The organism is Actinoplanes italicus, assembly GCF_003001815.1.
Taxonomy (GTDB): domain Bacteria; phylum Actinomycetota; class Actinomycetes; order Mycobacteriales; family Micromonosporaceae; genus Actinoplanes; species Actinoplanes italicus.
The window spans coordinates 1-56,312 of record NZ_PVMZ01000031.1 but is presented as its reverse complement, the minus strand read 5'-3'; the positions used below and the strand labels follow the sequence as shown (position 1 = coordinate 56,312).

Genomic DNA, 56,312 nt, shown 5'->3' with positions numbered 1-56,312 from the left:
AGGGCGATGCCGGTGCCCTTGGTCCCGACCGGAACGGGTTCGGCCTGCGCGTTCTGCTCACCGTTGCCGGCGACAGTACGGATGACGCCGTCGGTTCCCACGGCCCGCACCCGATGGTTGAGGGTATCGGCCACGTATACCGTTCCGTCAGCGGCCACCGCGGCGCCCAGCGGCCTGTTCAGGCTCGCCTGGACGGCCGCGCCGCCGTCGCCGCTGAACGCCGCCCGCCCCACCCCGGCCACCAGGGTCGGTGCGGTCGCTTCGGCACTCGCGAGGGCCGGTGCCGATGACGCGAGCGCCGACACGGTGAGAACCGCGAGGGCGGCGACGTGTTTTCTCATCACGACCGAGGTGTACCACAACGACGTCCGTCAGGTTCAGCAGCGTCGATCAGAAATGATCATCGAGCTGCGAAAACGCGGTACGGTGCGGCGGCAGGAGATCGATCTTGGTGATCAGTTGCAGTCAGTGAGTTCTACGGGAACCTCGCCGGAGGATCAGGCGCCCGAGGGGAACGGGAACGGCCCGGGCATGAGCTGCGCCTCACGCCCGGGCCGTGCTGAGGGATATGGATCAGGGGAGGTTGATCGGGCGCAGGACCCGGTCGATGCCGTGGGCGATCTGCCGGTTGCCCTTGTTGATGTCGAAGCGGTTGATGCGCGGGTTGCGGTCGCTGCGGTCCGCGTCGATCAGGGAGATGCGCTTGTGCCAGCGCGGGCCGTACACGTTGACCTTGATCGGAGCGCCGGCCGCGGTGGCGAGCTTGGCGTTGTCGGACTTGAGCGCGGCCTTCTTGGTGACGGTGGCGCCGGGGACGACGTGGTAGAGCAGGACCGACTCGACGGTGTCGATGCCGAGGCCGGCGACCGCGGTGAACGCCTTCTTCTCGCTGGGCAGCTTGCGCGACTTGGTGATGTCGGCGACGAGCAGCTGGAACGCGCGGTCGTTGGGCAGGAACGCGGTCAGCGCGGTCTTGCCGTCGGCGAGGACCTTGACGGGGCTGCCGGGCTTGGCCTTGAGCACGGCGCCCACCGCGGCGGCCAGGATGTCGTAGTCGTGCCCGTTGCGGTCGAAGCCGCTCTTGTCCGCGGTCAGTACCGCTGCCAGGGACTTGGTCTTCAGCGGCTTCTTGCCGGTGGCCTGCGCGGGGGCGGCCCCCAGGGCGGAGGCGACGAGCGCGGCGGTGACGACGGCGGCGGCCTGCTTGCCGAGACGGGTGAACCTCATCTTCGAGCCTCTTTCCGATCGGTACGGGTGGTGGCTCCGACAGCCACCACCCGTACTTCGCTCGGACCCCGGCGGATGGATGCAGTTATTTCGTGAGAGTTCCGCGGAGCAGACTCTTCCCTGAGTGGGTGGCGTCCCCGTCGTGCGGTTCGTCGCTGACGTCGACCAGCCGATACCGGTTCAGGTCGGTGCCCCGCGGCACGGTCAGCACGGCCTCCGGCCCAGGGGGCAGATTGCCGACGGCCACCATCTTGCCGGGGGTGTCGGGGTCCAGCAGCCACACCTCATGAAAACCCGAGGTCAACGGAAGATCGTGTACGCCGATGCGCAGTCGCCCGTCGGACGACACCCGCACGTCGCCGCCCGCGCCCGGCGGAACCGTCTCCAGTGGGGACAGTGTCGCCCGCGCCGTGAACTGGTCGGCCGGCGTCCGGTCGATGAGCCGTCCGATGCCGACCGTGCCCGCCACCGCGAGCACGGCTGCGGCCGCCGCGGTGAGGGCCGGCACGAGCCAGCGCGGCCGTGAACGGCGTTCCGCCAGGTGGACGACGGGCGCCCGCGGAGCGGTGATGTCAGCGGAGATCGCCTGCCACAGATGCTCCGGGGGAGCGGGCAGGTCACGCAGCTCAGCGGTCTGCGAACCGATCTCGGCGACGTCCCGCAGCGCCTGCATCTCGCCCCGGCAGGCGGCGCAGCTTTCCAGGTGATCGAGTTCGGTCAGTTCCTCGAGTTCTTCAGAGAGCGCGAGAAGGACCAGCCGATCGGGATCCAGATGTTGCACCGTCCACCTCCCAACGGCGTCGCAGGTTCGCCATCCCCCGGCGGAGATGGCTCTTGACCGTGCCGAGCGGCAGCCCGGTGGCCTCCGCTATCTGCGGATGGGTCAGATCGTCGAAGAACGCCAACTCCAGTGTGCGTCGCTGTTCGTCGGGCAGCCGCTTCAGCTCGTCGGCGACCACGAGCCGGTCGACGATGTGCTCCGGTGACTCCTCGGCCGGGGACGCCGGCTGCCGCTCCTGCACGGTCCGGGTGGCGCGCTGCTCACGGGCCGACGACCGGACCCGGTCCACGACCTTGCGCCGGGCGATGCCCAGCAGCCAGCCCAGCATCGTGCCGCGCTCCGGGTCGAACCCGTCCCGGCCCGTCCAGGCCGCCACGAACGTGACCTGTGTGACGTCCTCGGCTTCGGCGCGGTCGCCCAGCAGGCGCTGGGCCAGGTAGAGCACGGCCGCGCCGTGCCGGTCGTACACCTCGCGTAACGCTGTCTCGTCGCCGGCGCGTAGCCGCTCGGCGAGTTCGTCGTCGGAACTCATCGACCTCCTTCCCGGTCCTCGCACTCACTGACAGTTCGTTCCCCGTACCGCCGCCGGTTGCAGCTTTTTTCTCTCACCTGCATCCAAACAGTGCCGCCGTGGCGAAGGACAGGGCGTACGCAATCAACGACGATCACCTCAAGGAGATCCGATGCGCATTCTGCCTCTCGGCCGTGTCGTAGCCGTCGGTGCGGTGTCCATGCTCGCTCTCGGCGGTGTCGCGGGGCTGGCCTCGTCACCCGCGTACGCCGCGGCCGACTCGCAGGTGTCGGTCGTGCACGGCATCCCCGGCCAGGCGGTGGACGTCTACGTCAACGGCGAGAAGACCATCCCGGACTTCCAGCCCGGCAAGGTCGCCGGACCGCTGAGCCTGCCGGCCGGCCAGTACGACATCGCCCTCACCAAGCCCGGCGACGCGATCGGCAGCGCGCTGCTCAAGGTCGACGACGCCGAGGTGCCCGGTGACGCCAACATCAGCCTGGTCGCGCACCTGAACGCGGAGGGCCAGCCGACGCTGACCCCGTTCGTCAACGACGTCGGCAAGCTGGCGGCCGGCAAGACCCGGCTCATCGTGCGGCACACCGCGGCCGCGCCCGCCGTGGACATCCGCGCCGGTGGCAAGCCCGTCTTCGAGGGTGTGACCAACGGCAAGGAAGGCAAGATCGATCTGGACGCCGGCAGCGTCTCGGCCGACGTGGTGCTGGCCGGCACCGACACCCGCGTCCTCGGCCCGGCCGACCTGAACCTCGGTGAGGGCACCGCGACCATCGTGTACGCGGTCGGCTCGGCCGACGACAAGACGCTCGACATCGTCTCGCAGAGCATCGACAACCTGCACTCGGCTCCGGGCGGCGTGCCCAGCGGCGACGGCGGCCGCGCCGACGGCAACGGCTCGCTGCCCTGGTACGGCGTCGGTATCTTCGGCGTCCTGCTGGCCGCGTTCGGCCTGACCCGGCTGGCCACCGCCCGCCGATGAGCGTCGTCCGCCGCGACGGCACGCCCCGGCAGTCGCCGGGGCGTGCCCTGCTCCTCGTCGCAGCCGGCGTCGCGCTGGCCACCGGGGCCGGTGCCGCTGCCTGCCGGTCGCAGCCGGCGGAGGACTTCGGTGCTCCGGTGGTCACCGCATCGGCGTCTGCGCCTACCGCTCGCGTGCCGATAGCCGACGGCACGATCCCGGCCGCCGACGGCACGGCGGCGCCCACCCGGCTGCGCATTCCGGCCCTCGACCTGGACGCCGTCGTCGACGCCGTCGGCATCGAACCGGCGACCGGTGACTTCGCCGTACCGCCGAGCGTCGACCGGGTCGGCTGGTACCGGTACGGACCCGGCTTCGCAGCCGGCGCGGGCTCCATCGTCATCGCCGGGCACGTCGACAGCGCGGCCGAGGGCGACGGCGCGTTCTTCAAGCTCGGCTCCCTCGACGCCGGGGACACGGTGACCCTCACCGGGCCCGGCGGCAAGGCGCGCGAGTTCGAGGTGGTCGCCCGCAAGCGCTACCAGAAGACGGCCATCCCGCTGCAGGAGTACTTCGCCCGCGACGGCGCGGTCCGGCTCACCCTGATCACCTGCGGCGGCCCCTTCGACCCCGAGACCCGGCACTACCGCGACAATGTCGTGGTGACGGCGGCGCTGCGCCGGTGAGCTGAACACGGGGAGAACCGATGGGTCTGAGTTCGTTCGAGGTCAGGCATGCCGCATCGGTCGCCGGCTGGGCCACGTCGGCGCACGAGGTGGCCCTGCTGTGCGGCCGGGAGGAGTTCCCGTTCCCCGCCGAACTGCTCGGCAGCTGGCCGAAGACCGCCGACGACATCGTGCAATTCCTGCTCCTCGACGGCGAGACCCCGATCGGGTACGGCGAACTGTGGCTGGACGACGAGGAGGACGAGATCGAGCTGGCGCGCATCATCGTGGCGCCGGAGCACCGGGGGAAGGGCCATGGCCTCCGGCTGGTGCGGGCACTCCTGTCCGAAGCGTCGAAGCACGACCACGCGAACATCTTCCTGCGGGTCCGCCCCGACAACACACCGGCGATCCGCACGTACGAGCGGGCCGGCTTCAAGCCCGTCGACGCCGCCCTGGCAGCGGAGTGGAACGCGCCGCAGCCCATCGACTACGCGTGGTTCCAGTACCCGAAGTTCACCGGCTCCTGACGACCACTCGGCCCCGCGATCCGGCCGCTCGGGCTCAGGTCGTTCCCCGTGACCCGCGGGTCTTCCTACGGTCGTGCCCACGACTACGGAAGGCGTGGGCATGCGTAAGGGAACTCGGATCGCACTGTCGATCGTGGCGGGACTGGCCGTGGTCATCGTGGCCTGCGTGGGGGCTGCTCGCCTACCTCCACCGGCCGCTGTCGCAGGCCGGCGTCGACGCGGCGATCCAGCAGCGGCTTCAGGACACCGTGACCGGGAACGAATCCGTGACGGGCGCGCTCTTCGCCACCTATTCGGGGCGGACCGGGGCGCTGCACCGTTACGCGGCCGGTGCGGCGCGGGTGGACAGCCGGTTCCACTCGGCGAGCGTCGGGAAGACCATGCTCGCCGCGGTCCACGGGCAACTGGTCGACGAGGGGCGCGTCACCTTCGACGATCCGGTCGGCAGATGGCTCGGCGCCACGGTTCTGGACGGGCTCTTCGTCGCCGGAACTCCGACACCGGCTACATCCTGCTCGGGCTCGCCCTCGAAAGGATCGAGCGCCGACCGTACGGCAAGGACGGCGACGTCCTGGCCGTGACCGCCCGTGGCGTGGATCTGAGCGATCGGAACGCGATGTCGGTCGACTGGGCCGGCGGTGGCGTCGTGACGGCGACGTCCGATCTGGTCACCTTCATCCGCGCGTTCACCTCCGCCGAGATCGTCTCCGCCGGGACACTCGCGCGGCTCACCGATTTCGAGCACGAGTACGAGAAGGGCATCCACTACGGCATGGGCGTCATGCAGTTCCGTTTCCGCGAATTGTCGCCCCTGCTGTTCAGCATGCCGGACGCGTACGGCGCTGTCGGCGCGACCGGGACGTTCGCCCTCTACGATCCGGCGGGAGACAGGATCTTCGTGGCCAACTACGGGTCGCTGGAGTTCGGCGAGAAGGCGATCGAGGAACTCGTCGGCCTCCGGATGATCCTGCCCGGTGATCGTGTTCGACGCGCTCGACCACATGGACGTGGTCCGGCTGCTCGTGGCGGGCGTTCGCGAGCAGGCCGGCGGCATCCGGCCGGTGGTCGGCCGGCGGGGGAGCAACTTCGTCGTGCTCACGGCGCGCGAGGTGATGTACCTCGAAGCGGTCGCCGAGGGGATCGTCGCCCGTACCGCCGGGCCCAGCGACGGTTGCGCGCGGTCCAGGCGGCCCTGGCCCTCACCGCGGACGACGACCAGGCGCCACCGGCGACGTGACGGGCGGGAACTCCGACCGGGTGGCATCGGTGTTCGCCCGGAAGCATCCACCCCGATCACAGGTAATCTGTGCCGGTGCGGCTTTCGACGGTTCTCGAGAGGGCTCAGGGCCTGGGCCTGCACGACCATGTGGGCTGGGCCTTCGACGAACCCGGGCAGTTCCGGTCACAGGCCGGCGACTTCCTCGCCGAAGGTCTCCGGGCACGCCAGCGGGTCATGTACATCGGCGGCGACGAGACGGCCGCCCCGGCCGGCATCGACGGTCTGGACGCCGCCGTGGCTCGTGGCCAGGCGCAGGTCACGTCGGTGTCGGTCATGTACGGCCGTGATGAACCGGTCGAACCCGAGCGGCAGGTCGAGGTCTTCGCGGCGGCGGCCGAGCAGGCCCTGACCGACGGCTGGACCGGCTTGCGCGTCGCGGCGGACGTCACCTCGCTCGTCGCCGGGGAGCGGCAGCGTGAGGCCTGGATCCGCTACGAGCACCTGGCCGACAGGTTCATGGCGGGGCACCCGGTCGCGGGTATGTGTGGATTCGACCGGGCGGTCGTACCCCGCGACACGCTGGCCGAGGCGCTCTGCCTGCATCCGGTGCTGAACCCCGCGGCCAGCGGGTTCCGGCTCCACACCACGGCCGGCACCGGACTCGGGCTGACGCTTGCGGGTGAGGTCGATCGGGGCAACCGGCAGGTTCTCGCCGCCGCTCTGCGGCACGCCCGCCCGGCGCCGGAGGCGGGCCGGCTCGCCATCGACGCCACCGCGCTGACGTTCATCGACCACCACGGCCTGACCGCGTTCGCCGACTACGCCGCCGCCTGCGGCGCGACCGTGGTCCTGCACACCGCCGAGAGCAGCGCGGCTCGTATGATCGCCCGGCTGGTACCGATGTCCGGACTTGAAGTGCGAGTGGTGTCACCATGAGATCCGGCGCAGCCGCCGACCGCTCCGGATACTTCCACGAGACGGCTTTCTACGACTCCGGCGAGGAGTTCCTCGCCTTGATCGTGCCGTTCTTCACCGACGGCCTGGAAGCGGGCGAGCCGGTGATCTCGGCTTTCGCCGCCGCCAATCAGAGTCTGGTGCGGGACGCCTTCGGCGCCGGCAGCGGGATCCGGTTCGTGGACGGCGACTCGCAGTACGCGCGGCCGGCCGGGGCGATCCGCCGGTACCGTGAGCTGTTCGGCGAGTACGCGGCGAGGGGAGCACATCAGATCCGTGTCGCCGGGGACGTTCCCCATCCCGGCGCCGGTGCCCCGTGGGACTGGTGGGCCCGATACGAGGCGGCCGTCAACCGGGCCTACGACTCGTTCCCGGTGTGGGGCATCTGCCCGTACGACGTCCGCACCACACCCGCGCACGTCATGGCCGAGGTGCGCCGCACCCATCCGCACATCGCCCAGGGCCGCACCCACGCCGGCAACCCCGCCTTCGAGGACCCCGCCGACTTCCTCCGCGCGCGGACGGACACCTGGTACGACCCGGTCGAGCAGAGCCCGCCGGCGCTGGAGCTCCTCAACCCGGCCCCCGGGCAGGCACGTTCCGCCGTCGACGCGGTCGCCGCGGCGGCCGGTCTGACCCCTGACGACCGCAACGCCCTGCGGCTGGCGGTCAGTGAGGCGGTCGCGAACGGGCTCCTGCACGGACTGCCGCCGGTGGTGGTGAGAGCGTGGCCGGCCGCGGGGCGTGTCGTGGTCACGGTCACCGACGCCGGTGACGGCCCTGCCGATCCCTACGCGGGACTGATCCCCGCCGAGCGGCCGGTGGGCGACGGCGGCCTCGGGCTCTGGATCAGTCATCAGGTCTGCGCGTTCGTCGGTCTGGATCGGGCTCCCGGCGCCTTCACCCTCCGCCTCATCGCGGGCCGTCTCGACTGACGTCGCCGTCGGTCGGCCTCTCCACGTTCAGCGAGCGCATCGTGGGCCGGGCTGTGCCCGCCGGACGAAGCCTCGGAATTCGGCCGAGAAAACCTTGCGTGTTGGGACTAGATTTTCTCGGCAGGGCTGGGTAAGGTCTCTCTCGTAGACAGAGATCGGATGAAGACGCCGACGAAATGGACCGAGCGTCAAGCAGGGCCCGGAAGTTTTCGTGGCTCGCTCGGCCAGTGCAGTGAATGCAAGTGAAGCAAGTGGAAGTGAAGTAAGTGCAGGACAAGACCTTGACGTAATTCCAGGTCAGGGCGACGCAGGTGGGGCTGATGCAGGTTCAGGGCTCCGCCTGATGCAGCAGGATCCGCCGCACGTGGACGGGGCTGAGAAGTTGCGTGGAGCTCCGGCGCCGGCGGTTGGCAACACGACAGGTATTGCAAGCAGAGGAAAGGGAGGGATGGACGCCGTTGGATCGCCCACCATCAGAACGCGGTTCAGGTTCTGAGGTGGACACCGCAGTCACATCGAACGTGAGGTGGTCTCCGGTCACGCTTATGCGATCCTCGCACCCGATATCGCCGATAGCGGCACGGTGCGGAAACGAGAACCCGACGAACCTGTCGGTAGATGGTGTATCTAACCCGTAACCCTGGGTCCCGGCGCAACATGCGCCGGGACCCTCGTTCGTGATTAAGCCCCCGAAGTAGAGGTATGCATGGCCCCATCCGAAGACATGTTCGACGACGACGACTTCCCCGCCTACACCATGGGCCGCGCCGCAGAGATCGTCGGCGCCTCGCAGGACTTCTTGCGCCGCCTCGACGAGGCGAAACTGTTCATCCCGTTCCGCTCCGCGGGCGGGCACCGCCGCTACTCCCGGTACCAGCTGCGCCTGGCCGTCCGAGCCCGCGAGATGGTCGACCAGGGTACCGCCCTCGAAGCGGCCTGCCGGATCATCATTCTCGAGGACCAGCTCGAAGAAGCCCTGCAGTACCAGCGAGACCACGAGTGCCGGGAGCGGACCGGCACCGTCTGACCCCGAGCCGCCCGGTCCTTCTCCACCCCGGGAAGGACCGATCGCTCGCACCGCCGCGTCGCGGGTGTCACTCCTCGGCTTCGGCGTCGATTCCCGCCCCGCCCGGTGCCGGGCTGCTCTGGCCGCGGGTCGCCCGCGCGGAACAGTCCGCGCGTACCGGCATCCGGGGTCCATCTCGGTTTTCGGCGTCCGTGACCGGGTCACGGACGCCGGGCCCGGTTCAGCCGATGTGGAACGCGTCGCCGTAGACGTGGAAGTCCAGCGGCGTGTTCAGGTCGAAGTTGCCGTTGTTCAGGAAGACCCGCTGGGCGGTGTCGATGCGCGTGACATCGTCGTGTGCGGCCTCCTTCTTCATCTCGACGACCCGCTCGTCCAAGAACGCGTGGAGCCAGGTGCGCTCGTCACCGCCCTGCGCGGGTGGCTTCGCCTTCTTCAGGGCGCGGGTACGGATCGAACGCATCCCCTCGTAGCCGTGCACCACCGAGGCGTCGTAGTAGGCGAACTGCCCGAGAGCCCGTACGCCGTCGGACTTGCCGTCCCGCACCGACGGGTTGAAGTACACCCGGTCGCGTTCGGCCTCCTGCGCGGCCTGGAACACCGGGTCGGCGGCAGCCGTCTTCCAGTCCCTGGTGAAGTTCGGGTCGAGGCCGGCGTGCGACGAGGTGCCGTTCACGCTGCGCAGCGCCGGGAGGTACTTGGCCAGCACGTTCGACGGCTTGGTGGCGGTGTAGGTCTCGACGAGTTCCAGCATGTCGCCGGTACCCGAGCAGAAGCCGATGATGCCCGCGGTGTAGCCCCGGCCGTCCTTGATGTCCTCGATGTAGGCGAATTGCCCGCGCCAGTTCAGCGACGAGTTCTCGGCCGCCGAGACGATCTGCATGGCGACGTCCTTCTTCGCCGGATCGTCGAGGTTCCTGCCGGCGGGTGCCGTCGTCGGGGGAGTGGTGGTGCCACCCGGCAGGGTCCAGGTCTGGTTCGCCGTGGCGGCGCACGTCCAGATCTGCAGCCGGGTGCCGTTGGCGCTGCTGTTGCCGGTGACGTCGAGGCACTTGCCCGACCCGGAGTTGACCAGCGTCGCGCCGCTGGCGGTCCACTTCTGAGCCGCGGTGGCGTTGCAGTCGTACAGCTGGATCTTGGCGCCGTTGGCGGTCGAGGCCGCCGTGACGTCCAGGCACTTGCCGAAAGCACGGATCGAGGAGTCGGTGTTGCCCACCGTCCACTGCTGGGCCGCGCTGTTGTTGCAGTCGTAGAGCTGGACGGCGGTGCCGTTGGCGGTGGCCGCGCCGGCGACGTCGATGCACCTGCCGCCCAGTCCCTTGATCGGACCGGCCGTGGCGGCGCTGGCCGGCAGCAGTCCGTAGATCACGGCGGTACCGGCGATGACCAGGCCTGACGTAACGTAGGCGACTGTCCTCACGCGAATCATGGCGCTCCTGTGGGATGGGGAATGATGGGGGTGGTGGCGCGCGCTGGGGACGGACTCTACGACTGTTAATTAGCTTTATCAATATCGACCGATGAAGCTTGACGGCGGTCCTCCGGTGGCGCACGATGAGCGAACTTTTAAACACTTTGCCTATTAGCGGAGGTCCGATGGCGCGGCTGGCCGGCTCGTCCAAACTGCTGCGGGCCATGAACGAGAGCGCCGCGCTCGAGCACCTGCTCGACCCGGGCAACCTCACCCGGGCCGATCTCCGCAAGCTCACCGCACTGTCCACCCCGACGATCTCCGAGGTGCTCCGCCGTCTGACCGAGGCCGGGCTCGTCGACGTCGTCGGGCACGCCAGCGGGCGTCCCGGGCCGAACGCCGAGATCTACGCCGCGAACCCGGACGCCGCCTACGCGGCGGCCATCTCGGTCCGCGACGTCGGGACCAGCGGCACCCCGTCGGTCGCGGCCGCGCTCTGCGACCTGACCGGCGCGGTCCGCGCACGCTTCGAGTCGCGCATCGACTTCCTCGGCACGGATCCGGTGACGGCCGTCGCCGGGGTGGTCGAGGACCTGCGTGAGCGGGCCGGTGTCGAAGCCGGGCGGATCCGGCACGTGCAACTGGGTGTGGCCGGTTCCTACGACCCGCGCACCGAGACCATCCGCATGGTCGACGTGCCCGGCTTCGACCGCCCGGGCCTGGTGCCACGGATCGCCGCCCGGCTCGGCGCGCCGGTCGGCGCCGACAACGACGTCAACCTGGCCGCCGTCGCCGAGCGGCGGCGCGGCGCCGGACAGGATGCCGAGAACTTCGCCCTGCTCTGGATCGGCCAGGACGGCCTCGGCCTGGCCATCGACATCAACGGCACCCTGCTGCGCGGCACCCGCGGTGGCGCCGGCGAGATCGGCTACGTGCCGCTGTACTCGCCCGACTCCCCGCACCGCAAGCTCGACCTGCAGCACCTCTTCGGCGGCGCGGCCATCATGGACCTCGCCCGGGACAACGGCCTCACCGGCGCCACCCCGGCCGCCGTGGTCGCCACCGCCGCCGCGACCGGTGCCGAGGACTTCCTCGGCACCCTCGCCGACCGCATCGTGGTGGGTCTCGCGGCCGTCACCGCGATCCTCGACCCCTACCTCGTGGTCCTCGCCGGCCCGATCGCCCAGGCCGGCGGCGTCACCCTGCTCACCGCGGTGAACACCGCGTTCCGGCGGGCCGCCCCGCTGGAGAGCTCGTTCGCCGTCACCACCATCGAGGACGACGCGGTCCTGGTCGGCGCCCTCGACGCCGGTCTCGCCGCGGTCCGGGAAGCCCTCATCACCGCCATTCGCGACAGCTGAAGGATGCCGCCGCCGCAGGTGGTGACCGCCGGTGCCGGCGCCGCCTGCCGGCGCTGGACACACTGGATGCTGAACCGGACGCGGAATCGACGTTACGCACGGCCCCCACGTGACCGAATTCTTCGTTACCTCACCGTTATCAATATCTCCGAACCAACCTCCCCAAGGCCGCATCGCACTTGATGACAGAGCGGCACACGGCCGCTCGGATACGGGGGAAAGCGATGTACAAGCGTCTGGCTTACGGTGTGGCGTCGGTGGCGGTCGCGGCGGTGGCGGCGACCCTGGCCGGTTCGATGGCGGCGTCGGCCTCGGCCGCCGACGACGGCCCGATCACCGCGGTCGCCCAGGACGTCCAGCTCAAGGGCGACGACAAGCAGGTCGGCAAGCTGAAGGTGACGGTCACCAACACCACCGAGTTCCAGGACGAGGGCCGCTTCCTGGTTCACATGCCGCAGACCGCGCGGCTCGTGCCGGGCCAGCAGTGCGTGCTGTACGACTACAACCTGTCGCAGTGGCTGTGCGAGGGTACCCGCCTCGAAGCCGGCGAGTCGCACACCACCACGCTCAAGGTCCGCTCGATCCTGAGCACGCCGGACTACGACAGCTACGACGTCGGCTACGTGCAGGGCCTGGCCAACAGCAACGCCAAGAGCGAGCGCCTCTGGTTCAAGATCAACTGGCCCGCCGGCGCCAAGTGACGCCCTGAACCACCGGTGCCCGGGACACTCATCCGTCAGGGATGGTGTCCCGGGCATCTCTGTGCGGCCAGCATGGGTGCCCGAAGCGCCGAGAGTCCGGCACGAGACGGGACATGCGGAGATGGCCGAGGAAAGCAGCCGAGCGTGGGCGGGATGGATCGCCTTCGCGGCCACGATCATGATCGTGACCAGCTTGATCAATATCTGTCAGGGGCTGATCGCGCTGCTCGACGACGAGCACGTGGTCGCCACTCCCGACGCGTTCGTCCTGGTGGACACCACCTCCTGGGGATGGACGCTCCTGTTCTTCGGGGTGGCGGTCCTCTGCGTCGGAGGGTTCCTGCTCTCCGGCATGAACTGGGCGAGGATAGTCGCGATCGTCATCGTCGGCCTGCACGCCGTCGTCCAGGTGGTGTCGCTCGGGGCGTATCCGGTCTGGTCGATCCTGATGATCGCCCTCGACACGGTCGTCCTCTTCGCGCTCACCGCCCGCTGGACGCCGGCCGCCGAGGCGCTGCGCGAGCAGAACGAACGGATCAGCGCCACCGCCGGGCTGCCCGGCGACGACACCCTGCACCGGAACCTCCCGCACGAGACGACCCCGATGCGCACCTTCCGCGACACCTGACGTGAAGGTGCCGGCGCTGCTCGCGCCCCTGGTTCTCGGAGCCGCGGTCGTGGTGTTCCCGGCCCGGCCACCGGGTTCGGAACGGTCGAGGGCGGGGGGACAGCATCGCGAGCACGAGCGGATCACCCGGGCCGCGCTCGCCTGCCGTCCCCAGCCCCGGGGGAGAACGTTCTGTCTCGTCGGCTTTCTCGTATGGGGGAGACCGTTCTGTCTCGTCCGGGGTCTTATCCGAGGGAGAACGTTCTGTCTCGCCGGATTTCTCGTCTGGGGGAGAACGTTCTGTCTCGTCCGGGGTCTTATCCGAGGGAGAACGTTCTGTCTCGCCGGATTTCTCGTCTGGGGGAGAACGTTCTGTCTCGTCCGGGGTCTTATCCGAGGGAGAACGTTCTGTCTCGCCGGATTTCTCCTCTGGGGAAGAACGTTCTGTCTCGTCCAGGGTTTTGTCCGCGAGAGAACGTTCTGTCTCGCAGGCCGAAGGCGTCCCCGACGACTGTTTCGAACCGCGGTCGATCGACCAGCTAACGAGCTTTCGTAGTCAGGGTCCAGCCCGCCAGTCGCAGCGCAGGGTTCGGGTGGCTGTTGATCGTCTGGCTGTGGCTGGCGGCCCCTTCCCGGCACCTTTGATCGTCTGGCTGTGGCTGGCGGCCCCTTCCCGGCACCTTTGATCGTCCGGCTGTGGCTGGCGGCCCCTTCCCGGCACCTTTGATCGTCCGGCTGTGGCTGGCGGCCCCTTCCCAGCGCCTGTTGATCGTCCGGCTGTGGCCGGCGGCCCCTTCCCAGCGCCGGAGACAGCCGTATCCCGGAGCCCGGCCCGAGAAATGGCCGTTGTTGATCGTCCAGCACCGGAACGTGGCGGTATCGGGCTGCGAGCCGCAGCTCCGGCCGGTTCACCGAGCCGACGCCGACTTCGTCACCGGCGACTACCCGCAGAGCCGCGACGACGCGACCGTGCGCCTGCTCGGCTGCGTCGACCACCAGCGCGGACGGTTCCAGGAAGCCGTGGGCCGGGCCGGGCCGGTGACCTGCTCGACGGGCAAGGGGCGGGTGGTCGCGCGGGCGGCGGGTCACCCGCGCCGCCCTCAAGAAGGGGACACCGGTCTCATCGACCCGGTCACCGGCACCACCACCGACCCGACCACACCGCGCGGCCGGGTCAGGCGCAACTTCGAGAAGGCCGTCACCGGTGCCGTGGTCGAGACACGGCGCCAGTGGCAGGACTTCACCAGATCACTGCGGCGCGAGTACGGCCCACGGCGGGCCGCCACCATGACGTGCGCGCTCACCCACGACCACCCGGTGCGGGAGTGCGACGGCTCCGGTCGTACGTCCGTGGTCCGGGGATTGTCCGGTGTGGGCATCGTGCTGGTCCTGGTGGCGGTTGCCGTGTGGCTGTACCGCCGTGGTGCGGGGCCGCGCGTCAGGCGTACGGATCGAAGGGGATTCCGGCGGGTTTGGCGGCGTTGAGCAGATACTCGAAGGAGCCGTCTTTGATCTTGATGGTCGCCGAGCCGAAGTTCGCGGACATCAGTTTGTCGCGCAGTTCGAGGCTGGGGAAGCCGTTCCAGTCGACCAGCGGCGGGTAGCGCCAGTTGTGGTAGTGGTTCTCCGGCGGCTCGTCGTTGCTGTTGGCCAGCCGGTAGAAGTGCGTCGACAGGCCGTCCTTGTGGTAGACGACCTTGGGGTGGCTGCCGTCGAACCGCACCTGTGACCGGGGGTAGGTCTTCTGTGAGCTGTGCTGGGTGGTGCTGACGTATTCCACCTGGTTGGACGCCTGGCTCACCCAGGAGATGACGTGCTCCCAGTCGTGCCGATGGCCGCCGAGGCCGCTGCCGGCGACGGCCTGGTCCTTCTCGAAGTAGCCGGCGTAGACGATCGCGCACCAGCCGTTGTTGCACTTCGACCGGGCGTACGTCTGAGAGTTGTCGAGATCGGACTGGTCGCGGCAGCTGCCGTTGACCGCGCCGGTGGTCTTGAGACCGCCCGCGATCGTGCCGTCCGGGCCGATGGCCGGCGTGGCGTAACAGCCGTCGGTGTCGTAGTCGAACGCGGGGGAGAAGGACTGCTCCCATCCGCCGGCGTTCTGCGGGAGGTTGCGGGGCGGGTCCGCGAAGGCCGGGGAGGCCATGGTCGCGATCAGCAGCGCGGCGAGGCCGGTGACGGCCCCGGCCCGTGCGAGGGGGCGGTGACGACGCATGCATGATCTTCACCGTCCCCGAGGGGCCCGGTCAACAGATCGCGGTTCCGGAACTCGGCGATTGCGCAGGTGATTTAGCCTCGGCGCTGTGACCGGTCTCGATGGCGACGGATCCACCCACAGCAACGCGGCGGCCGGGCGACCGGCCGGAGACGAATCGGAGATCCTGGCCGCGCCCGCCGATCCCTGGCTGACCGAGGCGTCCACGTCCCCGATCGGTGACCCGGCGACGATGCGCGATTTCAGCGTGCCCCCGCCACCGGACACGATGCCGTACACCCATCCGGTCTTCGCCGTGAAGAGCGAGCGGCGCCGCCGTGGCAAGGCCCGGCCCGTGCTGATCGCGACCCTGATCGGCTGCGCGCTGCTCCTCGCCCTGCCGCTGATCATCGACCGGTTCCGGGCGGACGACGACACACAGCGTTCGACGCCGACCGTCATCATCACGGAGGAGACCACGGAGGAGACCTCCGCACCGGCACCGTCACCGGCACCGTCACCGGCATCGTCGTCGGCGGCGCCGACGACGACGGTGGTCTACGAGGTGACGGCCAGCGGCTCCGGCAACACGGGCAGCATCAGCTACACCGACGAGGACGGCGAGATCATCCGCCGCAACGGGATCCCGCTGCCGTGGCGGACGACCTTCCCTGTCGGTACGCAACGCCACCCGCTGGTACTCGAGGCGCAGCGCAAGAGTGGCGGCGACAACGGCCCGGTGACCTGCACCATCACCGTCGACGGCAAGGAGGTTACGAGGACCACCGCCGCGGGGCGGTACGCGTACGCCCTGTGCTGAGCCGTCAGCCGGCGCGGTACACGGCCCGGTCGAAGTCGGCGTAACCGCCCTCGGCGCCCAGGTCCTGCACCCACAGGCCGACGAACGCGCCGGTGAAACCCCACGCCTCGGGTTCACCGGGGACGATTGTGACGGCGTACTCGTCGGACAGCGTGGTGGCGTCGAACGTGCGGCCCAGGCGGTGCCAGACCGACTCGGCGTCCGGGTCGGTGGTGTAGGCGAAGGTCAGGGCCGGGCCGTCGAACCGGGCGCGCAGGCCCACCCGCCGTACGTCGCGCAGCGGGATCCGCAGCCCCGGCGGCGTGGTGACCCGTCCGCTGTCGCAGCACAGCACGTCCAGCACCGGCCGGCCGTCGTCGGCGGCGGTCACGTGCAGGTAGTACCAGTTGCGCGAGTTGTAGTACGCGGTGATGCCCGCCAGCTGCCGGTAGTTGCGGGGCTCGAACTCGCAGACCGCCTCGAAGGTGCAGCGGCGGGACGTCACCCGGCGCGCCACCAGGCTCGGGCGGTGGCGGGCCATCGGCGACTGGCCGCCGTGGATGCGCACGTGCGACCGGCGGGCCGACAGGTCGAGCCAGTCCGGTGTGGCCGGGCGGCGCAGGGTCGACCAGTCGGGACCGAGCACCGGGGCGTCGAAGTCGTCGTCACCGGTCCGGCCGGCGCGGACCGGCCGGGACGACGTGGAGGGCGCCGGGACGTGCTCGGCCGGCACACCGCCGGCAATCGCGGGCCATCCGCCCTCGGGCCACTCCACCTTCTGCAGGGCGGTCTCGCGGCCGAGCACGCACCGGCCGGACGGGGTGTACGGCCGGGCGGCCAGATGTGCCAGGTACCACTCGCCGTCCGGGGTCTGCACGAGGCTGCCGTGGCCGGCCTTCTGCAACGTCAGATCGGGATGGCCGGCCGAGGTCAGCATCGGGCCGGCCGGGTCCACCTCGTACCCGCCGAGAAGGTCTCTTGATCGTGCCACGGTGATCTGGTGCGTCCAGGTGGTGCCGCCCTCCGCGGTCATCAGGTAGTACCAGCCGTCCTTGCGGTAGATGAGGGGCGCCTCGGTCAGACCGGCGTCGGTGCCCTCGAAGATCAGGTGCTCGGGACCGTCGAGCCGGCGTTCGCGATGGTCGTACCGCTGGATGGAGATTCCCGCGAAGCGGTTGTGGCCGGGGCGCCAATCGGCGCGCATCGACAGCATCCAGGTCGTGCCGTCCTCGTCGTGGAACAGCGACGCGTCGAAGCCACGGCCGTGCAGGACGACCGGGTCCGACCACGGCCCATCCATGGTCGGCGCCGTGACCAGGTAGTTCTGCGGATCCCAGTAGCCACCCGCGAACGTGGCCACATCGGTGTAGAGCAGGTGGAACAGCCCGTGGGCGTAGGTCAGGTTGGGCGCCCAGACACCGCACGAGTCGGCGGTCCCGGCCAGGTCGAGAAGCCGGCGCTCGGTCAGCACCCCACCGAGCGGCCGCCACTCGACCAGGTCGGTGGAGTGGTGGACCCGCACACCCGGGTACCACTCGAACGTCGACGTGGCGATGTAGTAGTCGGCGCCGACCCGCAGGATCGACGGATCCGGATGAAAACCCGGCAGCACCGGGTTCCGGATCGTGGAGACGGCGGCCTTGGCGATCGTCATGCAACAACCTCTCGCAGGAGGTGGCGCGGCGGCCCCTGGACCGCCGCGCCATCCGAAGGATCAGCCCTGTCGGCAGCTGACCGTCGGCCAGGTCCAGTTGCCATTGGCCATGATCGTTATGCCGAAGTTGTTGCCACTGCCGTTCGGCCGTGCCGTGATCGTGCCGGTGGTGCCGCTGACCGCGGCGTTCCAGCTGTTCTGGATGCTCTGGCCGCCGTTCAGGTTGAGCGTGACGGTCCAGTTGCTGGTGTTCTGGACGGCCACGTTGAGGTTGAAGCGGTCGCCGTACTGCTGGCCGGCGGAGAGCACCGCGGTGCAGTTGCTGCCCGGGTTGCCCGGGGTCGGGCTGGTCGGGTTGGTGGGCCCGGAGCCACTGCCCTCGCGGACGGTGATGTCCGAACTGCCCTGGCTCTGGTAACCCTCGGTCGCCATCACCTGGTAGGCGTGGTTGGTGCCGAGGTTCAGGCCGGCCCGCGCCCAGGCGTCGAAGTGGTTGGCCGTCGTGATGGTTCCCGAGCTGCGCTTCTGCTGCCGGACGCTCCAGTACTGATAGAACGTCTGGTTGCCGTCGATCGAGGGCGCGTTGACCCGCTGGCTGCGCAGGATGTCGTACGTGCCGCCGTCGGTCGTGACCGTGCCCAGACGGGTGGCGCCGCTGCTCGGGTTGTAGCTGCCGAAGTTCTCCACGACGTAGTACTCGATGAGCGGGTTGCGCGTCCAGCCGTACAGGGCCAGGTAGGTGTTGTTGTTGCCCGGGTTGTAGGTGCCCGAGTAGGTGACCGTCCGGCGGCTGCCGGTCGCCCAGCCCTTACCACCGACCCAGTTGTTGGTGCTGCGGTCCCAGCTGCTGGAATACCGGCCGTCGGCGCGCAGCGTCATGCTGGCGTTGCCGCTGTCCTTCCAGAACGAGAAGTAGTAGCCGTTGTGGGTGCCGGTCAGGTTCGAGGTGAGGGTCCGGTCGGCCTCGGCGTGTGCGGTGCCGGCCACGGTGACTCCGGCGATCGACATGGCGATGGCGCAGGCGGCCCCCGCGAGCACACGGATGCGATTCCGTCTGCCGCGGGCCGGCTGGGGGAGATCTGGGGTCATGTGAGTGGTTCCTCCTCATGAATGGCTGGCGGGGAACAGCCCCACGGGCACGACTGAGCACTCCGGGGGATCGGTGTCGTGGCTCGTGGCGGGGATGACGACCATCGAGGCCCGTCATTGCGAGATCCTGGCCCTCTCGCCGTCATCTTGTCAACAACTTCCGGACATCAGGCGGAAATACCGAACTTGATCTTTAAGGGCTCTGGAGAACAAAAACCCAGTTCAAAGGCTTCAAACGAGACGTGGGTACGCCAGCGCGCCGTAAACTGGCACCGAAAAGACCGACAGCAGCTCCGAAAGTTACGAACCGCGGTTCCAAAGTTGGCCGGCGGCGTTCGTGCAGGTCCGGAGCGTGACGACGGTCCCGTTCGCGGTGCCGCCGGCCTCCACGCACAGTCCCGACTGCGCGTTGCGGATCGTCCCGCCCGACGTGAACGCCCAGCGCTGGTTGGCGGCGCCACTGCAATCCCACAGCTGCGCCTTCGAGCCGGACGTCGCGCCGGTCGGTGAGTCCAGACACTTGCCCAGCGCCTTCAGCGTCTGGCCGTCGTAGGCCCAGCGCTGGTTCGTGGCGCCGCTGCAGCTCCAGATGATCGGCTGGGTCCCGTTCGTGGTGCTGCTGCCGGGCACGTCGAGGCAGCGGCCCGAGGCGATGCCGACCAGCGACTGACCCGTGCCGGTGACCGGGTCGCCGATGGAGCCCTGGACCGATCGCAGTGCCGCGTACCAGGTCGCGGCCATCTTGTCGTAACCACCCGCGGTGGGATGCACGCCGTCGATCAGGTCGCCGGTGGTCAGCGCGCTGTACATGTCGACGAAGTGGACCCGCTTGCCCGCGCTGACCTTGCTCTGCACCATGCCCGGGATGGTGGCGTTGAAGGTGCGGGCCGCGTTGTTCTGGCCGGAGTTGCTCAGCGGGATGATCGAGGCGACGAACACGTCCGCGTTGGGCGCCGTGCTGGTGATCCGGTCGACCAGGCTCGACAGCCGGGCCGGCGCGCCGCCGACGTTGTAGTTCTGCAGGATGTCGTTGGTGCCGATGTGCAGCAGCACGGTCCGCGGGGTGGTGTTGCGCAGCCAGCCGGCGATGTTGGCGTCGATCTGGTCGATGCGCCATCCGGGGTGGCCCTCGTGGTCGTGATCGCCGAGCGAGGACGGCCCGTTGAACTGGCTTCCGACCAGGTCGACCCGGTATCCACCGGCGGCCATCCGCTGCCAGAGGCCGATCCGGTAGCCGCCGGGAACCTGCGTTCCCTCGGTGATGGAATCGCCCAGCGGCATGACGCGGACACCACCGTTGGACTCCGCCGAAGCCGCGCCGGGGAACGCGACGCCTCCAGCGGCGGCGAACGCGGTGATAAGAATTGCCGTAGATAACCAGCGCCTTATTCTAGACATGGTTACTCCTCCTGGGGGATGGGGTTTAGTTATCGCTCACAGGCTCGCGATCGTTGAGTTTCGGCGATCCATGGGAGCGCTAACAGCGGTGCCTGAAGGTTGCCACCATGTTTCACCACATTCAAGCTGCCCGATGTCGCGACCTCGTGTTCCGTTCGGCCGTAACACTTTTCAGTGAGTTATTTTTTGCGCCCCTCCTTCATCTGAAAGCATTGCCAGTAATTCCTCCGTGCCCGACTATTTCTGTTACTCATTGACGAATGCGGATATTCGGACGCGACGAGAGGGAGAGCCCGATGGCGGAACGAAGAGCGCGCAACCGCAGGCTCCTGGCCGCGTCGGCGGCCGCAGTGGCGGTGCTGATCGCCGCGGTGGGAACGGTGGTGTCCGGCGGCATCGCCTCGGCCGGGCAGGTCGGCGTCATGGCGGCCACCGCCGGCTGCGGGAAGGCCCCGACGCTGCGTGACGGCACCTACACGATCCAGAGCGGAGGCCGGGCCCGTACGTACATCCTGCGGCTGCCCGGCAACTACAACAGCAACCAGGCGTACCGGCTCGTCGTCGGCCTGCACTGGCTCAACGGCAGTGCGAACGACGTGGTCGGCAACGGCTTCTACGGCCTGCAGCAGCGATCCGGCAACAGCGCCATCTTCGTGGCGCCGCAGGGTCTCGACGCGGGCTGGGCCAACACCGGCGGACGCGACGTCACCCTCGTCGACGACATCCTGCGTACGGTCGAGAACGACCTCTGCGTCGACACGTCACAGAGGTTCGCCCTCGGATTCAGCTACGGCGGCGCGATGAGTTACGCCCTCGCCTGCGCCCGGCCCGCCGTGTTCCGCGCGGTCGCGCCCATCGCCGGCGCCAATCTCAGCGGATGCTCCTCGGCGTCCCAGCCGGTCGCGTACTTCGGCATCCACGGCACCCGCGACAGCGTCCTGAACATCTCGCAGGGCCGCTCGATCCGTGACACCTTCGTCCGCCTCAACGGGTGCACCGCCCAGAACCCGCCGGAGCCGGCACAGAACAGCGGGACCCACATCAGCACCAACTACGCGGGATGCCGCGCCGGATACCCGGTCCGGTGGGCCGCCCACGACGGCGACCACGTGCCGCTGCCGACCGACCGCAACGCCTCGACCTCCTGGGTGTCCAGCGAGGTGTGGCAGTTCTTCACCCAGTTCGGCAGCACCACCTCACCCTCCCCGTCGAACCCCGGCCCCTCGAGCCCCGGCCCGTCGAACCCCGGCCCGTCGGTGTCGAGCAGCAACCCGCCCGTCCCCGGCGCGTGCCGGGTCACGGCCAAGGTCAACGCCTGGAACAACGGGCTGACCGCCGACATCACCGTCACCAACACCGGAACCACGACCGTCAACGGCTGGAGACTCGTGTTCCGTCTCCCCTCCGGCCAGACCATCACCGGCGGCTGGAACGCCGGCTACAGCCCGAACTCCGGGCAGGTCACCGCGACCAACGTCGGCTACAACGGGGTTCTGGCACCGGGCGCGTCGGCCAGCTTCGGGTTCCAGGCCACCCACACCGGGAACAGCGGGGCGCCCACCGAGTACACCCTCAACGGATCCGCCTGCACCGCCTGACGGATTTCTGTTGTCCGCCGGCCGGGTGCCCGTCTCCCGTACGTGGAAGTCGTCGCACCCGGCCGGCACCGGCGCCCCGCCCCGCTCACATGGCAGCTGGCGGCCGTCGTGCTGTGCTGGCTGACGGTCCTGGCCGTCAGCGGGCGCCAGCGGATCTCACCGGTGGTGCACGACGTCGCGCTGCTGCTGCACCTCGGGTCGGTGGTGGCCGGGTTCGGCGCGGTGCTGATGGTCGACTGGTTCGGGCTGCTCTGGCTGGCCGGCCGGCGCACGTTCGCCGACGTGCTGCGTACCGCCCACGGCGCGCACGTGCCGACGTGGCTCGGGTTCGCCGGGCTGCTCGCGTCAGGTGCCCTCCTCGGCCTGCCGGCCGGGCCCAAGGCGATCGCGGTCCTGGTCGTCGGCGTCAACGGGGTGTACGCCGGAGCGCTGTTGCGCGAGCTGAGCCGGTGGACCGTACCGCCCACTCCGTTGTTGATCCGATCCGGTCTGGCGACCCTGATCTCCCAGGGCGCCTGGTGGACCGCCGTCGTGCTGGGCCACCTCACCAGTCGCGGGGGATAGGTGCCCGGGCCTGCCGGCGGACACCTCACATCCGGGTCCTCGTGGCCGACCATAGGACCATGCGAAACGGGGCCCTGCCGAAGAACCGCCTGCCGGTGCTGGTGTCACCGTACGGGCCGCACCCCGGCCTCGCGTTGCGTGTGCATGACCTGACCATCCGTGGTCACCACACCGAGACGCTGCTCGCCGCCGACGAGGCCGAGGCGATCGCGCTGACGCTCGGCGACCTGCGCACCCACCGGATCGTCCGGCTCGGCCGGATGTACGCCCTGAACGCGCTCGGCCGCCTCGACGAGGCCCTGCAGATCGCCGAGGAGCTGATCGCCGACCAGGCGCTGCTGGGCGGCCCCAAGGCCACCGACGCCAAGATCCTCGCCGACGCCGCCCGGGTCCTCATCCACCTCGGCCGCATCGACGACGGCCTGCACCACGTGGCCCGGTCGATGACCCTGCTCGACGTGGCACCCCGACAGGGGGCGCGCTACTTCTCCGCCATGTCGTCACTCGGCGAGGCGGCCCGCAGCGCCGACCTGTTCGAACTCGCCGACGACGCGATGCAGCGCTGCCTGGAGTCGTTCGACTCCCCGGACGACCTGTACCGCTCCGGCGCCGAACTGACCCACGCCGAGCTGTGGCTGGAGTGGGCGCTGCGGCTGGAGCAGGTCGGCCGTACCGAGGAGGCGGCGGGCCTGATCGCCCGATGCGAGCCGGTCCTGCGGTACTGGCTGGAGCAGGGCATCGACACACCACTGGGCGCGGCGCTGCTCGCCGTCTGCCACGCCAAGTCCGGCCGCATCGCGGAGGCGTTCGCCATCGTCGGCGACCTGCTGCCCCGCATGCGCGCGACCGGCCAGCTGCACGAGTCGCGCCTGCTGCACCTCGCGCACGGGCTCGCGCTGCGCGCCACCGGCGAATGGCGGGCCGCCCGCCGCGAGTTCCGGGCCGGCCTGGAGCACGCCGTCCTGCGGGCGGAGCGGCTGCTCTTCCAGTACGAACTGGCGGTCACCGCCGCGCTCGAGTTCCCCGGCGAGGCCACCCAGTCGATGCTGGAGTCGCTGCACGACCACGTCCAGGCGCTGTGGCAGCTGCGGATGGACCGGCGCACCATGTTGCGGCAGGCCTACCGGCGTGTCGAGCTCGAGGCGGCCCGGACCAGTGCCGACATGGCCGCCACCTCGGACCCGCTCACCGGCCTGGGCAACCGGCGGATGTTCGACCGCCGGATCGGCGCCGTCATGGCCGGCGGATCGCTGCTGCTCATCGACGTGGACCACTTCAAGGCCATCAACGACCGCTACTCGCACGGCGTCGGCGACCGGGTGCTCGGCGAGATCGCCGGAGTCCTGCGCGCGCACTGCCGCCACGACGAGGTGGCGATCCGCTTCGGCGGCGACGAGTTCGCGCTGTTCCTGGCCACCACGGAGAAGGAGGCCCGGCAGGTCGCCGAACGCATCCGCCGCGTGATCGAGTCCCGCGACTGGGACGCCGTCATGCCCGGCCTCACGGTCACCCTGAGCATGGGCCTGGCCGCGTGCCGCCCCGGCGAGGCGGGCCGCGACCTGTACGACCGGGCCGACGCCCACCTCTATGTCGCCAAACGGGCCGGCCGCAACCAGCTCGCCGCCGCCTGACCAGCGGGTACTGAACCGATTCAGACCTCGACCGGGCGAGGTCGCACGCCGAGCGAGCACGTGCCGGGATGCCCGTCGAACAGCGCGCAGCCCCGGTCGTCGCGGTCGTCCCGGTCGTCCCGGTCGTCCCGGTCGTCCCGGTCGTCGTGCTCGTCGTGCTCGTCGGGTTCGGCGGACTGAGGCGTGCTCGCCGCCGAGCACCAGGTGTAGGGATTGATCTCGGAGGCGCTCAGCGTCCACTGGACCCACCACGTCGTCGTGCCTCCCTGGTGGCCCAGTGCCGCGTGCGAGCCCTCGTGGCCCTGCTCGAGCTCGCAGCGCAGGGCCGACTGCACGCTCGGCGCGTCGGCCGGCAGCTCGTTGAAGAAAGCGAGCTGGGCGGCGTCGAGCGTGATCCTGGCCGGGCAAACCTTCAAATCTTCGCTGACGATCGACATGTGTGTATGAGTGCCCACTCGGGGTGGAGTCTTAACCGGTTAATCGCAAACGGACTTCCGGCGGTCGTGCCCGCGCCGGGGGAGTGCCCACCCGCCCGGTAGGCCACATTGGATTAGTCTGTCATGGTCCACTATGGTTCTGATCGGGCCGGGAGAGACATATGAGCATGCTCGGACACATTCCGAGGACGGCTGTACTGGCGGTCGCCGTGCTGGCGATGGGCATGGCGGGGTGCGCCAAGGAGGACACCGGCGGCACCACCGCGAGCGGGGTCCCGCTGATCAAGACCGGCTCGCTGACCACGTGCACGCACCTTCCGTACGCACCGTTCCAGTCCAAGGACGCGAGCGGCAAGGTCGTCGGCTTCGACGTGGCGCTCATCGACCTGGTCGCCGTGAAACTGGGCGTCACGCAGGCGATCGTCGACACGCCGTTCGAGGGCATCAAGTCCGGCGCCGACCTCAACTCCGGCAAGTGCGACGTGGCCGCGGCCGGGATGACGATCACCGACGAGCGCAAGAAGGTCCTGGACTTCTCCGACCCGTACTTCGACGCCACCCAGGCGCTCGCCGTGAACACCGGCAGCCAGGTCAAGGGCCTCGACCAGCTGGTCGGCAAGCGCCTCGGCGTGCAGGGCGGCACCACCGGCGAGGACTACATCAAGGCGCAGGTCGCGGAGAAGAAGCTCGACATCGAGGTGGTCTCCTACAAGGACCTCGCCGCGCTCCAGCAGGCACTGGCCACCAACCAGGTCGAGGCGGCCGTCAACGACCTGCCGGTCTGGAACGAGTACATCAAGGCCAACCCCGGCAAGGTCGCCGTGGCGGCCGGCTTCGACACCGGCGAGCAGTACGGCTTCGCCGTCAAGAAGGGCAACGCCGAGCTGCTCAAGGCCGTCAACGAGGCGATCGCGGCGGCACGCGCCGACGGCACGTACGACAAGATCTACGCGACCTGGATCGGCGAGAAACCCGCCGCATGAAACTGAGTCCACGTCGCCGGAGGAAGGTCTTCCGTGTCGCCGGTTACGTCGTCTTCGGCCTGGCGATCCTCGCCGTCGTCGGCGCCGCGGACTGGGCGCGCCTGTCCGAGGCCTTCTTCCGGCTCGACATCGCCGGGGAGATGTTCCCCGAGGCGATCACCGTCGCTCTGCGCAACACCATCACGTACACCCTGCTTGCCTTCGTCTTCGGTCTGACGCTCGGGCTGATCCTGGCGCTGATGCGGCTGTCGTCGATCCTGCCGTACCGCTGGTTCGCCACCGCGTACATCGAGCTGTTCCGGGGCCTGCCGTCGCTGCTCGTGCTCTTCATGGTCGGGTACGGCGTGCCACTGGCGTTCCCGGACCGGGAGATCCCCGGTGGCGTGTACGGCTCGGTGACCGTCGGCCTCGGCCTGACCGCCGCCGCGTACATGGCCGAGACCATCCGCGCCGGCATCCAGGCCGTTCCGAAGGGGCAGCTCGAAGCGGCCCGGACCCTCGGCATGTCGCACCCGCGCGCGATGGTGTCGATCATCCTGCCGCAGGCGTTCCGCATCGTGATCCCGCCACTGACCAACGAGATCATCCTGCTGACCAAGGACACGTCCCTGGTGTACGTCCTGGGCGTCACCGCGACGACGATCGAGCTCACCAAGTTCGCCGGCGACGCGCTCAACACCCGGGTCAACCCGACGCCGCTGGTGGTGGCCGGGTTGCTCTACCTGGTGATCACGCTGCCGCTGTCGCAGCTGGTCCGCGGTCTGGAGCGCCGCGCCGGACGGGAGAGGTGAGTGGAATGTCGACGATCGAGATCAGCGGCCTGCACAAGTCCTTCGGCGCCCTGGAGGTGCTGCGCGGCATCGACCTGGAGGTGGAGCCCGGCGAGGTGGTCTGCGTCATCGGGCCGTCCGGGTCGGGCAAGTCGACGCTGCTGCGCTGCGTGAACCTGCTCGAGGAGCCGACCGCCGGTTCCATCCGGGTGGCGGGCGTCGAGGTCACCGACCCGGACTGCGACATCGATGCCGTACGCCGTGGGATCGGTATGGTCTTTCAGCAGTTCAACCTGTTCGGGCACCTCACCGTGCGGGAGAACGTGACGATCGCCCAGCGGCGGGTCCTCAAGCGCGGCCGCGCCGAGGCCGAGCGGATCGCGACCGGGAACCTGACCCGCGTCGGCCTGCTCGACAAGGCCGCCGCTTACCCGGCCCAGCTCTCCGGCGGTCAGCAACAGCGCGCCGCGATCGCCCGTTCCCTGGCGATGGACCCACAGCTCATGCTCTTCGACGAGCCGACCAGCGCCCTCGACCCGGAGCTCGTGGGCGAGGTGCTCGCGGTGATGCGCGGGCTGGCCGCCGAGGGTATGACCATGCTCGTGGTCACCCACGAGATGGCGTTCGCCCGCGAGGTCGCCAACCGCGTCGTCTTCATGGACGGCGGCGTGATCGTGGAACAGGGGCCGCCCGCGGACGTGTTCGGCCGGCCCCGCGAGGAGCGCACCCGCGAGTTCCTGCACCGCGTCCTCGAACCGGCGAGCGTCAGTGAGACCGAGATCGGCGTACGCAAGGATGGGTCGGCATGACGGCCGATTCCTTTGTCCTGCTCTCCGACCCCCGCATCGACGCCATCGAGGCGGGGGACTCGGGCGAGCCCCTCGTCGATCTGCGTACGGTGTCCGGGCTCCGGCTCGACCGGCGTTACGCCGACGAGGCCGGCGCGTTCGGCCATCTGCGTGAGGGCGTGGTGTCACGGCTGCTGGACGCCCAGGCCGCGCTGCCCGGCGGCCTGCGGTTCCTGATCACCGAGGGGTATCGCCCACTGGACCGGCAGCAGTCGCTGTTCGACGGCTACCTCGGCGAGCTTCGCGCCCGGTACCCCGAGTGGCCGGAGGACCGGGTGTACGTCGAGGCCACCAAGTACGTCTCGCCCGTGCACGTGGCGCCGCACAGCACCGGCGGCGCGGTCGACCTGACGCTGTGCACCTCCGACGGCGTCGAGCTCGACATGGGCACCCCGGTCGACGCGACGCCCGTCGAGAGCGCGAACGCCTGTTTCACCGCGGCGGGCAACATCGGAGAGCCGGCGCGGCGCAACCGGCGGGCCATGTCGGCGGCGCTCACGTCGGCGGGCCTGGTGAACTATCCGACCGAGTGGTGGCACTGGTCGTACGGCGAGCGGTACTGGGCCCATGTGACCGGCAACAGCCGCGCCCGCTACGCCCCCGTCCGGCTGAACCCGGCGAAACACGCCGATGGCCGGACCCGCCCCGCGGCGGATCCGGCCATCGCGGCCGAGGTCAGGCGGCCGTGAAGCTCACGCTGGCGGCCTTACCGGCCAGACCGGCCCCGTTCACCGCGGTCACCAGCACCGTGACCGGCGTCGCCTTGGCCGCGGTCACGGTGACCGGGGCCTGCAGGGTGGTCCCGTCCACGGTGGCGAACACCTTGCCGTTGACGGTCACCAGGTAGGCGCTGATCCCGGAGGAGCCCGCGGCCGGCGCCGTCCACGTGACGGTGAACGACTTGCCGGTCGTGCCCTTCGCGACCGGGCTGGTGATGACCGGCGCCGCGAGCTTGGCCGAGTCGACCATGACCGTTCCGGCCGGCGCGTCGGTGCTCAGGCCGGCCTGGTTGGTGGCCTGGACGACGACCTGCCAGGACCCGTCCTCGGGAACCGTCACGGTGGCCGTCGTCGCCGTCGCGGTGGCGTTCGCCTTGACCGTCTTGGTGCCGTTGGCCGCGGTGATCGTGTAGCCCTTGATGCCCGACTCGGCGTCCACGGCGGCCGCCCACGACACCTTGATCGCCTTGACCGCCTGGGCGGCGGGCAGCTTCGCCGGCTGGGCCGCGACCGGGGCGGTCGTGTCGATCCAGACCGGGGCGGACAGCGCGGCCGTGCTGACGTTGCCGGCCTTGTCCACGGCCGTGACCGACCAGACGTGCTTGCCGGGCGGCGTGGTGACGGCCGTCGACGTCGCGGTCGCGGGGACGGTGGTGACCTTGGTGCCGTCCAGGGACACGAAATACTCGGCGAGGCCGCTCAGACGGTCGGTGGCCGCCTTCCACGTCAGCACGGTCCCGTTGTTCCCGACCGTGACCTGGGCGGCCGCGGTCGGAGCGGTCTGGTCGTGCGTGAAGACGGTCGTCGCGGTGTTCGAGGACACGCCGATGCCGCTGACCGCGGTGACCGTGACCGTCTGCTTGCCGTCGGTCGGCTTGAACGACCAGCTGGTCGCGGTCCCCGGCAGCGTGGCCTTCTGGTTGCCGGCCGACACCAGGTACGACGTGATGCCGCTCTCGGGGTCCGTGGACGCCCTCCAGGTGACCGTGACCGGGCCGGTACGGGTGAGGCTGTCGGCCTCCGGCGACACGATGACCGGCGGTGACGGTGCGGTGCGGTCGACCGTCGCCGCGAACGGGGTGGCCTTGCCGCTGTTGCCGGCCGCGTCGACGGCGGTGATCGTCCACGTGTGAGCGCCGTCGTTGGCCGTGATCAGCGCCTCGGGCTTGGTGACGACGACGGGGGCGCCGCCGTCGGTCTGCACCTTCCACGACACGGGAGAGCCCTTGTCGGAGGGGGCGGTCCAGGTCAGCTTCGACTGGTCGGCCGACACCTTGACGGTGTTGACCGCGTCCGGGGCGGCCGAGTCGACCTTCACCGAGACGGTGGCGGTCTTCGAGACCACGCCGGCCAGGTTCGTCGCGGCGACCGTGATCGGGTGGATGCCGTCGGCCGGTACGGTCACGGTCGCGGTGGTGACGTTCCCGGCCACCGTGGTGGACTTGTCCTTCAGCGCCACCGTGTACGAGGCGATTCCGGAACCCGGCGCGGAGGCGGCGTTCCAGACGACCTTCACGTCACGGCTCTTCACCCAGGTGTCGGCCGCCGGGGCCGTGATGACCGGTGCGACCGGGGCGGACGGGTCGATCCACACCTTGACCTCGGTGGCGGGGCCGACGTTGCCGGCCGCGTCCGACGGCTTCACCGAGACGGTCCGCTGACCGGCCGGGATGGAGACCTTGGCGGTCGGGGTGGTCACCGTGGTGACGAGCAGGCCGTCGACGCTCACCGCGTACGACACGGCCGTGCCCGTGTCGGCGGGGGCGGTCCAGGTGACCGACTTGCCGTCCACGCTCACCTTCAGGCCGGTGACCGCCGCCGGTGCGGTCGAGTCACGCCGGAAGGCCTTCGGCGCGCTGCTCTTGGTCAGGCCCACACCGTTGACCGCGACCACCGCGACCGTGTTCTCGCCCTCGGCCAGCGGCACGTCGGCGGTCAGTGCGTCGCCCTTGGTCTCCTTGACGACGGCGCCGTTCACCAGCACCCGGTAGGCGGAGATCGCGGACTCCTTGTCCACGGCCGCGCTCCACGTGATCGTCTGCACGGCCGCCTTCGTTGCGGCCGCCGCCGTCACGATGACCGGGGCGACCGACGGGGCCGTGGTGTCCGCCGCCGCCGCGGGCAGGACCTCGACCGTCGCATTGACCGGGCTGACCATGGTGACCTTCAGGGTCATCCCGCCCGGGATCTGCCAGCTGCCGGCGACCGGCAGGTTCGCCGCCGAGAACGCCGTCGCGGTGCCCGGCTGCAGATCCAGCAGCTGGGTGGTCGGCGGGTTCGTCGCGGTCCGCAGACGGGCCTGCACACCGGCCCACGACGGGGCGCGGGTGTCCCGGCCGGCCGCCGGGCGGAAGTCGACGAACACGGTGCCGGCGGACGTCGGGATCTTCAGGCCGCTGGTGCCGGTGTGCGCCGACAGCGCCGACAGCTCGACCGTGGTCTTCTCCCACGTGGAGGCCGTGACGGTCTTCTGCAGGCCCAGATAGTCCCCGAACGCCGCGTTGAGGTTCCCGGACCGGACCCCGCGCATCGCGAAGCCCATCACGTCGGTGACGTCCTCGTACTGGGCGATCGTGCAGGTGTCCGACAGGGTGACGCGGGCGCCCGACGCCGTGCAGGTCGCCTTGTTGGCGTGCCCGAGGCCCAGGTTGTGGCCGAACTCGTGGGTGAGCACGTCCTCCAGCGGGTAGCCGTTGATCCAGATGATCGACCCGTTCACCGAACCGAGGCCCGCCCAGGAGCAGTCCGCCTGCTTCGGGAAGTAGATCGCCACGTGCTCGTTGGGATTCACCGGCTCGGAGACCCCGTGCGCGGCGAGCGCGGCCTGGTAGATGCCGGTGTAGTTGCAGCTGCCGGACGGCGCGATCACCTGCCGCCAGTCACGGACCTCGAGCCCGATGTCGATGCCACCGCCGGACTGCTCGGCCCAGTAGCTCTTCGCCTGGTTCGCGAGCGCCGTGAGTGACGTCTGGGTCTCGGCGTCCTTGCCCGACCAGAAGATCGGCAGCACCTTCAGCTTGTGCGCGCCGAGCGTCACCCCCTGCGGGCCGGTCGACGCCGCCGAGTCGGCCAGCGTCGCGTCGACGACGGCCGCCGGAGTCGGGCCGAGGGCGCGGACCGGACCCGAGGCGGGCACCTTCGCCGCGGCCGCCAGCGCCGCCGCCCGGCTCGTGCCGGGGCGTACGCGCAGCTTGATCGTGGCCTTCTGGCCCGTGTCGGCACCCGCCAGCGAGCCGGGCGGGACCGGCAGCAGGAACCCGTCGACCCGCACCATCGCCACTTCCTGTGTCACGTGGTCGGTGTGCTCGTCGTGTTCGGGGTCGACGATGGCGGACAGGACCGTCCCGGTCACCGACAGAGTCTCGGTGCCCGAGGACGCGAACGCTGTGCCCGGCACGAGCGATGTGGCCGCGATCGCGGAGGTGACGATCGCGCCACCGAGGCTCTGGGCGAACAACCGGCGGGGTCTCATGAGCCCAGTCATCGACCGTATGCCCCGCGACTTGAAGGAATCACCCGCCTCCAGGGGTTGCGAGACGGTGCTCGCGACCCCTGGAGTCCCGTTCAGAACGCGGGGGACCGGGATCTGGCCAGGTGCAGGCCGGCGACCGCGGACAGCTCGGGCGCCTTCGCCAGCAGCGCCTGGTGGAGTCGCTGCAGGTGGTTGGAGGGTTCCACGCCCAGCTCGGAGCGCAGGGTGGCGCGCAGCGTGCGGAACACCTCCAGCGCTCGCCACTCGGCGCCGATGCGCTGGAAGGCGATCATCAGCAGGGCGCTGAGGTTCTCGTGCATCGGGTGCTGGGCGACCAGCCTGCGCAGGTCGGGGATCAGCTGGGCGTGCCGGCCGAGCGCCAGATCGCTGACGATGCGCTGCTCCTCGGCGCGCATGCGGGCCTCGTCCATCCCGATGATCTCGAGGGAGAGGACCCGGCCGACGGGCACGTCGATCAGGGCGGGCCCGCGCCAGAGGGCGAGGGCCGCGTTCAGGTGGGCGGACGCCTCGGCGGGGTGGCCGCGGTCCAGGTCACGCTCACCGGCCTCGGCCAGCCGCTCGAACTCGTGCAGGTCGAAGCCGCCGGGTTCGAGGTCGAGCTGGTACCCGTTGAAGGCGGTGGCGAGCACGTCCTTGGCGTTCGGGCCACCGGCGGGCAGGCTCGTGGCGATGAGCCTGCGCAACTGCATGATGTACGTCTGCAGGGTGGTCGGGCCGGTGCGCGGGATGGCGTCGCCCCAGAGTTCCTCCATCAGAGCCGGCACCGGCACGATTTGTTTGCAACGCAGCGCAAGTAATGCGAGCAGTTGCCGTTGTTTTCCCGCGGAGGGCACCAGTGACGTGCCCCGGATTTCGACCCGAATCGGGCCTAGAACGCCGATGTCAACCGATTCCTTGTGGGTGCTGGTTCCCGTAGGATGCATGCGGCAGCTCAATCCTTACTTTTCCGGATGTGAATTGCTGACCTGGATATCCGCGCCCGGCAGTGGCAATCAAAAATGGATGCGAAGCCGGGGAGCGCATCGTCATTGATGTGTCTCACCTGCGAAGACGATGTCACATGACGTTGCGCGAGCCCCCGTTCCATACCATCGGCCGCATGTCGATCGCGGTGCATGCCAATGGGCAGCATCGATATCCTCAGTCACTCGGAGTCTACACGGGATCGCTCTGGGTGTCTGCGGTCACGGCGGTCCCGCAACTATTGCGAAGACCACTCCGTCATTTGTCCGGATCAATCGATTGATCTGGGAATCCGATGCCAACAATGAATGGCTTTGAACGATCGGCTCGGGTTTTAGACGGTCGGCCCGCCGTGCCTCCTCGGACACCTTCTCGCCCGGAGCGCTCCCACCGTCGCAACCCCGCACCGCGCCGCGTGGTGGTCCGCGGTCCGATCCGCACCACACATCACCACGCGAGGCGTTCCGGTCGGCTGCGTGGTGACCTGTGCCCGCCTGCAAGCCGCAGGTCACCACGCGAACTACTCTGCCGGGCTGCGTGGTGAGGTGTGCCCGCCCGCAAGCCGCAGGTCACCACGCGAACTACCCTGCCGGGCTGCGTGGTGAGGTGTGCCCGCCCGCAAGCCGCAGGTCACCACGCGAACTACCCTGCCGGGCTGCGTGGTGAGGTGTGCCCGCCTGCAAGCCGCAGGTCACCACGCGAGCTACTCTGCCGGGCTGCGTGGTGAGGTGTGTCCGCCCGCAAGCCGCGGGTCGGCACGGGAGGCGTTTCGGCCGGGAGGAGTGGGTTCTCTAGTACGGCTCTAGCGGTTCTTCAGTACGGGCCGTGACACTCCGGACCGCGTGTGCATGTAGGCCGAGGAGTACGGGGGCTCCGGGATGCGGGATCACGACACGGTCCATGATGATGCGCCGGCACTGCCGGTGGTCGACGAGGAACTGCTGACGGTCTACCGGCGGATCCTGGAACGGGATCTGCTCGACCTGGCGGCACTGGAACGCGAGTTCGGCCCGGACGGTGCGCGCCGCGCCATCCGTACGCTGACCGAGGCCCGCCTGGTGCGGCCGGTCCCGGGCGACGGCGGCCTGGCGGTGTTACGGCCGGACGTCGCGGCGTCGACGCTGATCCGGCCGCTGGAGTCCGGCATCCGCGAGGCGCAGCAGCGGATCGGGCGGATCTCCGGCGAGTTCGACCGGCTCATGGCGGTCTACAAGGCCACCATGGAGCACCGCAACCGGCAGGACGGCCTGATCGACGCGATCGCCGACCCGGACACCGCCCGGCAGCTGGTGCGCGACCGGATCGCCGGCGCCCGCAAGGAGGTCCTGGTCATGTGCGGCCCGGACCCCGAGCCCGCCCGGCGGTTCGAGTGGTCGCCCTTCGCGGCGAACGACGGGGTGCGGCTGTGCGTGCTGCATCAGCACGCGGCCCGCCATCACGGTGACGTGCAGGAGCAGGCCGCCGCGGTCACGGCGGGCGGCGGGCAGATCCGTACGGTCGAGAAGCTCTGGACCAACCTCTGCGTCATCGACCAGGAGATGCTCCTCGTCCTGCACCGCTGCGGAGCGGTCCTGGTCAGTCAGCCGGAGGTCGCCGCCGCGGTGGGCGTCCTGTTCGAGCAGATCTGGAGCCGGGCGAAACCCTTCCACGGCGAGAGCACCTCCCGCTCCGAGGGGCGGGTCCTGCGCGACGACGTGCGCCGGGCGATCATCTACTACCTGGCCGAGGGCATGCGTGACGAGAGCATCGCCCGCCGCATCGGGGTGTCGGTGCGGACCTGTCGGCGGCACATCGCCGAGGTGCTGGAACAAATGGGTGCACAGAGCCGTTTCCAGGCCGGTTATCTCGCCGCGAAACAGGGTCTTCTCGACCTCTGAACTCCACATTCGACCCGGGCTCGCCCGGGCCTTTCGCATGCCCGGAGAAAGCATTTGTTTCCCCTTGTTGCCATGCAACATGCTGAGGGGTTCGCGTCAGCTTTTCCCGTGTCAGCATGGAGCCAATACAGAGAAACGAGAAAAGGAGATCCATCATGCGTACGGTGTCCGTGGGAAATGCACGGGTGAAGTACACGGTGACCGGGTCCGGGCCGGTCGTGGTGCTGGTGCACGGAGTCGGCAAGGGCGGGCAGAGCGCCTTCGGCCACCTGGTCGAGGAGTTCGCCGAGCGCCACACGGTGATCCTGCCCGACCTGTCCGGCAGTGAGGCGGCCGAGGACGACGGTGCCCCGCTGACCGTCGAGGTGCTGGCTGAGCAGGTCAACGCGGTGATCGACGACTACGGCACCACGCCGGTCGACCTGATCGGCTTCTCGCTCGGCGGCGCCGTCGTGGCGGCGGCCGCGGCCCTGCGCCCCGACCAGATCCGCCGCCTCGTCCCGATCGGTGGCCTGGTCAAGACCGACATGTACATGCGCAACCTGATCGGCCTGACGCTGAGCCAGCGCCACGATCCGGTCGCGTTCGGGCGGGTGCTGACCAGCACCGCGTTCAGCCCGCAGTACCTCAACAGCCTGGACAGCCTGGAGGAGATCGACACGCTGGGCGCCGAGCTCAGCCCGTCGTCGGGCCGTCTGCGTCAGCTCGAGCTGCTGGTCCGCGTCGACATCAGCGACCTGCTCGCCAAGGTGCGCGCCGAGACCCTCGTGGTCGCCGCCTTCCCGGACGCCGCCGTCCCGACCCACCACTCCCGGGAACTGCACGCCGGCATCGCGAACTCCCGCTACATCGAGATGGACAGCGGCCACATGGTGCTGTTCGAGCAGCCGCAGGACTTCATGAAGCTGGTCGGCGAATTCCTCGGAAAGGCCTGACCGGAGAAAACGGGTGGGCGCTGGAGGAAAGCGCCCACCCGCATTGAGGTGAATGGAGGGAAACAATGGCTCGAATTCTTCTGGCGGTCAGTAGTCACGACGTTCTCGGCGACACCGGCGACCGCACGGGGTACAGCGTGTCCGAGGCAGCCCACCCCTATTTCGTGTTCACCGCGGCCGGGCACGAGGTCGACTTCGTGTCGGTGAAGGGCGGCGAACCACCGGCCGTCGTCTTCGACGGCGAGGAGGACGAACCCGAGGTGGTCGCCTTCCTCACCGACAAGACGGCGCAGGCCAAGCTGGCCGCCACCCGGCCGGCCGCGCGGGTCGGCGCCGAGGACTACGCGGCGATCTTCTACGTCGGCGGCCACGGCGCCATGTGGGACTTCCCTGATTCGCCCGATCTGGCCCGGCTGGCCGTCGGTGTCTACGGGCGCGGCGGCGTCGTCTCGGCGGTCTGCCACGGCCCGGCCGGCCTGCTCAACCTGCGTCTGCCGGACGGCTCGTACCTGATCGACGGCAAGCGGATCAGCTCCTTCACCAACGAGGAGGAGCACTCGCTCGGCCTCGTCGGCGTCATGCCGTTCCTGCTCGAGGACGAGCTGATCAAGCGGGGCGCCCGGCACGCCAAGTCGCCGAACTACGTGGCGCACACCGAGAACGACCAGCGGGTGATCACCGGACAGAACCCGGCGTCGGCCGCCCTGGTCGCCGAGCAGGTCGTCAGCGAGCTCAAGCACCTTTAGGAGACCGAGATGCAGGGTTTGATCCAGGTAGCCGGAATCATCGACCAGGCCGAGGCCGACCTGATCATCGAGGAGGGAGCGGACTGGCTGGGCTTCGCGCTGCGGCTGCCCGCCAAGAACGAGGACCTCTCCGAGGCCGACGCGGCCGCGATCATCAAGCGGATCCAGCCCGAGCACAAGGGCGTGATCATCACCTACCTGACCGACGCCGACGAGATCGCCGCGTTCTGCGCCGGCATGGGCGTCGGCGCCATCCAGCTGCACGGCGACATCACCCCGGCCGAACTGCGCCGCCTGCGTCGCATCGCGCCGGACCTCTACCTGCTCAAGAGCCTGGTGGTGAAGACCGGCAACATCGCCGAGCTGACCGCCGTGGTCGACGGTGCGGCCGAGTTCGTCGACATGTTCATCACCGACACCTTCAACCCGGCGACCGGCGCCAAGGGTGCCACCGGCCTGGTGCACGACTGGGACATCAGTGCCGAGCTGGTACGCCTGTCGCCGCGCCCGCTCATGCTGGCCGGTGGCCTGAACCCGGACAACGTCGCGGCCGCGATCGAGGCGGTCCGCCCGGCGGCCGTCGACGCGCACACCGGCCTGGAGAACGCGACGAGGCGCAAGGACCGCGCCAAGGTCCGCCGGTTCGTCGAGCAGGCCCGCAAGGCGTTCGCCGCGATCGCCGCCGACACCCGGCAGGGGTGAGCCCGGCGATGGCACACACCACCACCGGAGTCCGCGAGGCGGTGCACCTGCTGCCGCAGACCAATCAGCTCCGCGCCCTGCACACCGTGATCCGGGACCGGCACGCCGACCGCGACCAGTTCGTGCGCACGTCGGGCCGGATCATCCGGCAGCTCGTCGAGGCAGGTCTGGAGCTGCTGCCGTTCGAGCCGTACGACGTGCAGACCCCGGTCGGGCGCACGTACCACGGGCTGCGGATCGGGCCCCCGTTCTGCGGCGTCGCCATCGCCCGCGCCGGCGAGAGCATGGAGGCCGGGCTGCGCTCGGTCGTCCCGGCCGTGCGGATCGGCAAGATCCTGATCCAGCGGGACCCGGCGACCAAGCAGCCGCACCTCCACTACGCGAAACTGCCCACCGACATCGCCGAACGGCATGTGCTGCTGCTCGACCCGATGCTGGCCACCGGCGGCACCGCCCTGGCCGCGATCGGTGTGCTGACCGGCCGGGGTGTCCCCGAGGACCGGATCGTCATGATCAACCTGCTGTCCGCGCCGGAGGGCATCGCCGCCGTCCGCGAGCGGAATCCGGGCGTACGGATGGTCACCTCGTCCGTCGAGGAGCGCCTCAACGACAACGCCTACATGCTGCCCGGCATCGGCGACTTCGGCGACCGCTGGTTCGGCACCGACCTCGTACCCACCGCGGGAGGAACCCCATGACCAACCTGGCCGTCGTCTACTACTCGGGCACCGGCAACGTGCACCGGCTCGCCGTGGCGGCCGCCGAGGCGGCGGAGAAGACCGGGGCATCGGTACGCCTGCGTCGCATTCCCGAGCTCGTCGACGGCTCCCCGGCGCCGTCGATGACGGAGTGGACCGAGGCGTGGTCGGAGAACACGGCCGCGATCGGCGACGTCGAACTGGCGAGCCCCGACGACCTGGACTGGGCCGACGCGGTGCTGTGGGGAACACCGGGCCGGTTCGGGTTGCTCGCCGCACCGCTGAAGCACTTCATCGAACAGGCGTGGCCGCTGCACGCCCGCAACGGCCTGCTCAACAAGGTGATGTCGTCGTTCACCTCGACCGGTGCGGCACACGGCGGCCAGGAGAGCACGATCCTGTCGCTCAACAACGTCTTCTACCACTGGGGCGCGATCATCGTGCCGCCCGGCGTCGCCGACCCGGTCCAGCTCGCCCCCAGCAACGGCAACCCGTACGGCGTCAGCTCCGTCTCCGGCCCGAAGGCCGTACCCGGACGGCTCGCCGAGAACGTCACCGACGACAACCTGGCGGCCATCGGCTACCAGGCCCAGCGGATGGTCGAGATCGCCGCAGCACTGCGGCACGGCCTGACGGCCACCTCGCCCCGCTGACCCTCCGGCGCCGGCGGCAGCCCCCGTTGCCGCCGGCGCCGGTGCTCTGTTCACACCCGCGGAGCAGCCGATGAGCTGCTTCCGCATTCGCGCGCCCGGCCGCCCGTGGTGCGGCTCGTGGGCGCCCGGCGTTTGGGGAATCGAATGAGCCCACTCAACGACTGCCTTCCCGACCTGCTGACCCGGCAGGCCGATGCCCGGCCGGACGACATCGCCGTCGTCCACGGCGACGACCACCTCACCTACCGGCAGCTGCTGCGGCAGTCCACCGCGCTGGCCGGCTGCCTGCAGGACCTCGGTGTCGGCCCGGACGACTGCGTCGGCCTGTTCGTCGAACCGTCACCGGACCTGATGATCGGCGCCTGGGGCGTGCTGTTCGCCGGCGGCGCCTACCTGCCGCTGTCACCGGAGTACCCGGAGGAACGCCTGCGGTACATGATCGAGGACTCCGGCACGAACGTCATCGTCACGATGCCGGAGCTCGCCGACCGTCTGGTCGCCCTCGCGCCGCACGGGACGTCGATCGTGACGCTCGCCGACGCCGAGGGTTCCGGCCCGCCGTCCACCGGCCCGGCGGCGCACGACCTGGCGTACGTCATCTACACCTCCGGCAGCACCGGCACGCCGAAGGGCGTGATGATCGAGCACCGCAGCATCGTCAGCCAGATGCGGTGGCTGGCCGGCGTGTACCGGCTCGGACCGGGCCGGACCGTGCTGCAGAAGACCCCGATGAGCTTCGACGCCGCCCAGTGGGAGATCCTGGCACCCGCCTGCGGCGCCCGCGTCGTGATGGGCACGCCCGGCATCTACCGCGACGCCGAGCGGCTCATCGACACCATCCGGGCGTACGACGTCACGACGCTCCAGTGCGTGCCGACGCTGTTGCAGGCCCTGCTCGACACCGAGCGGCTGCCGGAATGCACCTCGCTCACCCAGCTGTTCACCGGCGGCGAGGCACTGCCCCGGCCGCTGGCGCAGCAGTTCCTCGACACCATGCCCGGCAGCGCGCTGATCAACCTGTACGGGCCGACCGAGTGCACGATCAACACCTCGGCGCTGACCGTCAGCCGCGAGATCATCACCGACGGCCCGAACGCCGTCTCGATCGGCACCCCGGTGCACGCCACCGACTACCTCGTCCTCGACGAGCGCGGCAACCGGCTGGGCGTCGGTGAGGTCGGCGAGCTCCACATCGGCGGGATCCAGGTAGCGCGGGGGTATCTGCACCGGCCGGACCTCACCGCCGAACGGTTCGTGCCCCACCCGTCCGGTGACGGCATCCTGTTCCGCACCGGCGACCTGGCCCACTGGAACCCCGACGGCACCGTCGCCTTCCTCGGCCGCAGCGACAACCAGGTCAAACTCCGCGGGTTCCGGGTCGAGCTGGACGAGATCAAGCTCGCCATCGAGACCCACGACTGGGTGCGGCACGCCGCGGTCCTGGTCAAGAACGACACCCGCACCGGCTTCCAGAATCTCATCGCCTGTGTGGAGCTGAACCCGAAAGAGGCGGCCCTGATGGACCAGGGCAACCACGGCGCACACCACCAGTCGAAGGCGAGCAAGCTCCAGGTCAAGGCACAGCTGGCCGCCGCCGGGCTGCGTGAGCCGCACGAGCTGGCCGGCCGGGACACCGTCGACCTGCCCGGCCGCGAGGCCACCGACAGGCAGCGGCGGCTCGCGTTCGCGCGCAAGACGTACCGCTTCTACGACGGTGCAGAACCGGTCACGCGCGCGGACGTACAACAATTGCTCTCCGAAAAGCCACCCGCCGCGACCGGACCGCGGAACCCGGCCGAGATCGACCTCGCCGATCTCGGCGAGATCCTGCGCTGGCTCGGACCGCACACCAGCACCGAACGGCTCCTGCCCAAGTACGCCTACGCGTCACCCGGCTCGCTGTACGCCACCCAGCTGTACCTGCAGATCAGCGGCGTGAAAGCGGTGCCGCCGGGAATCTGGTACCACCATCCGGCGCAGCACCGGCTGGTCCGGGTGGCCTACCTGCCGGACACCGCCGAACCCACCGTGCTGCTGCACTTCGCCGGCAAGCGACGGGCCATCGAGCCGGTGTACAAGAACAACATCCGCGAGGTCCTGGAGATCGAGACCGGTCACATGGTCGGGCTGCTGCAGCAGATCCTCCCGGGCTACGGCCTGGACCTCACCGAGGGGACGTTCGACCCGGACGTACACGCCCGCCTCGACATCGCGCCGGAGGACTGGTACCTCGGCACGTTCGCGCTGACCGCCCACACCGGACGGCGGTGGGACGACGCCGTCGACCTCTACGTGCAGGCCCACCCGGGCCGGATCGACGGCCTGCCGGCCGGGCAGTACGCGTTCGACGGCGAGCGCCTCGAACCGGTCTCGGCCGAACTGATCCAGCGCCGCCACGTCATCGCCATCAACCAGGCGGTCTACGACCGGGCGGCCTTCGGCGTCTCGGTGATCAGCCGGACCCCGCACGGCTGGCGACGCTACATCGACCTCGGCCGTACGCTCCAGAGGCTCTCGATGAACGACCTGAACCTCGGCTTCATGTCGTCGGGCTACAGCTCCCGCAGTGGCGACGACCTGCCGTCGGCACGGGTCGTCGACGGCATCCTGCGTGACGCGGGACGGGCGACCGGGCCGTCCTACTTCTTCCTCGGCGGCCGGGTCAGCGACGACCAGCGCCGCCACGAGGGCATGAACGAGGATGTCGTGCACATGCGCGGCCCCGCCGAGATGATCCGCGACGACCTGGTCAACTTCCTGCCCGACTACATGATCCCCAACAAGGTGATCGTTCTCGACGCGCTGCCGACCACCGCCAACGGCAAGATCGACGTCAAGGCGCTGTCCGCCGACGACACCATCACCGCCGGCGGTTCGGACCGGCCGTTCGTAGCGCCGCGCACCGGCACCGAGCGCCGCATCGCCGAGCTGTGGAAGAAGGCGATGAAGCGTGACACCGCCTCGGTGCAGGACGACTTCTTCGCCACCGGCGGCAACTCGCTCATCGCCGTGGCGCTCATCAACCGGATCAACCGCGAGTTCGCGACGGACCTGCCGCTGCAGGTGCTGTTCGAGTCGCCGACGATCGAGAAACTCGCGCAGCGGGTGGACGGCGACGACACGACGTCGAGCCGGCTCGTGCCGCTGCGCGCCGACGGGACCGGCACGCCGGTCTTCTGCTGGCCCGGCCTCGGCGGCTACACCATGAACCTGCGCCCGCTGGCCGGGGCGGTCACCGACCGGCCGTTCTACGGGGTGCAGGCACACGGCATCAACGCGGGCGAGGAGCCGTACCCGACGATCCGGGAGATGGCGGCGCAGGACGTCCGCGCCATCAAACAGATCCAGCCCGACGGGCCGTACACCCTGTGGGGTTATTCGTTCGGCGCACGGGTCGCCTTCGAGACCGCCTACCAGCTCGAACAGCTCGGCGACAAGGTCGAGCACCTGTTCCTGATCGCCCCCGGAGCACCCGAGGTCCGCGGCGCCGCCGTCGACCGCAGCGCCGGATACGGCAACCCGGCGTTCGTGACGATCCTGCTGTCGGTCTTCACCGGCACCATCAGCGGGCCCCTGGTCGAACGCGGCCTCGCCGAGGTGACCGGCGACGACAGCCTCGTCGCCTTCGTCCACCGCCACCTGCCGGAACTCGACACCGAGCTGATCCGGCGGATCATCCGGGTCACCCGGACCACGTTCGAGTTCAGCTACACCTTCCGGGAACTGCGCGAGCGCCGGATCACCGCCCCGATCACGATCTTCAAGGCCCGCGGTGACGACTACTCGTTCCTGGAACACAGCAGCGGCTACGCGAGCGCCGCCCCGGCGGTCGTCGACCTCGCCGCCGACCACTACTCGCTGCTGCGCGCCGACCTCGGCGAACTGACCGCCGCCATCGGCCGCCGTCTCGACCCCGCCCGCATCGTCCCGGAGGAGATCATGCCGCACATCAACATCAAGTTCTTCCCGGTCCCGCTCAGCGCGGACCAGCAGTCCCAGCTGGTATCCGCCGTGACCAGCGCGATCACCGACGCGTTCGGCTGCGACGAGAACGTCGTGTCGATCGCCCTCGAACCGATCGACAAGGAGGCCTGGAACGACCAGGTCTACATCCCGGAGATCGTCAACCGGCGGCACATCCTCGGCAAGGTCCCGAACTACGGCTCGGAGGCGAACTGACATGCCCGTGCCCCTGCGTTTCACCGGAGAGGTCGCCGACGCGCTGCACGAGCGGCGGCCGGTGGTGGCCCTCGAGTCCAACGTCATCACCCACGGCCTGCCCTACCCGGACAACGCCGCCACCGCCCGCAAGGTCGAGCAGGCCGTCCGGGCCGGCGGCGCCGTGCCCGCCACCATCGCCGTCGAGGACGGCGTGATCGTCGTGGGGATGACCGACGACGACATCGAACGGTTCGCCTCCACCCCGGGCATTCCCAAGGTCAGCAGCCGGGACCTGCCGGTCGTGCTGGCACAGGGCCGCCGGGGTGCGCTCACCGTCGCGTCGTCGCTGGTGGCCGCCGAACTGGCCGGCATCACGTTCTTCTCGTCGGCCGGCATCGGTGGTGTGCACCGCGGCGCCGAGCGGAGCATGGACATCTCCTCGGACCTGATCCAGTTCACGCGTTCCCCGGTGGCCGTGGTCTGCGCCGGCGCCAAGAAGATCCTCGACCTCGGGCTCACGCTGGAATACCTCGAGACGCAGTGTGTGCCCGTCGTCTCGTACCGATCCGATGATTTTCCGGCCTTCTATTGCACTTCCAGCGGGTATCGCAGCCCGATGCGGCTCGACGACGACGAGACGATCGCGCGGGCCGTCGAGAACCACTGGGCGCTCGGCAACCGCAGCTCCTTCCTGATCACCACGCCGGTTCGCGAGGATGAGGCGATCGACGCGGACGAGGTCGATGCGGCCATCGCCGGGGCGATCGCCGCAGCGGAGAGAGACGGCGTACGCGGACAGGCGATCACCAAATACCTGATGCGCGCCGTCGACGCGGCCACCGGCGGCCGCTCCGCCCAGGCCAACATGGCCGTGCTGATCAGCACCGCCGAGGTCGGCGGCCGCCTCGCCGCGGCACACGCGCGCCACCTTCGTGAGGCAGGCCGATGAACACGAAGAACCTGATGCTGTTCGCCGGCCGCAGCCACCCGGAGCTCGCCGACCGGGTGGCCGCGTGCCTGGACGTGCCGCTCACCCCGCAGAACATCTACGACTTCGCGAGCGGCGAGATCTTCGTACGGTTCGAGGAGTCGGTCCGCGGCAGCGACGCGTTCGTCCTGCAGAGTCACGGCGCCCCGATCAACACGTGGCTGATGGAGCAGCTCATCATGGTCGACGCGCTGAAACGTGCCAGTGCCCGGCAGATCACCGCGATCATGCCGTTCTACCCGTACTCCCGCCAGGACAAGAAGCACCGCGGCCGGGAACCGATCTCGGCCCGGCTGATCGCCGACCTGTTCACCGCGGCCGGCGCCGACCGGCTGATGACCGTCGACCTGCACACCGCCCAGATCCAGGGCTTCTTCGACGGCCCGGTGGACCACCTGTTCGCGCAGAGCCTGCTCGCCCGGCACATCCGCGACCGGTACGGCGATGCCGACCTGGCCGTGGTGTCGCCGGACGCGGGCCGTACCAAACTGGCCGAGAAGTGGGCCGACCAGCTCGGCGGCAGGCCGCTCGCGTTCATCCACAAGACGCGCGACCCGCTGCGGCCCAACGAGGTGGTCGCCAACCGGGTCGTCGGTGACGTGCGCGGGCGTACCTGCGTGGTGGTCGACGACCTGGTCGACACCGGCGGCACCATCGTCAAGGCGGTCCGCCAGCTGCTCGGCGAGGGCGCCCGTGAGGTGGTCGTCGCCGCCACCCACGGGGTGCTCTCCAACCGGGCGGCCGAACTGCTGGCCGGATCCGGCGCCCGTGAGGTGGTCATCACCGACACCCTGCCCATCCCGGCGCAGAAGCGGTTCCCCGCCCTGACCGTACTGTCGATCGCCCCGCTGCTGGCCCGGGCGGTGCACGAGGTGTTCGAGGTCGGCTCGGTGACCAGCCTCTTCGACGGTCACGCCTGAGAGGTGACCGGACAGCGAAAGACCCCGGCCTGGGCGGGCCGGGGTCTTTCGTTCGTGCCGTCAGCTGCTCGGGACCAGATCCTTCTCGTCGGCCGGCTGGGCGGAGGAGCGCCGGCCCGTGGCGAGGGTGATCAGCAGTGCGGCACTGGCCAGGCCGACGCCGAGCCAGACGGCGCTCGGGACGCCGAACCGGTCGGCGAACAGCCCGCCGAAGAGCGCGCCCAGGGCGATCGACGTGTTGTAGCCGAGCGTGTTGATCGACATGGCGGCCTCGAACTTGTCCGGGGCCGCGCCCAGCATCATGTTGATCTGGCACAGGTTCGCGGCGCCGAACGAGACACCCCAGAGAACAACGGCGACGATCAATCCGGGTACGGTGTGCCCGATCGTGAGCAACAGCAGCATGGCAACGACCAGGCCGACACAGGCGGCGATGAAGCTGCCGCGCAGATTCTTGGTGACCGTGTGACCGGCGATGAAGTTGCCGGCCGCGCCGCCGATGCCGTAAACGATCAGCAGCACGGCTATCAGCGCCGGGGTCGCCGACGAGTTCTGCTCGGCGTAGGGGCGGATGAACGTGTACGCCGCGAAGTGACCCAGCACGTACAGCGTCACCGCGTACATCACCGTGCGCAGCGCCACGTTGGCGAACGGCAGGCCGAGGACCTCGCGGACCGGGACCGCGTTCTGCGACGGCATCGACGGGATGATCACGGCGACCGCGATCAGCACCACCACGCTCAGCCCGCTCCAGATCATGAACGTGGTCCGCCAGTCGGTGAGATCCTCCAGGAAGGTGCCCACCGGGATGCCGACCACCGTGGCGATCGAGATGCCGGACAGCGCCACCGCGGACGCCCTGCTGGCGAGCCGTCCCGGGACCATGCGCATCGCCATGCTCACGCCGATGGCCCAGAACATGCCGTTGGCGAAGCCCATGATCAGGCGGGTGCCGAGGACCAGCGGATAGTTCGGCGCCAGCGCGGTGATCAGGTTGCCGGCGGCGAGGACGCCCAGGAGCACGGTCAGCAGCACGCGCCGGTTGACCCGCCGGGTCCAGGCCACCAGGAACGGCACGCCGAGGCCGGCGGAGATGCCGTACAGGGTGACCATCAGTCCGGCGGCGCCCACCGACACGTCCAGGTCGCCGCTGACCGCGGTCAGCAGGCCGACCGGCATCAGTTCGGTGGTGACGAAGGTGAACAGGCTGGCGGTGATGACGGCGACGCCCAGCCATGACCTCGCGGTCGAGTGCGGGTGTTCAGTCTGAGTGACCATCTCGTCTCTCTCTTTGTGGGGGTGCGCGTTCTAATGCCGGCCGGCCACCGGCTCGGGTGCCGGTTCCGGTGTGCGGGCCGGGCGTGGCTGGGCGAGCACGACCGCCGCGATGATCACCAAGGTGCCGGTGACCTGCGCGAGCGACAGCGTCTGGTCCTTGACCAGCCAGCCGAGCAGGGTGGCGACGATCGGGCTGCCCAGCGCCAGGAAGGACACCGCCAGGGCGGGCAGCCGCTCGATCCCGCGGAACCACAGCAGGTAGCTGAGGACCGCGCCGAGCACCACCAGATAGGTGAATCCGATCAGGTTCTCGCCGGTCAGCGAGCCGGGCAGACCTTCGAGCAGCAGCGTGAACGGCAGCACCACGAGACCGCCGGCGGTCAGCTGCCAGCCGGTGAACGGCAGCAGCCCCACACCGTCCGGCCGCCCCCAGAACTTGGTCAGGGTGATCCCCACCGCCATGCACACGGCGGCGGCCAGCGCGGCCAGCACACCTACGGTGTCCATCACCGCGTTCCCGCGGAACACCAGCAGCACCACGCCGCCCGCACCGAGCAGGCAGGCGGCCACGTGCACCGGTCTGATCCGGTCGCCGATCAGCAGCGCCGCCAGAATCAGCACGATCATCGGCTGCACTGCCATGATCATCGCGGCCACGCCGCCGGGCAGCCGATAGGCCGCCACGAACAGCAGGAAGTTGAAGGCGCCGATGTTCAGCGTGCCGAGCACCAGTGCCCGCCACAGCCAGATCCCGGCCGGGAACACACGGGTGAACAGCAGGATGATCAGACCACCGGGCAGCGCCCGGACGGTGGTGGCCAGCAGCGGGCGATCCGGCGGCAACAGCTCGGTGGTCAGCAGATACGTGCTGCCCCAGATGGCCGGTGCCAGGGCGGTCACCGCCGCGGTCACGACAGAGCTGCCGTTTCTCATGCCGCAACCCCTCAACCAAAGATCGGATCGCGGGTACGGGCACGCTTGAGCTCGAAGAAGCCATCCGTACTCGCGGCGGCGAGGACCCCGTCGAACAGCCGTGCCGCCGCCTCGCCCCGGGGAGCGGGGGAGATGACCGGGCCGAAGAACGCGATCAGCTCGCCGTCCGGCCCCGGCACGTGCAGCACCGGCGTGCCGACCTCGTCACCGACCGGGTCCATGCCGGCGTGGTGGCTCTCGCGCAGCGGCTTGTCGTACTCCGTGGTGTCCGCCGCGTCGGCCAGCTCGGCCGGCAGACCGGCGTCGGCGAGCGCGCCGAGCACCATGTCGCGCAGCAGGCCCTCTTTGCCGTGGTGGATCCGGGTGGCCATCGCCAGGTAGAGCCGGCGCAGCGCCTCCGGGCCGTGCTGCTGCTCGGCGGCGACACACACCCGTACCGAACCCCAGCCCTCGATCATGCCCTGGCGGTATTTCTCGGGAACCTCGCGGCCTTCGTTGAGCACCGACAGGCTCATGATGTGGAAGCGCACCTCGACCGGGCGAGCCTTCTCGACCTCCAGCAGCCACTGGGAGGCGATCCAGGCCCACGGGCAGCGTGGGTCGACCCAGACATCGACGGTGGTGGGCGTGGAAACCATGATGAATCCCTTTCGAGCAGACCACTGAGCGCGGCCGGACCGGTCGCTCAAGCAGTCTCACCCGGTGGGGATCCATGAGTCCAACGCATCTTTGTCACCTGATCGATCGTGAGCAAAGATGGATCCATGGAGCTGCAGCAGATGCGTTACGTCATCGCCGTCGCCGAGACCAACAGCTTCACCCGGGCGGCGGAGCGCTGCAGGGTCGTCCAGTCCGCCCTCAGCCATCAGATAGCCCGGCTGGAACGCGAACTCGGCGCCCGCCTCTTCGAACGCACCAGCCGCCGGGTCCGGCTCACCCCGGCCGGAGCCGCCTTCCTGCCGGCCGCCCGGCAGAGCCTCGACGCCGCCGAACGCGCGGCCGCCGAGGTCGCCGCGGCCGTCGGCGAGGTCCGCGGCCGCCTCGCCGTCGGCCTGATCCCCACCGTCGCTGCCGTCGACCTGCCGCAGGCCCTGCGCGACTTCCGCCGGCGCTACCCCGGCGTGCGCATCAGCCTCCGCGTCGGTGCCAGCGAGGAGCTCGTCGAGCAGGTCAAACAGGGCGCCATCGAGGTCGCCTTTCTCGGCCTGCCGACCACCGCCCGGCCCGAGGGTGTGCACGCGCGCGTCCTGGCCCGCGACCGGCTCGTCGCCGCTGTCGCACCGGACCATCCGCTGGCCGGCGAGAACGCCGTCGACCTGGCCCGGCTCGCGGGTGAGGTGTTCGTCGACCTGCCCGCCAAGACCGCCGGGCGCGTCCAGTCCGACCAGGCGTTCGCCGCCGCCGGGCTGACCCGCGACGTCGCCTTCGAGGTCACCAGCGCCTACCTGATGACCCAGCTCGTCGCCCAGAATCTCGGCGTCGCGCTGCTGCCCTCCGCCTACGCGCCGCAGCTCACCGGTGTGACCACCATCGAGGTCACCGACGCCCCGGCACGCGTGGAGTATGTGATCTGGAGCCGCGACGGGCGTACGCCCGCCGCGACCGCCTTCCTCAACCTGCTCGACATCCCCGCCGCCGACACCGACACCGACCCCGCCGCCGACGACGACTGACACCACCACGGGGACACCCTCACGGGACGGCCATCACGTCGAGCCAGCGCCACCGGCTCGGCGCTGCCGGCTTGGCGCTGCCGGTTTGGTGCTGCTGGTTTGGTGCTGCTGGTTTGGTGCTGCTGGTTTGGTGCTGCTGGTTTGGTGCTGCCGGCTCGGCGCTGCTGGTTTGGTGCTGCCGGCTCGGCGCTGCCGGTTTGGCGCTGCCGGTTTGGCGCTGCCGGGTTGGCACTGCCGGTTTGGCGCCGCTGGCTTGGCGTCGTCGGCTTGCCGCCAGCGGGAATGCCGCCAGCGGGAATGCCGCCACCGGGATGTGGCCCGGTGGCGGTGCGGAACGTCAGCGCAGCGCGGTCCCGATCGCCTGCGCCACCCGCGCGTCACTCAGGTACTCGGCGATGTCGTGGGCCCGGCCGTCCGCGTTCGCCGTGACCACGTCGACGGCCTGCGGCCAGTCGTCGGACAGCGGGCAGCCGATCGCGACGGCGTCCGCCGGGGTCCAGGCGTTCACCCAGCTGCCGACCGGCCGGGCCGGCCGCGGTGCCGGTGTGAGCAGCCGGTCCGACACGGTGTCCAAGCCCAGCGGGCTTCCGGCGGTGACCAGGACCTCGACATTCAGCGCGGACGGCAACCGGGAGATCACGTCCATCGCCACCACCGAACCCAGGCTGTGCCCGACCAGCACCATTCGGCCCGACTCGGGCAGGCAGCCGAGCACCGCACCGAGCACCCGCTCCCGGACCGCCGGCAGATCGAGGTAGGCCGCCACGTCCCGGAACACGGTGGCGATGACCGCCTCGTCGAGCCGGCTGCGGGCGGCCAGCCACCCCAGCGCCCGGCGGGCCCGCCGTACCAGATCATCACCGAAACCCTCCCTGCTCGCGCCGGCCGTCACCGGAACCGGCATCCCGGCCCGAGCCGCGGCCTGCTCCAGCAGATACGCATACAGGTCGCGGGTGGACTCCTCGACCGGTGTCGCGAACGCCGCGGTGGCCTGGCCGATGGTCATGTCGCCCGGTGTGGTGAATGCCGCGGTGGCGTGGCCGGTGGTCATGCCGGCCGGTGTCGCGAACGTCGCGGTGGTGTGGCCGGTGGTCGACTGGGCCGGTGTCGCGAATGCCGCCAAGCCATGGCCGGCAACCATCTCGGCCGGTGTGGCGCGTACCGCGGTGCTGTGGCCGATCGCCACCTCGGCGGGCGTCAGGCCGGACAGCGACTCCGGTACCGCGGCGGCGAGCACATCACCGTAGTACGGGAACCACACGTCGGCCGCCTCCACCGGGGCGAAGGAGCCCCGGCTCAGACCGGCCGCCAGACCGGCCAGCCAGCCGGAACGCAACCGAACCGGATCGCGGCCCTGCTGCGCCCGGCCATGCAGAAACACCAGGTGCACTCCCGAGGCCCCGGCCGCCCCGGAGGCGCGCAGCCCCGGGCCGAACCACCCGGCGCGCTCCGGCGCCGACGGTGACGGCAACGCCTGCGGGCCCATCGTGGTGATCAGCCGCTGCTGCTCATCGGTCAGATCCCGGTCCAGCAGATCCCGTAGCAGCACGCTGATCCGTACGCCCTCGTTGGCCAGCCACCGAATCCGATCGGGACGCTCCGGGTCGGCCGGGCCACCGTCGATCGACAGCCAGTTGCCGTTCTCGTCGGTGGCCGGCACGGCGGAGTGATGCAACGCCACCACCTCCCACTGATCGTTGAAGGCCGGTGACCCGGAACTGCCCGGCTGGGTGTCGGCGCCGTACTGCAGGAAGTCGTCGAGCTGATACAGCAGCGAGTTCTCCCGGACGGCGATCTCCTTACGTCGCCCATCCGGATGACCGATAACGTTCACCGGTTCACCGATAACGATCTTGCCCTGCCCCCGGACCAGCCGGTTCCAGCCGAACGCGTCACCCGGCGCGGCGCCACCCGGCCCGGCCGCGACGGCCACCACCGTGTAGTCGAGCCGCTCGTCGGTCACGAACAGCGTCTCCGGATCGAGGCGGTACGCGGTCACCGCGGCCGGCCGGTTGTCGAGGTCGTTCTCGTAGTTCATCTCGAGCAGCACCGACGACGCGGCTCCGGCATCCGGCAGCACGTGGTTGTTGGTCAGCAGCAGCGACGGCGCGATCAGGAACCCGGTGCCCCAGGGTGACCGCGGTTCGGGCCCCTCGGCCACGATCCGTCCCACCGTGGCCGCCGCCCGGGCACCGCGGGCCAGGAAGTTCGCCGGCTGCAGCTCACTGGTCTGATCGATGATGCGTTCCAGGAGCACCAGCCGGTCCCCGCCGGGCGCCGGAGCCGACGCCCGCAGCAGTGAGTCGGCATCCACCACGCCGGCCCGGCTCAGCCGATCGACGCGGGCCTGCACCTGCTCCGCCGTGTCCGTCACGCCCACCCCCTCCCGGGCACGGCGCCGATCCAGTTCGGCACGGTCGTCGCTGGTCTCGTGATACCGCCGGGTGGCCGCATCCACCTGTTGTTCGAATGTCATGGCACGCCTCTTTCTGATCTTGATAAAAACGACCGCGGGCCACCCGTGGTGACGTGAGCGACCGTTAATTCCGCAGGTCAGAGGCGATATCACCCGGGCAGGCGTCCTGCCCGGCCCGTGGCCGGGTTCGCGGGTCACGCGTCGGCGGGACGGTCATGCCGGCAGATCTTGTGCGCTTTGGCCGCCATCCCGACCGCAACCCCACAAGATCCGCCCCCGGCGGGCGAGACAGCTGCGCCCGCAGGCCGATCTTGGAGAGTTTGGCCGTCTGTGTGACCGCAACTTCGCAAGGTCGGCGGGAGGTGGTGGGGCGGCTGCGCGTGTGGGTTGATCGTGGCGGGATGAGGGCGGTCACTTGGTGGCGGGGCGGGGTGCGGCGCCGGTCAGGCGGCGGCGCAGCGCCGGGAGCCAAGGGGAGAGGCCGAGAAGGAGCAGCAGCGTCAGGAGCGGGAACCGCCACCATGCCGAGATCGCCGCAGGTGGTGCTGGTGGGGTGGCGGTGGTCCATGGGGTGGCCGATTTCGACCAGGCCAGGAAGGCGTCGCCGACCGGAACCAGCCCGAAGGCGTACCGCTTGGTGGTGAAGGTGGACAGCGGCAGGCCGGCCAGTTCACCGAAGTTCGCCAGCGCCGCGGCCAGCGAGGCGTCCCCGTTGGTGCGGGCGGCGCCGAGACCGGCCACCGTGGTGGAGAGGCTGATGCCGAGGATCAGCGGGCCGGAGTCGACGTCGGCCACGCCGCCGGTGCCGTGCGGGTACTCCCGGATCGCCGGGCCGAGGCCCAGCGGGCGGGCCAGGAACTGTTCGCGGAACAGCGGGTACTGCTCGCGGGCGAACGCCGGATCCACGTCGGGCAGGAACCGCTGGATGATCGCCTGGGAGGTGCCGCGGGCCCCGGTCACGGCCGCGCCGGTGGCGGGGTCGGTCTGGTGGGGGAGCAGGCCGGTGGCGGGGTCGGTCTGGTGCGGGAGCAGGCCGGTGGCGGGGTCGAGCAGTCCGCGGGCTCGGCTCACCCAGCGGTCCACGGCCGGCGCGAACTCGGCTGTGCCGGTCACCCGGTCGGCCAGCCGCAGCGAGGCCACGGCGACCGTGGAGTCGCACGGCCAGGACTGGCCGGGGTACGCCTGCAGGAACGGCGTGGCCGAGGCGTCGAACGCGGCGGCCAGCGCCCGCGAGTCGGCGACCAGGCGGGTCCGCTGGGCGGGATCATCGCGGATCGTGAGCAGGCCGCCGCGCAGCCAGTTGGTCCAGCCTGCCCAGAAGACGCCGTACGGCGGGGTGGCGGCCGCGTCGAACGGCGCCCGCCCGGCCGGTGACTCGAGCCGGGACAGTGCCCAGGCGGCCTCGGCGGCGGCCCGCTCCGGTTCCACACCGCGCCGGCCCAGTTCCACCCAGGTGAGGCCGTACAGCACGTTGAGGAAGTAGTAGCCCTCCGGGAACAGCGCCTGTGCGTCGGTGTCGGCGCCGCTCTCCAACTCGGTGCGCAGGAAGGCCAGCTGTCGCCGTACGCCATGGTCGTCGGTGGCCGGAAGGATCAGCCGGACCGCGCCGACCAGGGCGAGCACGGTGATGATCGCGGCGATCGCCTTACGGAGGACGGACACCGGCCCACCCTAGAGTGGGCCGGCGAATCGTCAGGCCGGAAGCCCGCCGACCTGGGAGTTCACCCAGGTGCGGATGGACGGCAGGTCGCCGTAGATGGACGGCGCGGTGGCGCAGGTCGAGCTGTTGTTGCCGGCCCGGCTGGTGACGCCGATCAGCACCCAGCGGCCGCTGACCGAGCGGACCTGCGGGCCGCCGGAGTCGCCGTAGCAGGCGCCGGCGTTGCCGTTGGTGTTGTTGGTGCAGATCTCGTACGGGCCGTTGATGCCGAGGCAGCGGCTGTCCGCGACGATCGAGGTGTTGAGCTCGTTGGCGACCTGCGGGGTCGAGCCGCAGCCGCGGGTCGGGCAGGTCTGGCCCCAGCCGATGATGCGCGTGGCGGTGCCGACCGCGCCGGACGTGGTGGGGATCGACGCGGGGGCGTGGCTCACCGAGGAGGCGAGTTCGAGCAGCTTGACGTCGATGCTCGGGTGGTTGACGGCCCGGCGGACCGCGACGACGGTGCCGCCGCTGGACCGGTTGATGCTGCCGACGCGTACCGACGACGGGGTGGGGCAGTGTTTGGCGGTGACCGCCCAGTTCGCCTTGATCAGGGAGCCGGTGCAGCCTGACACGTACACCATGAACGAGTAGTTCTGGGTGGCCGGCTCACCGCCCACGACCTGGGTGGACGGGGTGGGGTCGGGCGGTGCGGCCATCGCCGCGGCGGGTGCCATCAGGCCGGTGACGGCGACTGCGGCGGCCAGGAGGATCTTGGCGCAGGTGCGCATCTGGACGTCCCTTCTGCCATTTCGGGGGGAACGGGCGGGTGCCCGGCGGCAAATGTATCGAGAGAGTGACAAGTATCGATACATCCCGAGCGGTGACTCCCCTCGGTGTGATGAGGGGCGTCAGTCGTCGGTCAGCCCGGCCAGGCCGTCCGGATCGAGGATCACGATGCGCCGGTACGCCGTACTGATGAGGTCGCGTTCGCGCAGCTCGTGCAGCGCCTTCTGCACCGTCGCGCGGGCGATCGCGATCATGGCGGCCAGCTCCGGCTGGCTGAGAGCGACCCCGATCTCGATCCGGCCGTCGGGCAGCGGCCGCCCGCACACCTCGGCGATCTCCACCAGCAGCCGGGCCAGTCTGATGTGTGCCGGGAAGGCGGCGAAGTCGCTGCGGCGCCGGTTGGCCCAGGTCAGTTTCCGGGCGATCGTCGCCATCACCAGGTTCGACGTGTCCGGGTTCCGGCGCAGGAAGTCCTCGAAGGCGGGCCGCGTCACCACGCCGACCTGGACGACGCCGCAGGCGGTCACCGTCGCGTTGCGCGGCGCCCGGGTGAGGGCACCGATCTCACCGATCAGCTCACCCGGCATCCGGATGCCGAGCAGTGTCGCCATGCCCTCGACGGCCGTGGTCACCTTGACGAAGCCGCTGATCAGCAGGACGACGTGGGACCCGATCGAACCCTCGCGGAGAATCGTGCCGCCGGACGCAAAACGGCGCCGGACGCACGATCGCAGCAGTTCGTCCCGGGCCCGTGGGGTGAGGCCGCCCAGGAATGTGCCCGGTGCCCAGTCGTTGGCCCGCGAGATTCTCTCCGCCATGACACACCCCTACCGTGATGTCCCGGAGAATAGTGTGGCAACGGCCAAGGGGACGGCCCGGACCTGGACGCCGGACGAGGCGTTCCGGCAGTGGACCGATCAGGCCCGCAACACCCGTAGCGAACCGGCGGCCCGGCGATCGTACGGCCGCCGCCGGCGAGCCACCCACCCCCGTGGGCGGGAGGATCACCGGCGTATCGGCCACCGTGACTCAGACCGGCTGAGAGTGCCGGAGCGTGTCGGTCAGGCGGCTCTCCGCCCGTGTGGCGGCGAGCCGCCCGCCGTGCAGCAGCGCCAGGTCCTCCACGGCGCAGGCCGGCGGCCGGAACGCGTTCGCCGCGGCCAGGGCCGGATGCGACCGCGCCCAGGCCAGTAGTGCCTCACGCAGCTCTCCGGGCACCGGATCGGGTGACCCGCCCCGGCCGGTCACCAACTCGACGAACCTCTGACGGTACGGCCAGAACGACCACACCTTCGTCTCGTCGATGAGCTGCTCGACCGGCCCGGGCCGGCCGTAGCGCATGGCTATCTCGTACGACCGGAGGCTGCCGTCGGCTATCAGGTCGCCGACCATCCCGTGCCGCGCGTGCTGCCCCGCCACCTCGTAGAAGGTGCTGCGGCAGCCGCGCGGCCGGGCCGCGCCGACGATCGTCTTCCAGGTGAGCGGACGGTCCGGGCGGGCCGCCAGCAGCTCGGCGACAGCCTGGTAGTACATGGTCTTCGTCTGCCAGTGGTTGCGCTGGGTACAGGGGTTCCCGGCGAGCCGGCCGTACCAGCCGGCGATGGCGGCACGCGCCAGATCCTCGCTGATCTCCGTCGACATCGTTCCTCTGTCCAATCCAGATCGGCTGAGAGATGTCGAGTCTCCCCAGCCGGTCCGGGCGGCGGCATCACGTGTTCTCGTATAACCGCTGCCGCGACCCGGTCACCTCGTCGAGCACCGCGTCGCAGTCGGCCGGCAGCTCGTCGGCGCACCACGCGATTCGCTGGTCGGGCCGGATCAGCACGAGCCGGCCGGACCACGCCTCCGGCACGGGGACACCCGCCATCGTCAGGTGCCGGACCGGCACGCCGCGGGCCCGCGCCGCCGTCACCAGCGGCCAGCCGTCCTGCTCGGCGGTCCGGTCGGCGAGGGTGAACTGTGGACCCAGCCGGTCGAAGAAGTGGTCGCCGCCGGCCAGCCGGAACGCCGGCGGCCGGAACCCCGGCGTCCCCGTCGATTCGGCCGGCCCGGTCCGGTCCGGGTCGAGCTGCGGCGCCTCCTGCCGCAGCGCCTCAGCCATCACCTGCTGGTTCGCGCCCGACTCGACCAGACGCTGGAACCGGCGGCGGGTCTGCTTCGCCCGCCGGGCCATCTCCCGGTCCAGCAGAGCCTGCTGCCGGCGTTCGGTCTGATAGCCGGCGAGCAGCTGCTCACCGGCCCAGCCGTGCACCGCCGCGGCGAGCCGCCAGCCCAGGTCCACGGCGTCGCCGATGCAGGTGTCCATGTCGTCGGCCGGGGTCGCCATCTGGTGCGCGGCCCGGCCGGCCAGGAACACCCGGCCGCGGCGGTAGACGGGGGCCAGGGACTGGGTGCCGGCCCGCTGCGCCACGGCGACGATCTCCGGCGGGTCGTCGGCCAGGCCCAGGCGGCGGCGCAGCAGCGCGGCCGGGTCACCGAGACCGGTCTGCTCCTCGGCGACGACCGGCAGATGCGCCACGCACATGTCACCGTCGTGCCCGGCCATCACGGTCGCCTCTGCGGTGATCAGCGCCGCCGGATTCGGCCACAGTGCGGCCAGGGCCGGGCTGCGGAAGAACACGGTGAAATGCGGTGCGGGCGGGGCCAGCTCGTCCATCACCAGACCGGCGCATCGGCGTACGGTGCTGTCCGCGCCGTCGCACCCGGCCAGGAACGCCGCCTCGATGACGTGCCGCGCACCCGCCTCACCGTCGATCACCGTGGCCGTGACCCCGGCCGCGTCGGCGCGTACATCGGTCAGCGTCCACCGGGTCCGCAGGTCGATCAGCGGGTGTGCGTGCAGCGCCCGGCGCAACCTGATGATCAGATCCGGTCCGGAGATCATCAGGTACGGCTCCACCGGCGCCGTGCCGTCATCGGCCACGGCGTACGAGTCGAGCAGCTCGACGACCGACGGCAGCCGCCATGCCAGCACCGGCGGCCGGGTCGTCTCCCGCCCCCACAGGATGTCGAACGGACAGCTCGGATCGACCCCGTCGGCCCGCAGCTCCCGGCTCAGGCCGAGTCGTCGCAGCAGCTCCATGCCACGCCCGCTGATCAGTACCGGATCCGGGAAGCGGGGCGGTCCACCGGCCCGCTCGACCACGATGCTCGGCACGCCGTGATGGGCCAGTTCCAGCGCGGTCAGCGAGCCGGCGACACCGGCCCCGGCCAGAAGCACCGGCGTACGCAAGGCGGGTGTCGGCATCGGTGTCCCCTCGCAGGAGGTGGTGTGGCGGGCTACATCGCCATGCTCGGTGCCGAGGAGTCGTCCGTGAATCCCGTGTTCACGTGGTTGGGCCGCACTCCCGGGCGACACGGGCCGCCAGTTCGGCCCGGCGGCGCACGCCGAGCTTGGCGAAGATGTTGCGCAGATGCGCGTCCACGGTGTGCCGGGAGATGTACAGGGTGTCGGCGACCTCGATGTTCGTCTTGCCGGCCGCGACCTCCATGGCCACCTTCCGTTCGGCCGGTGACAGCTCCGGCAGGCAGGAAGCGGCCCGGCCGCCCTCGGCCGGAGCCGTGGCGCCCCACCGGTCGAGCAGGTCCGTCAGGCGCAGCCGGGCCTGCACGGCGCCGACCGACGACACGATGGACAGCGCCTCGCGGGCCCGGGTGAGCGCGTCATCGGACGACGTGGCATACCCGATCAGCGCCGCGTCCTCCAGCGCTGACGCGAGCGCCAGCGGCCGGCGGGTCTGACGGAACTCGGTGATCGCTCGCAGCACCTCGTTGAGGTCGCCGCTGAGCAGTCCGGCGGCGTGCGCGGCGGCGCCGGCCGCCGAGCGGGAGCCGGGGTTGCGCGCGGCGAGGCTCCGGGCGG

52 protein-coding genes (1 of these 52 running past the window's edge) are annotated in these 56,312 nt (G+C 70.2%); 30 read left to right on the top strand and 22 right to left on the bottom strand.

Translation table 11 applies throughout. From position 1 onward, the window contains the following. The 4 genes from CLV67_RS45420 to CLV67_RS45405 all read right to left on the bottom strand — a co-directional run. Positions 1-341: the 5' portion of an NHL domain-containing protein gene (locus CLV67_RS45420; RefSeq protein WP_146169559.1), read on the bottom strand. Its footprint begins 772 nt before the window's first position; the window shows 341 of its 1,113 coding nt (coding positions 1-341); the start codon lies at positions 339-341; the stop codon falls past the left edge of the window. A 232-nt stretch (positions 342-573) separates the two neighbouring features. Beyond that, positions 574-1,227, bottom strand: coding sequence for a fasciclin domain-containing protein (locus tag CLV67_RS45415; protein ID WP_106330194.1), 654 nt, complete (start codon positions 1,225-1,227; stop codon positions 574-576). Positions 1,228-1,312: 85 nt separating this feature from the next. Continuing rightward, the gene (locus CLV67_RS45410) at positions 1,313-2,008 is read right to left on the bottom strand and encodes an anti-sigma factor (RefSeq protein ID WP_106330193.1); all 696 of its coding nucleotides are present in this window, start codon (positions 2,006-2,008) and stop codon (positions 1,313-1,315) included. Further along, positions 1,962-2,540, bottom strand: a complete 579-nt coding sequence (locus CLV67_RS45405) for an RNA polymerase sigma factor (RefSeq protein ID WP_106330192.1) — start codon at positions 2,538-2,540, stop codon at positions 1,962-1,964. Before CLV67_RS45405 ends, CLV67_RS45410 begins: the two co-directional genes overlap by 47 nt. 151 nt (positions 2,541-2,691) lie before the next feature. Between CLV67_RS45405 and CLV67_RS45400 the strand changes: the two genes are divergently transcribed. The 8 genes from CLV67_RS45400 to CLV67_RS45370 all read left to right on the top strand — a co-directional run bounded on the left by CLV67_RS45400 (position 2,692) and on the right by CLV67_RS45370 (position 8,825). Further along, the gene (locus CLV67_RS45400) at positions 2,692-3,516 is read left to right on the top strand and encodes a DUF4397 domain-containing protein (protein WP_106330191.1); all 825 of its coding nucleotides are present in this window, start codon (positions 2,692-2,694) and stop codon (positions 3,514-3,516) included. Further along, positions 3,513-4,181, top strand: coding sequence for a class F sortase (locus CLV67_RS45395; RefSeq protein ID WP_106330190.1), 669 nt, complete (start codon positions 3,513-3,515; stop codon positions 4,179-4,181). The genes CLV67_RS45400 and CLV67_RS45395 overlap by 4 nt, the downstream gene beginning before the upstream one ends. Before the next feature lie 20 nt (positions 4,182-4,201). After that, positions 4,202-4,690 (top strand): GNAT family N-acetyltransferase, encoded by a 489-nt coding sequence (locus CLV67_RS45390; RefSeq protein ID WP_106330189.1) that lies wholly within the window; start codon positions 4,202-4,204, stop codon positions 4,688-4,690. Beyond that, complete coding sequence (locus tag CLV67_RS54635) at positions 4,627-5,271, top strand: serine hydrolase (protein ID WP_346265177.1); 645 nt, start codon at positions 4,627-4,629, stop codon at positions 5,269-5,271. The genes CLV67_RS45390 and CLV67_RS54635 overlap by 64 nt, the downstream gene beginning before the upstream one ends. Next, complete coding sequence (locus tag CLV67_RS52960; RefSeq protein ID WP_203737496.1) at positions 5,268-5,927, top strand: hypothetical protein; 660 nt, start codon at positions 5,268-5,270, stop codon at positions 5,925-5,927. The genes CLV67_RS54635 and CLV67_RS52960 overlap by 4 nt, the downstream gene beginning before the upstream one ends. A 75-nt stretch (positions 5,928-6,002) precedes the next feature. Continuing rightward, positions 6,003-6,845, top strand: coding sequence for an MEDS domain-containing protein (locus CLV67_RS45380; RefSeq protein WP_170154248.1), 843 nt, complete (start codon positions 6,003-6,005; stop codon positions 6,843-6,845). Then, positions 6,842-7,798, top strand: a complete 957-nt coding sequence (locus CLV67_RS45375) for an anti-sigma factor RsbA family regulatory protein (protein ID WP_106330187.1) — start codon at positions 6,842-6,844, stop codon at positions 7,796-7,798. Before CLV67_RS45380 ends, CLV67_RS45375 begins: the two co-directional genes overlap by 4 nt. A 706-nt stretch (positions 7,799-8,504) precedes the next feature. Beyond that, positions 8,505-8,825, top strand: coding sequence for a helix-turn-helix domain-containing protein (locus CLV67_RS45370; RefSeq protein ID WP_106330186.1), 321 nt, complete (start codon positions 8,505-8,507; stop codon positions 8,823-8,825). Positions 8,826-9,045: 220 nt separating this feature from the next. On the opposite strand, the gene CLV67_RS54465 is transcribed toward CLV67_RS45370, so the two are convergent. Next, a complete protein-coding gene (locus CLV67_RS54465; protein ID WP_106330185.1) occupies positions 9,046-10,251 on the bottom strand; it encodes a chitosanase in 1,206 nt (401 codons plus the stop codon). A 167-nt stretch (positions 10,252-10,418) separates the two neighbouring features. Here CLV67_RS54465 and CLV67_RS45360 point away from each other — a divergent pair, with 167 nt between their 5' ends. The 4 genes from CLV67_RS45360 to CLV67_RS45345 all read left to right on the top strand — a co-directional run bounded on the left by CLV67_RS45360 (position 10,419) and on the right by CLV67_RS45345 (position 14,387). Continuing rightward, positions 10,419-11,594: an ROK family transcriptional regulator gene (locus CLV67_RS45360; protein WP_106330184.1), complete on the top strand. Its 1,176-nt coding sequence runs from the start codon at positions 10,419-10,421 to the stop codon at positions 11,592-11,594. Between the two features lie 224 nt (positions 11,595-11,818). Next, positions 11,819-12,295, top strand: a complete 477-nt coding sequence (locus CLV67_RS45355; protein ID WP_106330183.1) for a hypothetical protein — start codon at positions 11,819-11,821, stop codon at positions 12,293-12,295. A 121-nt stretch (positions 12,296-12,416) separates the two neighbouring features. Continuing rightward, the gene (locus tag CLV67_RS45350; RefSeq protein WP_106330182.1) at positions 12,417-12,923 is read left to right on the top strand and encodes a DUF7144 family membrane protein; all 507 of its coding nucleotides are present in this window, start codon (positions 12,417-12,419) and stop codon (positions 12,921-12,923) included. 825 nt (positions 12,924-13,748) lie between these two features. Then, positions 13,749-14,387 carry a hypothetical protein gene (locus CLV67_RS45345; protein WP_146169557.1) on the top strand — a complete coding sequence of 213 codons (639 nt, stop codon included), beginning with the start codon at positions 13,749-13,751 and terminating at the stop codon, positions 14,385-14,387. Here the strand turns inward: CLV67_RS45345 and CLV67_RS45340 are convergent. Beyond that, on the bottom strand, positions 14,341-15,117 hold the full coding sequence (locus CLV67_RS45340) for an NPP1 family protein (protein ID WP_106330180.1): 777 nt from the start codon (positions 15,115-15,117) through the stop codon (positions 14,341-14,343). The two genes, CLV67_RS45345 and CLV67_RS45340, sit on opposite strands and share 47 nt — an antisense overlap. Before the next feature lie 88 nt (positions 15,118-15,205). Here CLV67_RS45340 and CLV67_RS45335 point away from each other — a divergent pair, with 88 nt between their 5' ends. After that, positions 15,206-15,916, top strand: a complete 711-nt coding sequence (locus CLV67_RS45335; RefSeq protein ID WP_106330179.1) for an MmpS family transport accessory protein — start codon at positions 15,206-15,208, stop codon at positions 15,914-15,916. Positions 15,917-15,920: 4 nt separating this feature from the next. Here the strand turns inward: CLV67_RS45335 and CLV67_RS45330 are convergent, their stop codons facing one another. The 3 genes from CLV67_RS45330 to CLV67_RS45320 all read right to left on the bottom strand — a co-directional run bounded on the left by CLV67_RS45330 (position 15,921) and on the right by CLV67_RS45320 (position 20,036). Next, positions 15,921-17,549, bottom strand: coding sequence for a glycoside hydrolase family 43 protein (locus CLV67_RS45330; protein WP_106330178.1), 1,629 nt, complete (start codon positions 17,547-17,549; stop codon positions 15,921-15,923). Between the two features lie 60 nt (positions 17,550-17,609). After that, entirely contained in the window at positions 17,610-18,638 is a 1,029-nt protein-coding gene (locus CLV67_RS45325; protein WP_106330177.1) for a glycoside hydrolase family 11 protein, read from the bottom strand. 300 nt (positions 18,639-18,938) lie between these two features. Beyond that, on the bottom strand, positions 18,939-20,036 hold the full coding sequence (locus CLV67_RS45320) for a ricin-type beta-trefoil lectin domain protein (RefSeq protein ID WP_106330176.1): 1,098 nt from the start codon (positions 20,034-20,036) through the stop codon (positions 18,939-18,941). 296 nt (positions 20,037-20,332) lie between these two features. On the opposite strand from CLV67_RS45320, the gene CLV67_RS45315 reads away from it, so the two are divergent. Genes CLV67_RS45315 through CLV67_RS45305 form a run of 3 tightly spaced genes read left to right on the top strand, consistent with a single transcriptional unit; the run spans position 20,333 to position 23,829 of the window. Next, positions 20,333-21,634, top strand: a complete 1,302-nt coding sequence (locus tag CLV67_RS45315) for a CE1 family esterase (RefSeq protein WP_106330175.1) — start codon at positions 20,333-20,335, stop codon at positions 21,632-21,634. A 42-nt stretch (positions 21,635-21,676) separates the two neighbouring features. Continuing rightward, a complete protein-coding gene (locus CLV67_RS45310) occupies positions 21,677-22,198 on the top strand; it encodes a hypothetical protein (RefSeq protein WP_106330174.1) in 522 nt (173 codons plus the stop codon). 59 nt (positions 22,199-22,257) lie between these two features. Beyond that, positions 22,258-23,829, top strand: a complete 1,572-nt coding sequence (locus tag CLV67_RS45305; RefSeq protein WP_239166692.1) for a GGDEF domain-containing protein — start codon at positions 22,258-22,260, stop codon at positions 23,827-23,829. A gap of 20 nt (positions 23,830-23,849) precedes the next feature. Here CLV67_RS45305 and CLV67_RS51475 read toward each other — a convergent pair whose 3' ends face one another. Continuing rightward, positions 23,850-24,266 (bottom strand): hypothetical protein, encoded by a 417-nt coding sequence (locus tag CLV67_RS51475; protein ID WP_146169556.1) that lies wholly within the window; start codon positions 24,264-24,266, stop codon positions 23,850-23,852. A 161-nt stretch (positions 24,267-24,427) separates the two neighbouring features. Here CLV67_RS51475 and CLV67_RS45295 point away from each other — a divergent pair, with 161 nt between their 5' ends. The 4 genes from CLV67_RS45295 to CLV67_RS45280 are packed head-to-tail and all read left to right on the top strand — an operon-like array spanning position 24,428 to position 27,556. Next, positions 24,428-25,249 carry a basic amino acid ABC transporter substrate-binding protein gene (locus CLV67_RS45295; protein ID WP_239166693.1) on the top strand — a complete coding sequence of 274 codons (822 nt, stop codon included), beginning with the start codon at positions 24,428-24,430 and terminating at the stop codon, positions 25,247-25,249. Then, positions 25,246-26,040 (top strand): amino acid ABC transporter permease, encoded by a 795-nt coding sequence (locus tag CLV67_RS45290; RefSeq protein ID WP_106330173.1) that lies wholly within the window; start codon positions 25,246-25,248, stop codon positions 26,038-26,040. Before CLV67_RS45295 ends, CLV67_RS45290 begins: the two co-directional genes overlap by 4 nt. 5 nt (positions 26,041-26,045) lie before the next feature. Next, the gene (locus CLV67_RS45285; RefSeq protein WP_106330172.1) at positions 26,046-26,828 is read left to right on the top strand and encodes an amino acid ABC transporter ATP-binding protein; all 783 of its coding nucleotides are present in this window, start codon (positions 26,046-26,048) and stop codon (positions 26,826-26,828) included. Further along, on the top strand, positions 26,825-27,556 hold the full coding sequence (locus tag CLV67_RS45280; protein WP_106330171.1) for a M15 family metallopeptidase: 732 nt from the start codon (positions 26,825-26,827) through the stop codon (positions 27,554-27,556). Before CLV67_RS45285 ends, CLV67_RS45280 begins: the two co-directional genes overlap by 4 nt. On the opposite strand, the gene CLV67_RS45275 is transcribed toward CLV67_RS45280, so the two are convergent. Continuing rightward, entirely contained in the window at positions 27,543-31,058 is a 3,516-nt protein-coding gene (locus CLV67_RS45275; RefSeq protein ID WP_170154247.1) for a hypothetical protein, read from the bottom strand. The genes CLV67_RS45280 and CLV67_RS45275 overlap by 14 nt on opposite strands. Before the next feature lie 92 nt (positions 31,059-31,150). After that, positions 31,151-32,002, bottom strand: a complete 852-nt coding sequence (locus CLV67_RS45270; RefSeq protein ID WP_106330169.1) for an AfsR/SARP family transcriptional regulator — start codon at positions 32,000-32,002, stop codon at positions 31,151-31,153. A 918-nt stretch (positions 32,003-32,920) separates the two neighbouring features. Here CLV67_RS45270 and CLV67_RS45265 point away from each other — a divergent pair. The 9 genes from CLV67_RS45265 (at position 32,921) to CLV67_RS45225 (ending at position 43,722) form a co-directional block, all read left to right on the top strand. Next, entirely contained in the window at positions 32,921-33,919 is a 999-nt protein-coding gene (locus CLV67_RS45265) for a LuxR C-terminal-related transcriptional regulator (RefSeq protein WP_106330168.1), read from the top strand. 155 nt (positions 33,920-34,074) lie between these two features. After that, complete coding sequence (locus CLV67_RS45260) at positions 34,075-34,854, top strand: alpha/beta fold hydrolase (protein ID WP_106330167.1); 780 nt, start codon at positions 34,075-34,077, stop codon at positions 34,852-34,854. Between the two features lie 65 nt (positions 34,855-34,919). Next, positions 34,920-35,600, top strand: a complete 681-nt coding sequence (locus CLV67_RS45255; RefSeq protein ID WP_106330166.1) for a type 1 glutamine amidotransferase domain-containing protein — start codon at positions 34,920-34,922, stop codon at positions 35,598-35,600. A 9-nt stretch (positions 35,601-35,609) separates the two neighbouring features. Next, entirely contained in the window at positions 35,610-36,302 is a 693-nt protein-coding gene (locus CLV67_RS45250; protein ID WP_106330165.1) for a phosphoribosylanthranilate isomerase, read from the top strand. Between the two features lie 8 nt (positions 36,303-36,310). After that, positions 36,311-37,000, top strand: coding sequence for a uracil phosphoribosyltransferase (gene upp, locus CLV67_RS45245; protein WP_203737498.1), 690 nt, complete (start codon positions 36,311-36,313; stop codon positions 36,998-37,000). After that, positions 36,997-37,653, top strand: coding sequence for an NAD(P)H-dependent oxidoreductase (locus tag CLV67_RS45240; RefSeq protein WP_106330164.1), 657 nt, complete (start codon positions 36,997-36,999; stop codon positions 37,651-37,653). Before upp ends, CLV67_RS45240 begins: the two co-directional genes overlap by 4 nt. Positions 37,654-37,797: 144 nt before the next feature. After that, on the top strand, positions 37,798-41,832 hold the full coding sequence (locus CLV67_RS45235) for an amino acid adenylation domain-containing protein (RefSeq protein WP_106330163.1): 4,035 nt from the start codon (positions 37,798-37,800) through the stop codon (positions 41,830-41,832). A gap of 1 nt (position 41,833) precedes the next feature. Then, positions 41,834-42,763, top strand: coding sequence for a pseudouridine-5'-phosphate glycosidase (locus CLV67_RS45230; RefSeq protein WP_106330162.1), 930 nt, complete (start codon positions 41,834-41,836; stop codon positions 42,761-42,763). Next, positions 42,760-43,722 (top strand): ribose-phosphate diphosphokinase, encoded by a 963-nt coding sequence (locus tag CLV67_RS45225; protein WP_106330161.1) that lies wholly within the window; start codon positions 42,760-42,762, stop codon positions 43,720-43,722. The genes CLV67_RS45230 and CLV67_RS45225 overlap by 4 nt, the downstream gene beginning before the upstream one ends. A gap of 60 nt (positions 43,723-43,782) precedes the next feature. Here CLV67_RS45225 and CLV67_RS45220 read toward each other — a convergent pair whose 3' ends face one another. From CLV67_RS45220 to CLV67_RS45210, 3 genes are read right to left on the bottom strand one after another with little or no spacing between them, the layout of a single operon-like run. Next, a complete protein-coding gene (locus CLV67_RS45220; RefSeq protein WP_106330160.1) occupies positions 43,783-45,000 on the bottom strand; it encodes an MFS transporter in 1,218 nt (405 codons plus the stop codon). 30 nt (positions 45,001-45,030) lie between these two features. Further along, positions 45,031-45,933, bottom strand: coding sequence for an EamA family transporter (locus tag CLV67_RS45215; RefSeq protein ID WP_106330159.1), 903 nt, complete (start codon positions 45,931-45,933; stop codon positions 45,031-45,033). A gap of 11 nt (positions 45,934-45,944) precedes the next feature. Then, the gene (locus tag CLV67_RS45210) at positions 45,945-46,571 is read right to left on the bottom strand and encodes a mycothiol-dependent nitroreductase Rv2466c family protein (protein WP_106330158.1); all 627 of its coding nucleotides are present in this window, start codon (positions 46,569-46,571) and stop codon (positions 45,945-45,947) included. 126 nt (positions 46,572-46,697) lie between these two features. Here CLV67_RS45210 and CLV67_RS45205 point away from each other — a divergent pair, with 126 nt between their 5' ends. Continuing rightward, positions 46,698-47,606 carry a LysR family transcriptional regulator gene (locus CLV67_RS45205; protein WP_106330157.1) on the top strand — a complete coding sequence of 303 codons (909 nt, stop codon included), beginning with the start codon at positions 46,698-46,700 and terminating at the stop codon, positions 47,604-47,606. A gap of 337 nt (positions 47,607-47,943) precedes the next feature. Here CLV67_RS45205 and CLV67_RS45200 read toward each other — a convergent pair whose 3' ends face one another. The 7 genes from CLV67_RS45200 to CLV67_RS45170 all read right to left on the bottom strand — a co-directional run. After that, entirely contained in the window at positions 47,944-50,082 is a 2,139-nt protein-coding gene (locus tag CLV67_RS45200; protein ID WP_106330156.1) for a trypsin-like serine peptidase, read from the bottom strand. A gap of 351 nt (positions 50,083-50,433) precedes the next feature. Next, positions 50,434-51,684, bottom strand: a complete 1,251-nt coding sequence (locus CLV67_RS45195; protein WP_106330155.1) for a hypothetical protein — start codon at positions 51,682-51,684, stop codon at positions 50,434-50,436. Positions 51,685-51,714: 30 nt separating this feature from the next. After that, the gene (locus CLV67_RS45190; RefSeq protein ID WP_106330154.1) at positions 51,715-52,452 is read right to left on the bottom strand and encodes a S1 family peptidase; all 738 of its coding nucleotides are present in this window, start codon (positions 52,450-52,452) and stop codon (positions 51,715-51,717) included. A gap of 120 nt (positions 52,453-52,572) precedes the next feature. Then, positions 52,573-53,268: a Crp/Fnr family transcriptional regulator gene (locus tag CLV67_RS45185; protein WP_106330152.1), complete on the bottom strand. Its 696-nt coding sequence runs from the start codon at positions 53,266-53,268 to the stop codon at positions 52,573-52,575. A gap of 211 nt (positions 53,269-53,479) precedes the next feature. After that, a complete protein-coding gene (locus tag CLV67_RS45180) occupies positions 53,480-54,091 on the bottom strand; it encodes a hypothetical protein (protein ID WP_106330150.1) in 612 nt (203 codons plus the stop codon). A gap of 67 nt (positions 54,092-54,158) precedes the next feature. Then, the gene (locus CLV67_RS45175; protein ID WP_239166695.1) at positions 54,159-55,697 is read right to left on the bottom strand and encodes an FAD-dependent monooxygenase; all 1,539 of its coding nucleotides are present in this window, start codon (positions 55,695-55,697) and stop codon (positions 54,159-54,161) included. A 79-nt stretch (positions 55,698-55,776) separates the two neighbouring features. After that, the coding region (locus tag CLV67_RS45170) for a response regulator transcription factor (RefSeq protein ID WP_249037989.1) at positions 55,777-56,312 on the bottom strand (536 nt) is incomplete at its 5' end.

Bases quoted from the DNA above. Each gene is read 5' to 3' on its own strand.
- CLV67_RS45220 (WP_106330160.1), bottom strand. From the start codon at position 45,000: ATGGTCACTCAGACTGAACACCCGCACTCGACCGCGAGGTCATGGCTG.
- CLV67_RS45370 (WP_106330186.1), top strand. From the start codon at position 8,505: ATGGCCCCATCCGAAGACATGTTCGACGACGACGACTTCCCCGCCTAC.
- CLV67_RS45330 (WP_106330178.1), bottom strand. From the start codon at position 17,549: ATGACGATCGCCAAGGCCGCCGTCTCCACGATCCGGAACCCGGTGCTG.
- CLV67_RS45415 (WP_106330194.1), bottom strand. From the start codon at position 1,227: ATGAGGTTCACCCGTCTCGGCAAGCAGGCCGCCGCCGTCGTCACCGCC.
- CLV67_RS45175 (WP_239166695.1), bottom strand. From the start codon at position 55,697: ATGCCGACACCCGCCTTGCGTACGCCGGTGCTTCTGGCCGGGGCCGGT.
- CLV67_RS45180 (WP_106330150.1), bottom strand. From the start codon at position 54,091: ATGTCGACGGAGATCAGCGAGGATCTGGCGCGTGCCGCCATCGCCGGC.
- CLV67_RS45400 (WP_106330191.1), top strand. From the start codon at position 2,692: ATGCGCATTCTGCCTCTCGGCCGTGTCGTAGCCGTCGGTGCGGTGTCC.
- CLV67_RS45350 (WP_106330182.1), top strand. From the start codon at position 12,417: ATGGCCGAGGAAAGCAGCCGAGCGTGGGCGGGATGGATCGCCTTCGCG.
- CLV67_RS45275 (WP_170154247.1), bottom strand. From the start codon at position 31,058: ATGAGACCCCGCCGGTTGTTCGCCCAGAGCCTCGGTGGCGCGATCGTC.
- CLV67_RS45205 (WP_106330157.1), top strand. From the start codon at position 46,698: ATGGAGCTGCAGCAGATGCGTTACGTCATCGCCGTCGCCGAGACCAAC.
- CLV67_RS45270 (WP_106330169.1), bottom strand. From the start codon at position 32,002: ATGCATCCTACGGGAACCAGCACCCACAAGGAATCGGTTGACATCGGC.
- CLV67_RS45225 (WP_106330161.1), top strand. From the start codon at position 42,760: ATGAACACGAAGAACCTGATGCTGTTCGCCGGCCGCAGCCACCCGGAG.
- CLV67_RS45320 (WP_106330176.1), bottom strand. From the start codon at position 20,036: ATGTCTAGAATAAGGCGCTGGTTATCTACGGCAATTCTTATCACCGCG.
- CLV67_RS45395 (WP_106330190.1), top strand. From the start codon at position 3,513: ATGAGCGTCGTCCGCCGCGACGGCACGCCCCGGCAGTCGCCGGGGCGT.
- CLV67_RS45185 (WP_106330152.1), bottom strand. From the start codon at position 53,268: ATGGCGGAGAGAATCTCGCGGGCCAACGACTGGGCACCGGGCACATTC.
- CLV67_RS51475 (WP_146169556.1), bottom strand. From the start codon at position 24,266: ATGTCGATCGTCAGCGAAGATTTGAAGGTTTGCCCGGCCAGGATCACG.
- CLV67_RS45280 (WP_106330171.1), top strand. From the start codon at position 26,825: ATGACGGCCGATTCCTTTGTCCTGCTCTCCGACCCCCGCATCGACGCC.
- CLV67_RS45295 (WP_239166693.1), top strand. From the start codon at position 24,428: ATGAGCATGCTCGGACACATTCCGAGGACGGCTGTACTGGCGGTCGCC.
- CLV67_RS54465 (WP_106330185.1), bottom strand. From the start codon at position 10,251: ATGATTCGCGTGAGGACAGTCGCCTACGTTACGTCAGGCCTGGTCATC.
- CLV67_RS45405 (WP_106330192.1), bottom strand. From the start codon at position 2,540: ATGAGTTCCGACGACGAACTCGCCGAGCGGCTACGCGCCGGCGACGAG.
- CLV67_RS45325 (WP_106330177.1), bottom strand. From the start codon at position 18,638: ATGACCCCAGATCTCCCCCAGCCGGCCCGCGGCAGACGGAATCGCATC.
- CLV67_RS45240 (WP_106330164.1), top strand. From the start codon at position 36,997: ATGACCAACCTGGCCGTCGTCTACTACTCGGGCACCGGCAACGTGCAC.
- CLV67_RS45285 (WP_106330172.1), top strand. From the start codon at position 26,046: ATGTCGACGATCGAGATCAGCGGCCTGCACAAGTCCTTCGGCGCCCTG.
- CLV67_RS45210 (WP_106330158.1), bottom strand. From the start codon at position 46,571: ATGGTTTCCACGCCCACCACCGTCGATGTCTGGGTCGACCCACGCTGC.
- upp (WP_203737498.1), top strand. From the start codon at position 36,311: ATGGCACACACCACCACCGGAGTCCGCGAGGCGGTGCACCTGCTGCCG.
- CLV67_RS45390 (WP_106330189.1), top strand. From the start codon at position 4,202: ATGGGTCTGAGTTCGTTCGAGGTCAGGCATGCCGCATCGGTCGCCGGC.
- CLV67_RS45360 (WP_106330184.1), top strand. From the start codon at position 10,419: ATGGCGCGGCTGGCCGGCTCGTCCAAACTGCTGCGGGCCATGAACGAG.
- CLV67_RS45305 (WP_239166692.1), top strand. From the start codon at position 22,258: ATGCGAAACGGGGCCCTGCCGAAGAACCGCCTGCCGGTGCTGGTGTCA.
- CLV67_RS45235 (WP_106330163.1), top strand. From the start codon at position 37,798: ATGAGCCCACTCAACGACTGCCTTCCCGACCTGCTGACCCGGCAGGCC.
- CLV67_RS45265 (WP_106330168.1), top strand. From the start codon at position 32,921: ATGCGGGATCACGACACGGTCCATGATGATGCGCCGGCACTGCCGGTG.
- CLV67_RS45190 (WP_106330154.1), bottom strand. From the start codon at position 52,452: ATGCGCACCTGCGCCAAGATCCTCCTGGCCGCCGCAGTCGCCGTCACC.
- CLV67_RS45250 (WP_106330165.1), top strand. From the start codon at position 35,610: ATGCAGGGTTTGATCCAGGTAGCCGGAATCATCGACCAGGCCGAGGCC.
- CLV67_RS45255 (WP_106330166.1), top strand. From the start codon at position 34,920: ATGGCTCGAATTCTTCTGGCGGTCAGTAGTCACGACGTTCTCGGCGAC.
- CLV67_RS45355 (WP_106330183.1), top strand. From the start codon at position 11,819: ATGTACAAGCGTCTGGCTTACGGTGTGGCGTCGGTGGCGGTCGCGGCG.
- CLV67_RS45290 (WP_106330173.1), top strand. From the start codon at position 25,246: ATGAAACTGAGTCCACGTCGCCGGAGGAAGGTCTTCCGTGTCGCCGGT.
- CLV67_RS45215 (WP_106330159.1), bottom strand. From the start codon at position 45,933: ATGAGAAACGGCAGCTCTGTCGTGACCGCGGCGGTGACCGCCCTGGCA.
- CLV67_RS45375 (WP_106330187.1), top strand. From the start codon at position 6,842: ATGAGATCCGGCGCAGCCGCCGACCGCTCCGGATACTTCCACGAGACG.
- CLV67_RS45230 (WP_106330162.1), top strand. From the start codon at position 41,834: ATGCCCGTGCCCCTGCGTTTCACCGGAGAGGTCGCCGACGCGCTGCAC.
- CLV67_RS45200 (WP_106330156.1), bottom strand. From the start codon at position 50,082: ATGACATTCGAACAACAGGTGGATGCGGCCACCCGGCGGTATCACGAG.
- CLV67_RS45340 (WP_106330180.1), bottom strand. From the start codon at position 15,117: ATGCGTCGTCACCGCCCCCTCGCACGGGCCGGGGCCGTCACCGGCCTC.
- CLV67_RS45315 (WP_106330175.1), top strand. From the start codon at position 20,333: ATGGCGGAACGAAGAGCGCGCAACCGCAGGCTCCTGGCCGCGTCGGCG.
- CLV67_RS45260 (WP_106330167.1), top strand. From the start codon at position 34,075: ATGCGTACGGTGTCCGTGGGAAATGCACGGGTGAAGTACACGGTGACC.